Origin of the sequence: Cupriavidus laharis, from assembly GCF_914271435.1 — a bacterium.
Lineage (GTDB): Bacteria > Pseudomonadota > Gammaproteobacteria > Burkholderiales > Burkholderiaceae > Cupriavidus > Cupriavidus laharis.
Map to the genome: position 1 here is coordinate 57265 of NZ_CAJZAI010000011.1, position 57671 is coordinate 114935.

Genomic DNA, 57671 nt, shown 5'->3' on the forward strand with positions numbered 1-57671 from the left:
CGGGTGATAGCGGCCGATGGACTCGTGCACCGGATTGTGGCCATTGCGAACGTACAGGCCGCTGAGGTCGCGCGGGATCTCGCCGATGATTTCCAGGTCGGGCGAGGTGGCGGTCCACTCGGTGTCGACCGGACGCCAGGCATCGTTCAGGTAGGGGTTCTCGTTCGGCCAGACGATGGTGGGACTGGCCTGGAAGCTGATGGTTTTCATGGTGGGAACAGGAGTCAGTCGCCGATGCGACGTTGGAGAAAATCGAGCAGGTGCCGGTTGAAGGCCTCGGGTTGTTCCGCCCAGGCGAAATGGCCGACACCCGGCATGCAGACGAACTCGCCGTGGGGCAGTCGGGCGGCAAGCTTTTCCATCACAGCAGGAGGGGCGGCGGTGAGGTCGTGCTCGCCGGCAATGCACAGCACCGGCACCTGCATGCGGGGCAGGATGTGGCGGCCGTCGAAGCCGACAATGGCATGAATCGCCGCGCGGAAGGTTTCTGGCCGCATGGCCGAGACCACATCGATGACGCGGGCCACACCGGGGCCGGCGGCGCCAGGCGCCATCATCCTGCGCAGCATGTCCGGGCCGAACTCGGCAATGGTCCTGCCGGCATCAAGCGGCGCCACGCGGTCGCGCACGAACTTCTGCTGCCATTCACCGTCGGCCTTGCCGAACGCGGCGCTGGTCGCCGACAGGACAAGGCCATGCACGCGCTCGCGGCGCAGGTCGAACGCGGCTTGGGCAATCATGCCGCCCATGCTGTGGCCGAGCAGCACGTTGCGTCGCCCGCCGACTGCGTCGATCAGGCACACCAGCGCGGCGGCGGCAACGTCCACATTGAACGGATCGGGCAGCGGACTCATGCCGTAGCCGGGGGCGTCCCAGGCCACCACGCGGTAGCCGTTGGCGACCAGCGCGGCGATCTGGTCGCGCCAATAGTCTTTCGCGCCAAAGGCGCCGTGAAGCAGGAAGACTGTGGTGTCACCGTCGCCGGTGACGCTGTAGTCGGGGAGTCGTGTCTCGGTCATGGTTTGTGATGGATGTGGAAGGCGGTCAGGGGGGTGGCATCGGTGGCCTGCTGCGCCAGTTCGCGCAACGGAGCCTTGAGGATCTTCCCGGCGGGATTCCGGGGCAGTTCGGCAACGATCAGCAGGCGCTGCGGCAGCTTGAAGATGGCGACCTGGCGCACCTGCAGCAGGTATTCGCACAGCGCCTGCAACGTGGGCGGGTCGTTTGCAGCGGATGGCGCCGGCACGATCACTGCGCACACCTTTTCGCCGAGCTTGTCGTCGGGATACCCGACCACGGCCGCACTCTCAACCGCAGGGTGGCTGATCAGCAGCGATTCCAGCTCCTCCGCCGAGATGTTTATCCCGCCGCGCACGATGATGTCCTTGGCGCGACCGACGAACTCCAGGTACTCGCCGCGCTCGCCCGAGATGCGGAACAGGTCGCCGGTTCGGTAGAAGCCGTCAGGAGTGAAGGTGCGGACCGTGACCTCGGGCATGTTGAAGTAGCCGGAGAACACATTGGGGCCACGGAAGCACAGCTCACCGGTCTGGCCCACCGTCTCGATGGTCTCGCCGGTGCCGGGGTCGATCAGCTGCGTTTCGACATACCTTGCCGAGCTCTGGGTCGACACGCACTGCGGCGAGCCATAGCGCGGGAAATAGCGGCCGCGCAGGCCCGGGTTAGGCAGGTCGAGCGCCGTGGCGGCCAGCGACGCGCCTTCGCTGGAGCCGAAGAAGTTCAGGATCTCCACGCCATGCCGTTCGCGGAACGTGCGTACCACGTCTTCCGACAGCGCGGCCGATCCGGAGCTGATATGGCGCAGGCGCGAGAAATCGATTCCTTGCAGCAGCGCCTCGTGCTTGAGCAGTTCATGCAGCATGGCGGGTGGCGCACTGGTGAACTCGATCTGCTCGTCCCGGATCTGCCGCAGGAACACGTCGAGCGTCATCGGCTGATGCAACACCAGCCGCGCGGCGCGGTCCAGCCACGTCACTACGCTGCCCGAAATTCCGCCCATGGTGCTGAGCAGGCGCGGCGAAAGAATGTGACAGCCTTTCCGCAGGCTGGCGGCATCCGTCATCAGCCGGCGTGACACTAGCCACTGGTTATGCGTGCGCGGTACGGCCTTCGGCCGCGATTCGGTGCCAGAGGTCCAGATGATGGTGGCGACGGCGTTGGCGTCCACTGGATGCCGTGTCTCATGGCGAGCCAGGCGTTCGCTGTCGGCAGGCTGGCGCAGGCAGTCGTCTAGGCTCGTCATGCCGGGCGGCACGTTGTCGCCGAACAGCAGAATGCGCGTCAACGTGGCATGTCCTTCTGCAAGCGCGGCGGCCACGGAGGCGTGGCAGGTCTTGCCAAGGCGACGCACGCCGATGAATGCGCTGGCGCCAAGGTGGTCGGCGATCTGGCGCAGTTCATGTTCGCGATACTGCATCGGCACTGGCGAGATGATGATGCCGAGCCGCCAGCAGGCGAGGTAGACCAGTGGGAACTCGCAGGTCGTCGGCAACTGTGCGACGATGATGTCGTCGGGGCGCAGGCCGGCGTCAAGCAGCGCGCAGCAAAGGCGATCGACGCGGTCCGACACGTCGCGCCAGGTGAGGCGCATGGGGGCACCGTCGGTGAAATCGCGGCGATTTGGCGGATCCACTAGCGCAATGGCGTCCGGTGCGGTGGAGGCGGCGGTGCGGAAGACGTCGTACAGTGTCTCGCTGCCCCACCAGCCGGCGCGGGTGTACTGCTCGATGTCCTGTTCCGGAGTGATGATCATGGTGCGTCTCCGGTCCTGTTCACAGTTGGCCGGCGCGCGCGCCGTTGCTCCAGCGGTCGTCGCTCAGTCGCGCTACGGCCTGCCGGTACTCCGCGCGCAGGCGGTCGATCACGCTGGCTGTCGATTCCACGGCATGGACCTGGCCCACGCCGTGCCCGGCAGACCACAGGTCCTTCCACGCCTTGGCGTCCTGCTCGCGGTTGCTCAGATCGAAGCGGTCGCGTGGCTTCAGATTGTCCGGATCGAGGCCGGCCGCCACCAGGCTGGGCCGCAGCTTGTTGGCCCAGGCGCCGGTGATGGCGTTGGTGCAGACGATGTCGGCGAAGCCGCTGTCCACCACCATCTGCTTGTAGGCTGGGACTGCGTGGCTCTCCTCGGTAGCGATGAACCGCGTGCCCATGTAGCCGAAATCCGCGCCCATGGCCTGCACGGCGCGCAGCGACGTGCCGTCGCACAGGCCGCCGCCGACGACGATGTACCCGTCGAAGAATTCGCGTACCGCGCTGACAAAGGGTGGCGCCGCCATCGGGCCGGTGTGGCCACCGGCCCCCGAGCAGACCAGCACCAGGCCGTCCACACCGCTGGCCGCTGCCTTGCGTGCGTATTCGGGCGTATTGACGTCCGCGAACACCAGGCCGCCATAGCCATGCACCGCCTCCACCACGGCACGCGGACCGCCGAGCGCCGTAATGACCAGCGGCGCCTTATGCCGCACGCAGATCTCCAGATCAGGCTGCAGTCGCTGGTTGGAGGTATGCGCGACCAGGTTGACGGCCCAGGGTGCGCACGGCTGGCCGGCCGACAGGCGCGCGTCGCGAGCCGCGGCGATTCGGCTGATCCATTCGTCGAGGATTTCCGGTGTCCGGGCATTCAGGGAGGGCAAGACGCCGATGGCGCCATTGGCGCATGCGGCGTTGACCAGTTCGACCGAAGACACCAGAAACATCGGCGCGACGATCAGCGGCAGACTCAGGTGCTCGAACAGGGAAGCTGTGGGGGCGGATGGCTTCATGATGGGGCGTTGTACTTGTCCTATTACTTCAATATATGAACCATATGGGCAAAGCATTGCCACATCCCTGATGAAAGAACTCCGCCGGATGAGCATGGCACGCTCGTCCGGATTCAGGTAGGTGGCCTAGACTTCAACATATGAACCAATATATTTGATGGGCCGGTAGTGGTCAAGTTTCGCGGCTCAGGGTCTTCCCTGGCTCAGTTGCCGATCCGGGCGCGGAGTGATGCCGCGGGTACAATACGCAATTTTTCAACGAACCGTTTTCATGCCAGTGACTCAGCGGCACATCGCCAACAGCTCCGTGGTCCGAGCCCTAGCCATCGTCGGTGATGGATGGGTCCTGCGCCTGTTGCGCGAAGCCTTTCGCGGCGTCCGGCGTTTTTCCGACTTCCATGAGCGGCTTGGGATTCCCAAGGCGGTGCTCACCAAGCGGCTCAACTATCTGGTGGAGTCGGGGATGTTCGTGCTGGAGGAGTACCAGAGCGTGCCCCAGCGTTACGAGTACCGGCTGACCGAGATGGGCCTGGATTTCTGGCGCGTGCTGCTGACCATGTGGGACTGGGAAGTGAGCTGGGATCCGGACCCCAACGACATGCGTTTTAGGCTCGAGCACCTCGACTGTGGCCATGTGATCCGCCCCGTGTCGTCATGCAGCCATTGCGCGCAACCCTTGCAGCTTGCCGACATCTCGCGCGGTCCCGGGCCCGGGCAAGGCACCGAGCCGATGCTGCCGCCGCGTTCGCGGCGGCGCATGAACGCCAGCAGCGTTAAGAGCCCTGGCGAGCACGCATTGCGCTCACAGATCATCCAGTCGGTGGGCGATCGCTGGACGCCGATGGTGATGGGGTGCATCTTTCGCGGCAGCCGCCGGTTCAACGAGATCGAGGCCGAGCTGTACATTCCGCCCTATATCCTCGGCCAGCGTCTGGACGAACTGGTGGGGCTGGAGCTCATCGAACGCCGCCGCTACCAGGACTCCCCGCCGCGCGACGAATACCTGCTTACTGCCAAGGGGCTGGCACAGCACCACTACACCCTGCAGCTCATGCGCTGGGGCGACCGTTGGCTCGCCGGCGACAAGGGCCCGCCGCAGATCATGGTCCACAAGATGTGTGGCCATGCCTTCCATGCCGACCTGCGCTGCAGCCACTGCGGCGAGCTGCTGGAGCGCGAGCGCGTCAAGCTCTTCTAGGGTTCCAGGGGCGTTCTAGGGAAAACACCAAGGCCAATCTTCTTTACATCGTCATTACATGGTTCGTATATTGAAGTTAATATGACCGACAGCAAAGGAGCAAGGAATTGGATGCCTTTATTGTGGACGCCGTGCGTTCCCCGCGCGGACAGGCACGCGCAACCGGTGCGCTGGCCGGCGTCAAGCCCGTACACCTGCTCGCGCAGATGTACGAGGCGCTGGCCGCGCGCACTGGCATTGACACCGGCGCGGTGGAGGATGCGGTGATCGGATGCGTGTCGCAGTCCGGCGAGCAAGGGTCGAATATCGGCAAGATCGCTGCGCTGTACGCGGGGTGGAACCCGTCGATGTCCGGGGCGACCATCAACCGCTTCTGCAGTTCCGGCCTGTCGGCCGTCAGCCTTGCGGCCTTGCAGGCTGGTGCGGCTGAGGGGCTTGCCGTCGGTGGTGGCGTGGAGATGATGTCGCGCGTGCCGATGTTCAGCGACAACGGCGCGTGGCGCAACGACCCCGAAATTGCCGAAGCCACGCATTTCATGTCGCCCGGCATCGGGGCGGACCTCGTGGCGACGCGGTACGGCTTCAGCCGCGAGGCTTGTGACGACTACGCCGTGTTGTCGCAGCAGCGCGCGGCGGCCGCCCGGGAGGCAGGGCGTTTCACCGCCTCCATTGTGCCGGTGCGCGACATGGCCGGTGAAATCCTGCTGAAGCATGACGAGACCATCCGGGCCGGCACCACTGTCGCGAAGCTCGCATCCATGGAACCGGCCTTCGCCGCCGAGGGCGAAGCGGGCGGCGATGCCCGGCTACTGCGCCACTTCCCGGAACTCGACGTAATCCGCCACGTTCATCACGCCGGCAACTCGCCGTGCATGGCCGATGGCGCGGCGCTCGTGCTCGTGGCATCCGGCAATGCACTGCAACGCCACGGTTTGCGGCCGCGCGCACGTATCGCGGCGGTAGCGGACGCCTGCGTGCCATTCGTGCAGACCGGCGCGGTGGAGGCCACGCAGAAGGCGCTGCAGCGCGCCGGGCTGAACCTGGCGGATATCGACCTGTTCGAGGTCCGTGACTCGTTTGCCGGCGTCACGCTGCATTTCATCGATACGCTCGGCATCGATATCGAGCGGTTCAACGTCAACGGCAGTTCGATTGCGCTTGGCCATCCGATGGGCGCCACCGGCGCCATGCTCGTTAGCACTGCACTGGACGAACTCGAGCGCATCGACGGGCGGTACGCGGTGGTGGCCATTCCCGGCGCTGCCGGCGTTGCCGTGGCGATGGTGATCGAGCGTACCTGAGCAGAAGGCGGAGTCCTGTTACGCCGCCTATAAGGTTCATCTATTGAAGCAATAAAGGTCGCAAGCAATGGGTGACGCGCTGGCGACTGACAAAATAAGCGTACTCGCAGGAGACAACTATGAAGCGCCCCTATGCCGCCTTGCGCGTTGCCGCGCTGGGCCTGGCTGCCTTTGCTGCCGCCGCCGTACCGGCGTACTCGCACGCCGCGCCGCCGTGGCCAAGTCGCCCGATCACCGTGATCGTGCCGTTCCCGCCCGGGCCCGTGGATGCCAATGTGCGCATCCTGACCACGAAGGTGTCGGCCATCCTGGGTCAGCCGCTGGTGCTGGAGAACCGTCCGGGCGCGGGTCAGCGAATCGGTGGCGCGGCGCTCGCACGCGCGCCGCGCGACGGCTACACCATCGGCGTCATCACGCAGGCCGGCGCAGTGGTTGCCCCCGTGCTGGACGCGACCGCCCAGTACGACGTCCGCAAGGATTTCACCTATCTGACGATGGGCTACGAGTCGCCGTTCATTGTCACGACGCCGGCGTCCAGCGGCATTCGGACCCTGCGCCAGCTGGTGGACCAGGCCAAGGCAAAGCCCGGTGCTTACAAGTTCGGATCGACCGGCGCCGGCACGGCCTTCCATATCTGGGGCGAGGCGTTCAACAGCACGGCAGGGATCAAGCTGCTGCATGTGCCCTACAAGGGCGAGTCTCCGCTGCTGCAGGACCTGGTCGGCGGGCAGGTCGACATGGCCTTCTCTTCGCCGACCGTGCGCAACCTGGTGGAGTCGGGCAAGCTGGTGGCGCTCGCCACTACAGGCGATACGCGCGCACCCCAGTTCCCCGATGTGCCTACCGTGCGTGAGCAGGGCGTGCCATTCAGCGCCGTGTCGTGGCTTGGCTTCGGTGCGCCGGCGGGAATCCCCGATGCGATACGCGACAGGCTCGTCGCGGCATTCCATGAAGCCATGCGCGATCCGCAGGTGCAGGCCACCTTCCTGGCCAACGGCCTGCAATTGCAACCGACTAGCCCGGAGCAATTCCGCCAGCAGGTGAACAGTGAGACGGCACGCCTGAAGAAGATGGTGACCTCGCTGGGCATCAGACTGGAGTAAGCGCTTTTGCCGGCGTTCCCGTGCCGGCCCTTCCATTCCCGCGGCCCTCACTGCGGCCCAGTCCGGAGCACACCATGAATCAACCCACCACGCTCGCCGGCGTCCATTCCGGCGGCGAGCTGGCTCACAGTCGTCTCAACGCCGAACACTACCGCGTGCTCGGCCTTTCCACGCTGGGCGGCGCGCTCGAGTTCTACGAATTCATCATTTTCATCTTCCTTGCGCCGATGCTGAGCGCGGTGATGTTCCCGCCCGAGGTGCCGGCGTGGCTCAGCCAGCTCCAGACGCTGGGCATTTTCGCCGCCGGCTACCTGGTGCGGCCGCTTGGCGGGCTGGTGCTGTCCGTCCTAGGCGACAAGCTGGGCCGCAAGCGCATGTTCGGCGTGACGCTGATCCTGATGGCCGCGCCCACGCTCTGCATCGGCCTGCTGCCAACCTATGCTCAGGCCGGCGCCGTGGCGCCGCTGTTGCTGCTGTTGTGCCGGCTGTGCCAGGGCATGGCCATGGGCGGTGAGTTCCCGACCGCCATCACCTTCATCGCCGAACACGTGCCGGAACGCCGGCTCGGCTTTTCGATCGGCACGCTCGGTGCGGCGTTCACGCTGGGCACCATCCTTGGCATCTTCGCAGTCATGGGAACGGGCGCCTTGTTCGACAAGTCGCAGATGGCCAGCGTGGGCTGGCGGCTGCCGTTCATCGCGGGCGGCGTGTTCGGGCTGATGTCGGCCTGGCTGCGCCGCCACGTCAAGGAGACGCCGGTCTTCGAGGAGATGCGCCGGCGCAAGGACGCTTCCGAGGTCATGCCGCTGCGCACGCTGTTCCGCCGCCAGCCGCGCGAAGTCCTGATCTGCCTGGCCGCCAGCGCCACGACGGCCGGCGTTTTGTCCGCGGCGCTGCTCTTTCCGGTGACGTACCTGCAGGTGGAACTAGGCTTCTCGCGCGAGGTGGTCCATCACGCGCAATTGTGGATGACGCTCGCGCTCCTGGCGGGCACGCTCGTCGGCGGCGCTCTGCTGGACCGCTTCGGCTGGGTGCCGGTGATCACGCTGTTCGCGCTTGGCACGGCGGTCGGCATCTACTGGGCGTTTGCCGCGCCCGATCCCCAGACCTTGCCCTACGCCTGGGCCATGGTGGGCTTCGGCGCGGGTTTCACGACCATGATGCACAACATCCTGGTGCGCAGTTTTACGCCCGAAGTCCGCGTGACCGGCATCGCGCTGACCTACAACCTGTCTCAGGCAGTACTGGGCGGCCTGTTGCCGGTTCTAATGGGATCGGTCGTGCATTTCTGGCCGATGGGGCTAGTCTGGATTCCCACGGCCTTCATCGTTCTGGCCATTTTCGTGACGCCGTTGTCGCTGCGCTACCGCAAGCCCATGCATAGCTGTGGACATGGCCTGACCGGCTGACCGGCGACGCCTGATTCCTTTTCTACCAAGGAGATGTCGATGGATGGATTTACCTTGCTGCCCCCGCGCGGCACACGTGTCGTCGTCGTGGGCGGCTGTGGCGGCATTGGCCGCGCCGTGGTGGCACAGGCCGTGGAAAGCGGCCTGCGCGTCGCCGTGCTCGACCTGCCGCGGTCGATGGCGCTGTTCCCGCCGCCGGACGGCACGCTCGCGGTCGGCTGTGACGCCATGGACGAGCAGAGCGTGGCCGCTGCCTTCGAGACGGTGTCGCGCGAATTCGGCGGGCTTGACGCGGTCATCAACCTGGTCGGTTTCACCAAGGAGCGGATGCGTCTTGACGACATGCCCCTGGCCGAATGGCAGGAGATCACGAGCGGCACGCTGACCAGCGCGTTCCTGGTGAGCCGCGCCGCACTGCCGTTGCTGCGGGCTGCCGGCGGCGGGGCCTTGGTCCATACCGCGTCCACCTTCGGCGTCGCCGTGTCGCTGCCCGGCTATGGGCCGTACGCCGCATCCAAGGCCGGCGTGATCAACCTGGTCCGTGCGCTGGCCACGGAATGCGGGCCCGACATCCGCGTCAACGCCGTGGCGCCCGGAATCGTGCAGACCGCCTTCCTGCAGGGCGGCACCGGGCGGCCGGAGAAGCAGGAGCGGATTGATGCCGACGCCGTCACGCGCATGCTGCCCATGCGGCGGATCGCGCAGCCGGACGAAATGGTCGGCACGTTCCTGTTCCTGATCGGGCCGGGCTCGGCCTACATCACGTCGCAGACCATCCATGTGAACGGAGGCCTGTGGTCATGAGCTTCCCGATTCCCGCCGATACCACGAGCTTCATCGACGGCGACTTCGTGTCGCCGGGTGCCGCCACCACGCTGCCTATCATCAATCCCGCCGACGAGCAGGTGGTCAGCCTGCTGCACGAGGCCGATGCCGGGGAAGTGGAGCGCGCCGTAGCCGCCGCCCGCGACGCGTTCCTGCACGGCCCCTGGCCCCGCATGGCGCCGGCTGCACGCAGGGAGGTGTTCGCCCGCATCATTGACCTAGTCGGCCGCAATCTGGACGAACTGGCTTGGTTGGAGACCGCCAACACCGGCCAGACGCTGCACTATGCCCGCCAGTACCAACTGCCGCGCATTCTTGGCAGCTTCCGCTTCTATGCCGAATGGCTCGGCCAGGCGACTGAACTGGCCACGCAGGACGGCGAAGCCACGCTGCGCTATGTGCTGCGCGAGCCGCTGGGCGTGGTCGCGCTGATTTCGCCATCCAATGCGCCCACCGCCCTTGCTTCGACGAAGATCGCGGCGGCACTCGCTTTCGGCAATACGTGCGTGGTGAAGACCTCGGAGCAGACGCCGCTGGCGCTGGCCAGGCTCATGGCGCTGCTGACCGAAGCCGGCGTGCCGCCAGGCGTGGTGAACCTCGTCAACGGACGCGGCCACGTCACCGGGGACGCGCTGGTGCGGCATCCCGATGTGCGAGGCATCTCCTTTACCGGTGGCACCGCCACGGCTCGCCGCATCGCTGCCATTGCAGGCGAAGGGCTCAAGCGCGTGGACCTGGAGCTTGGCGGCAAGTCGGCGAACATCATCATGCCGAGCGCCGACCTGGAGCGTGCCGTGGACGCCGCACTGCTGGCCATCTTTACCAACAACGGACAGCAGTGCTTCGCCGGTTCCCGCATCGTATTGCACCGGGACATCGCAGACGCCTTCATCGACCGCTTCGTGGCGCGCACCGAGCGCATCCGCGTGGGGCATCCGCTCGAGCCGTCGAGCGACAACGGGCCGCTGGCCTTCCGCGCCAGCTATGAGCGCGTGCAGTCCTATGTCGATATTGCGCGTGCCGACGGCTGCAAGCTGCTGGCCGGTGGCACACGCGCACCAGGCTTCGAGCGCGGCTACTACTTCCGGCCCACCGCGGTGCTGGCGCCGTCCAACGCCGCGCGCGTCTGCCAGGAGGAAGTCTTCGGGCCATTCGCCGCGCTGCTGGTGGTGGATTCGCTCGACGAAGCAATCACGGTCGCGAATGATTCGCGCTATGGGCTGGTTTCCTACCTGTGGACCGGTGAACTGTCGGAGGCCATGGATGGAACACGTCGCATCCAGGCTGGCAATGTGCTCGTCAACACGCCAATGCTCTCGCTCGACCCACGTCTTCCGTTCGGTGGCTACAAGGAGTCAGGTGTCGGGCGTGAGGGCGCGCTGCCGTCACGGCATTTCTATACAGAGGAGAAGACGGTAACGGTGGCACTGACGCCGCCGGCCTTGTCGAGGCTCGGGGTCTAGGTCGCGCTTGCCCCGCCGCTCGCGCGGCGGGGCGCATCCGGCATCTCCGGCGTCAGAAGAGATACCGGGTGCCCAGATTGGCCATGAGCGTGCGCAGGAAGGTCATGAGTTCCGGCTGCTCGCCAGCGCTTCCCATGATGCTTGTCGCCCGCCGGAGCGCAGGTATCCAGCGCGTGAGCTTTCGTTTCTAGATCCGTTTCGAGGGTTGGCCGCAATTCGCGAACAATCCGCCAAATCTCCACATCTCCACATCTCCGCGCGGTAATCTTTCTGCGACGTTCGGTCGTGGTCAGCCCCTTCTGCTCGTAGGCCCGACCCAGGCAATGCACCATCTGGATTCGCAGATTGGTCGAGGTCTGCTCAAGCGGCAGGTACTCGTTGACGTATCGCTACTGGAAGGTAGACGTGACGGTTTCCCAGGCACTCAGCCGCATGCGGCGCTTCTCGATCAGCTGGATCAGCGAGTTGAACGTCTTCTGCCCTTTCGACAGCGTGGATCGGTTGTAATCGTACGTGAAACGAAGGCTGTGCGCATTCTAGCGGATGAGCAGCGGATAGGAACCGCGTTGCGCAGGTTCATAACTTGGATATCCAACATATCGATAACCGCTCTTAGCGATATAGAGACGTTTTTCTGGCAAACTGCAGTCTTGCGATTTGCGCCTCACCTGCGGCACGCCGCTTGACCACCGTCAGTCAGGACTTATCGCGCTCCAATCGACGCTCGATGCCAGACTCTCCCATCCCACCCGATTTCCCCGACGCCGCCTCTTTGGCGGCCCTGCGCGCCTGGTACGCGGGCGCGTCGTCGCGTCAGGCGGTCGCACGCTATTGCCCCGACGCGCTGGGCGCGGGCCGGTCGGCGCGTGGCGTGCTCGGGGATATCCGCCGCCAGCTCGTCGAGTTCGCGCGGCGGCGGCGGCGCGAGGATTTTGCTGCACTGTTCTGCTGTCACGCGGCCGATCGGGCCAGCCACGCCAAGGGTGTCGCCCGCGCGCTCGAAACGTTGCGGTCGCTGCCTCTTCCCGAGCCGCAGATCAGCGATTCGGTTGATTGGTGGCTGTCCCCACGCGCGGTCACCGCGCTACGCGCCCATGGCATCCGCACGCTCGCCGACCTGACGGTGCGCATCCCGCGCCGGCGCCGTTGGTGGGCCGCCATCGATGGGCTAGGCGCCCGCAGCGCCCGGCCCATCGAGGCCTTCTTCGCGGCGCACCCGAAGCTCACCGAACGGGCGCGCGCCCTGGTCACGGTGGCACCGCCCGATCCGGTCGTGCCCTGGGAGCAAATCCGGTTGCCGCATGAGATAGATGGATCACATGGAGCCTTTCGGGCCCCGCGCCAGATGTGCACGCTCGACGCCAACAATGACTATGAGGCCATCGGGGCCTGGCTGGCCTTGCACGAGTCGACCGAGACCGAACGTGCCTACCGCAAGGAGGCGGAGCGCCTGCTCTTGTGGGCCATCCTCGAGCGCGGCAAGGCGCTGTCCTCGCTGACCACGGAAGACGCGTCGACTTACCGCGCCTTCCTGCGCCGGCCCACGCCGCACCACCGCTGGGTCGCGCCGGCACGGCCGCGCTCGTTGCCGGAATGGCGCCCCTTTACTGGCGCCTTGTCGCCACGCTCGATCGCCTATGCCTTGTCCGTGCTCGGGGGCATGTTCCGCTGGCTAATCCAGCAGCGCTACGTGCTGGTGAATCCTTTTGCCGGACTGAAAGTGCGCGGTGGCCAGCGGGCGGCCGGCCTGGACGCCTCCCGCGCCTTCTCGGCAGGCGAGTGGGAACTGGTGCGGACCATCGCCGACGGGCTTGAATGGTCCCATGGCTGGACGGAGCCGGCCGCGCAGCGACTGCGGTTCCTGCTGGACTTCGGGTACGCTACCGGCCTGCGTGCCGGTGAACTGGTGGGCGTGACGCTTGGCGGCATCGAGATCGGCGCGCGCGGCGAGCGCTGGCTGCATTTGGTCGGCAAAGGTGCCAAGCCCGGCAAGGTCGCGCTACCGTCTCTGGCGCGCCACGCGCTCGATCAATACTTGGTCCAACGCGGACTGCCGGTAACGCCCTCGCACTGGCAGCCGGACACGCCCCTACTCGCCAATCTGGACAGCGCCGCGGCCATCACCACGCCGCGTCTGCGCGACGTGTTTCGCCGCTTCTTTCTGCTGGCTGCCGACTTCATCCAGGGCGACCATCCGGCGCTGGCGGACAAGCTGCGGCGCGCCACACCCCACTGGGTGAGGCACACCCATGCCACACATGCCCTGGCCCGCGGCGCAACCCTGACAACGGTGCGTGACAATCTGCGGCACGCCTCCATCACCACCACCTCGATCTATTGCGCACAGTAGAACGTTATGTAGAGTAGCCACGGCAAACGCTTCGCGAGCAAGGCGTCAGCTTTGGTTCGCTGCACATAAAGTTTCATGATGGAGTTCCTGGCGGCCATTGGTTTCGCCTTTTGTGAGGAGCTCGATCATGGAGCAGTCGACCCATCAAGTTTCAAGCCACCTGCCGTTGCAGCAGTTCGTTGCCGGTGCCGTGGGCGAACTGGAGAGGCTTCACTACAGCAGACGATCGCTGGGGCGCTATCGCGCAGTCTGGCGACATCTCATCGCGTTTTGCCACGAGAGGAGCCTGGGAGATGAGTACTCGCAGGACCTGGTGACACAGTTTTGCACCGCGTATCAGATGCGTGATGGTGAATGCCTGAACTCACGCCAAGGGTGGCGACGGCATATCGTGTTTGCCCTTAAGGTTCTAGAACTGGCTCTGGGCTGCCCCAGCGAAGCACTCGACACGACAGTTCGCGCAAGTGCTCGAACGTATTGAATGGCTAGTCGAAATTGGCGTTGACCGCCATCCCATCGGCCTCAACGATGTTCTGGTGCGGCGCTTTGCGCATCGCTTGGCGGCTCGCTCGCCATCGTTCAGCGCACGAATCAAGGAGCCGGCACGCACCCTCGAGGTGGGCTCGTTCCTACGATATTGCCTGCTCATTGCCACTGATCAATTGATCCTCATGTTTCAGCGCCGGGTGGCAGATCTATGGCGGCAGAGTGCCGACGGTGTAACGGCTCCCGTCGACTGGGCCGCACAATACAGGCAACTGCTCGATGAGCTAACCAGCTTGAATAGCGATGCGAGTATTTCAGATACGGAGCTGCGCTCGCATCTGGCTAACCTGGTAGCCGGCAAGAGAGCTCAGCGCGTACCAAGCCGGGCATCTGCAATCAGGCAGCGGCTAATCGACGCCATTAGGCCCGTGCGCGCGTTACTAGTGGCGGTCGCGAAGCTTCCCTGGCAAGCCATCGGAGAACACCCCGCAATCGACGCTTTGGGCAAGCTGCGCGACCTGTATGCGAGGGGCGATCGACGATTACCCAATGATGTGACCGCTCCTCGCCTAGGACAAGCCTGGGTCGAGGCCATCAGCGGTTCGGATCGCGAGCGCGCCTTCCGAGCATTTGAAGTCGCCACCCTGTTTGCCTTGCGTCGGGCCGTTCGCAACGGCTCGATTTGGATCGAGCATTCATTGAGCTTCAGAGGTCGCGAGCGCTTATTTCTGCCAGCCGAGCGTTGGCAGGCTGAAGCTCGGCGACACCATTCGCGGCTGTCGCTGCCAGCCCAAGCTGACGACTTCCTCAGGCCGTTACTTGAGCGCGTGCGCACAGGCATTGCCGCAGTGGCGGCAGCGACGCGCGCTGGTACGCTACGCGTGGATGACGAGCTGCACCTGGCACCACTAGCGGCACAGGAAGAGGATCCTGAGGTCTCAAGACTGCAGGCCCGCCTTGACCGCCACATCGGCGATGTCCAGCTACCTGAGGTCATCCTGGCAGTGGACGCCCAGGCGCGCTTCAGCTGGCACATGCTCGGCCGCGAACCCCGGTCTGAGCAGGAGCTGCTAACGGTCTACGCCGGCATCCTGGCGCATGGCACGAGTCTGACGGCGGCCGAGTGTGCCAGGATGATTCCCCAATTGTCGGCCACAAGCATTCGCCAAGCCATGCGCTGGGCGGGCGATGAGCGGCGACTGGCCCAGGCTTGTAAAGCAGTTCTGGAGTACATGCACCGCCATCCGATCGCGGCAAGCTGGGGCCGGTCGGACCTCGCCTCCTCGGACATGATGAGCTTGGAGACGAGTCAGCGTGTCTGGCAGGCTCGGCAAGACCCACGGCGCCAAACCGCCTCGGTCGGCATCTATACTCACGTTCGAGATCGGTGGGGGATCTTCCACGCCCAGCCGATTGTGCTCAACGAAAGGCAGGCCGGCGCGGCAATCGAAGGCGTTATTCGGCAGGAGCGAATCGAGACCACGCAATTGGCAGTCGACACCCACGGCTATACGGACTTTGCCATGGCCTTGGCCAGGCTTCTGGGATTCGACCTCTGCCCGCGGTTGCGCGAACTCAAGCAGCGTCGGCTATTTGTACCCCGCGGAACCGCTATCCCGGAAGAGATCGCAACCGTTTGCGTTGCCAACGTGGATACTGCAGCCATCGAGGCACATTGGGACTCCTTGGTACATCTGGCGGCCTCGGTGATGTCGGGACACGCCAGTGCAGTGGCAGTGCTGGGCCGATTTGGCTCGGCCGCCCGTGGTGACCCGCTCTACGAAGCCGGCGTGCAGTTGGGTAAGCTGCTGCGTACCGCCTTTCTAGCCGACTACTTCGTCAATGCCTGCTTTCGGCGAGAGTTGTTGCGAGTGCTCAATCGCGGCGAGGCGGTCAACTCACTGAAACGTGCAATATATACAGGTCGGATCTCGGCGGCCCAAGCCAAACGCACGGACGAGGTGCAAGCCGTTGCCGACGCGTTGAGCCTGTTGGCAAATATTCTGATGGCGTGGAATACCGCCCAGATGCAGTCGATGCTCGATCAGGAGATAAGCCGGCGGCAGCCCATGCCAGCCGAGTTGTTCGGACGCATCGCGCCAACGAGGTTGGAGGGCATCAACTTGCGAGGCGTCTATCGCTTCCCGATTGAGCATTACACCGGACAGCTGCTGCCGTCCCAGACAGCACCCAAAACAAGGGCTGCAAGCTGAAATGAGACTGGCTTTGCCCCCAACTTTGCAAGATCCAGTGGTCGGCGTAAATGCATTTATAATCAATGACTTACATCAACAAGCCCGCGCCAAACCTAGGCTCGCAACCGTCGTAAATTGCACCAAAATCAAAGCCACCCCAGGCCGCGGCGCTGGCCGATCGGCTCGCGGTAGCCGAGCAGGCGCAACGCAAGGCGGCGGGCGACCTGGAGGCCGTGCAGGCGGAACTCGCCGCGGCACTGCGCCGGGCCGAGCGCGGCGAAGCGGAAGCGGCGCTCGCGCGCCAACTGCTGGCCACCTTGCGCGTCGCGCCGCGCGAACGCGACGGCGGTGGCGGTGGTGGAAGGCGGCGCAAGGGAGGCAGTTCGGCGGCGACCGCGCCGGAAGAGCAGGGCGACGGTCAGGGGGAAGCTCAACAGGATGAGCTGGGCGAAGAACAGGGCGACGAGCCGGGGGCGGCGCTACCCAACGATCAGGACGAAGGCAACGACAGTAGTGACGGCAGCGATGACAGCAAAGACTGAGCGGGCGGACGCGATCCGCTGGATCCAGGCGCAGATGGACGACGACGGGCAATCCCCCAAGCTTGCATCACATAAACGCCGATGGGTAAGTTCGAACGACACGCAAGAGACAAGGTCTCACCGTCCATGGGATAGGAAGCGTCTGCACGTGCAGTGACTTCAATGAAGGAGAACGAATTGGCCCCGAAGCAAGTGGTTGAACCCGTTGTCGCGAGCAATGCGACGGACGGACTTGGTCAGATGGAGCTTCCCATCGTTGAGGCGATGCGCGACGCGGATCTCGTCATTGGTGAAGCCAGTGGTGCAGGCGTCGGTAGTGGCAGCGATGACACTCAGGCCCGACGCATGGACTTCTGGTCGACAAGCCGGGATAGCGGCCCGACGGCGACCGTGTCATATCGGCGCCGGCGGCCTTACACAGCCCCGGACGCTTCAACGGAAGACGTGGCACCGGAAGCATCGATGGAAGCCACCGCCGCGGAAGCGTTGACTGAATCTGACGCGCCGGAAGCGCCCATTGAAGCCATGCCCTCGGAAGCGACCACTGAAGCCGTGGCCGAAGCTCCGGTTGAAGTCCTGGCCACGGACGAACCGACGGAAGCTGCCGCCCAGGACGAACTGACCGAAACGGCCGCCCCGGTAGCACCGCGTTACGCCCCAGCTCCGGAAGCTGTGCCGGAAGAGGTGCAGGCCCCGAAGCGCGGTCGGAAGCCGAAAGCGCTCACCGAAACTGCCGCTGCGGAAGCTGCGCCGGAAGCGATGCGGGCCCCGAAGCGCGGTGGGAAGCCGAAAGCGCTCACCGAAACTGCTGCTGCGGAAGCTGCGCCGGAAGAGACGCGGGCTCCGCAGCGCGGTCGGAAGCCGAAAGCGCTCACCGAAACTGCCGCCTCGGAAGCTGCGCCGGAGGAGACGCGGGCCCCAAAGCGCGGTCGGAAGCCGAAAATCCTAGCTGAAGTTGCCGCTCCGGAAGTCACGACTCAAGAGAACCCAACCCGGAAGCGCGGGCCGAAGCAGATAACACTGCCTGGAGTGGAGGCTGCCCCGGAAGCGCCGACTCAGAAGACGCGAACCCGGAAGCCGCGACAGGAGCAAAAAGCGCCTACCGCAACTCAAAGCCCGTCCCAATCCTCACTGCTCGCTCAACTGGCATCTGTCAATGCGCAACTTGAGCAGTTGCGAGCCACGGAAGTGCCAAAGGTCGTGGAGGAGATTCGGCAGTTGATGCAGGAGTACGACCTCAGCATTGAGGACATTGCGGGCAAGCCCAGTGTTGAGCCCGCTGCCCGCGCTGTTCCGACCAAGACGAAGGCCGCGCCGCCTCCGAGGTACCGCAACCCCAAGACGGGCCAGACCTGGTCGGGGCGCGGTCGGGCACCCGCGTGGATTGGCAAGAAGCCCGAGCGTTTCCTCATCGATCTCTTGTACTGAACGACAGGTTGGCGGGCACGGCCGGTTCGCCCCCCTTCTGACTAGCACACTCGGCAGGCCGGAAGTTCGGCGGCCACTGCGCAGGAAGCCCAAGGGGAAGAGCCGGGCAACGAGCCGGGGGCGGCGGCGATGCCTGGCAACCAGGACGAAGGCAACGACAGCAGTGACGGCAGCGATGACAGCAAAAACTGAGCGGGCGGACGCGATCCGCTGGATCCAGGCGCAGATGGACGACTACGGGCTCACCCTCGAAGAGCTCGACGCGGCGGGGTGCTTCGCGCCGCCACCGCCGCCTCCACCGCCCGCACCACCGGCGCCGGTGGTTTGCTACCGCAACGCGGAAGGGCTCACCTGGGACGGGCAGGGCGAGATGCCGTCGTGGCTCAAGCGGGCCGTCAATGCGGGGCAGAGCGTGGAGTTTTTCCGCGTGGGATAGGCCCGCCGATGCATTTGGCCCTCAGACCAACGGCGATCTGACGAGGGCTCACCGACACAACCAACGACGACCCATTTATGAAAGTACGCGTTTTTACCCTGTTGTGGGTCGCCGCCACGGCGAGCGGCGGCATGCTGCCACCCACGCCGGCACACGCCGGCGTGTTCGACGATGAGCAGGCGCGCAAAACGGTCATCAACCTGCGCGACCAGTTCAACAGCTTCCAGGCGACGGTTACCCAGCGCATTGAGCAGAACAGCCGCACCACACTCGACCTGCAGAACCAGCTCGAAGGCCTACGCCAGGAAGTCGCGCGACTACGCGGCCAGAACGAAGTGCTGCAGAACACGGTGGCGACGCTGCAGAAGCAGCAGAAGGACTACTACGCCGACCTGGATGCGCGCCTGAAGAAGTTCGAGCCGCAGCACGCTTCGGTCGAAGACCGCCAAGGCACGTCGCAGCCGGGCGAGAAGCCCGAATACGACGCCGCGCTCAAGCATTTCCAGGCGGGCGACTTCAAGAGCGCCGGGAATTCGTTCTCGTCGTTTATCAAGAAGTATCCGCAGAGCCCGTACCTGCCGCTGGCGCAGTACTGGCTCGGCAACTCGCTCTACGCGCAGCGCGACTATAAAGGATCCACCTGGATGCTGCAGAAAATGATCCATGCCAACCCGACGCATCCCAAGGTGCCGGACGCCATGATCGCAGTTGCCAATAATCAGCTCGAGTCCGGCCAGAAGGCTGCCGCGCGCAAAACGCTGGAACAGGTGGTGGCCAAGTATCCCGGTACCGAAGGCGCGCGTGCGGCGAACAACCGGTTGAAGACGCTGAAGTGAGTGGGGCGGCTTCCAGCCGACCGCACCACGCGCCGAAGGCCTGCTTTAGGCGGTGATCGTCCTTTTGCTGTAAATTGATACGATCGTGCTCCCAGATCTCTTGTGAATCAACGACTTGCGACAGAGTCGAAATTCTCGATAAAAGGGAAGTCGGAAAGCCTTGCTGCGGAGCGGCTTTTCCGGACGGTCACCGTATCAATCTGCAGCAAAAGGACGATCAACCCAACTACCAATGCTTGGGCTTCCTTAGGGTTCTAACGAATATAAGAGGGCAGAATTCCCTCACTCTTTGATGGCCTGCGGCTCCATGAAACGGAAACTAGGATTTCGCCATATCGAGACGGTCCACGCGATCGTGCTGACGGGGTCGGTGACAGGGGCAGCAGCGCGCCTGCATCTCACACAGCCCGCGATCAGCAACATCTTGCGGGACGCCGAAGAGCGCCTTGGCTTTGCGCTATTTGAGAGGCGTGGTGGACGCTTGTTACCGACACCCAGCGCAGATCAGTTGTTTGAGGAAATCGAGCGTTCCTTTATCGGATTGGACTCTATTAATGCCTGCTGTGAACGCATTCAACGCAACCAGCTAAGGCATCTGTCGGTTGCGTGCACCCCTGCCTTTGCTGCCGCCGTATTCCCGAGGCTGGCAGCCGCCTATATGCAGCGCTGCGCGGATGTATTTCTGTCAGTCCATTCTCGGGACGCGCATCACGTCGCCGCCTTAGTCAGTTCCCGAAAGGCCGACATTGGCTTCGCACTTGAGGTGCCGCCGGTGCCTGGCGTGGAGAGCGCGGTGATCGCCGAACTCCCGATACTGTGCTACCTGCCGCCCGGCCACCCGCTCGCACGACGGGATGAGGTTACCCCGGAGCAATTGCTCGGCGAGCCGATGATTTCCCTATCGAGTATCGAGGGTATCGAAGAGCTGGTGGGGGCCGCATTTGGAGACTGCGGGGCTACTCCGGTTCCGGTGGCGGAATGCCCGGCCGCCATCGCGGCCTGCGGCATGGTGGCGGGAGGGATTGGATTTACTCTGTTTGATTGTCTGCCGGCACAAATCTATGATCCCGCTCGCCTGAGCGTGAGGCGGTTCGCGGCGTCGCGCCGGTTGACGTACCGGGCATATTGGCCAAAATCCAAAACAGCGGATTTCGATCCCCAGCCGCTGGTCACGCTGGCGCGCGACATCATGGCAGAGATGGCGGCCAAGGACTTCTAGCGGAAGCGCGCCAGTCCATAGGGGGCAGGGTCTAATGGGGCGGGGCCGCCGGTTATGAGGTGGGTGATTAGCCGGCCGGTCATTGGCGCTCCGGTCAATCCGGTATGGCCGTGACCGCTCGCAATGTAAAGTCCCGGGTGAGTCGGTGCTTCGTCGATGATTGGCACGCTGTCTGGCGTAGAGGGACGAAGCCCAAACCATGTGCTGGCGCCCCTGGTAGCAATGCCTGGGAATAGGCTCTGAGCAGTAGCGAGGATCGCATCCGCCCGCCTTTCGTCGGGCGGATGCCTCAGGCCTGCGATTTCGACGGTGCCTGCAAAACGCAGCCCGCCGTCCATCGGGGTCACAGCAACTGCCTTGTCCTTGTAGATAAAAGGACAGGGAACGGTGACGCCGGGATCGGGGAGTTGCACATGGTAGCCGCGCTCCGCTTCGAGAGGCAGGCGGATACCGAGCGGTCGCAACAGCTCTCCGGAGAAGGCGCCGGCGGCAACGACCACGCGCTCCGCGCGGTCGTCACCAAGATTACTCCACAGCCGGAATCCGGTACCATCCGCTTGCAGCTTCACAATACGCCGTTGCAGGATGCGCCCCCCCTCGCGCTCGAACCGGGCGGCCAGCGCTCCAGTCAGGCGCTGCGGATCTAGTGTGTGCGCGTGCTTGGGGAAGCATATGCCGCCGCGCACGTGGCCAGCCAGGCTCGGCATCATCTCTCGGAGCCGTGCCTCGCTCAGGCTTTCGTACTTAACGTCCTGCTGCCGGCGCAATTCATCCACAAGCCGGTCGGCCCGAGATCGGCCCTTGCTGGCAGACCACAGATGTAGTTGCCCGCCGGTCCTGATCAGTTCGTCACAGCCGTCCTTACCTAGTAACTCGCGATAGGCCTCCAAGGCCGGCGCGTGCAGGGCACGTAGCGCGTGTGACGCATGAATCACGCGTTTGCGTTTGCTGGCGCGCAGCCATGCAAACAGCCATGGCGCAGCTCGAACTAGGTGCGGTGGATAGATTGCAAGCGGACCGCTGGGATCGAGTAGCCAGCGCGGCAGTTGCCATACCATGCCTGGTAGGGCGATCGGGATGCAGCTGTCGACGCTGATTAGCCCAGCATTGCCGTATGATGCACCGCCCCCGGGGGCGAGCGTATCGTAGATAGTTACCTCGCAGCCTGCGCGCCGTAGCCACAGTCCGGTACAGAGACCGATGATGCCTGCACCGACGATGGCGATCTTGCCAAGGCGACTCGCATTGGTGGGCGCTGAGGGTGTCGGAAGATACGGATAGGCGTGCATATGTGAATGCCAATAGGATTGGGCGGCAGGGCTCCGGACAGGGTCGACACTGCGCCGGCTCTTACTTCCATATTGCGCGCGCATGCGAGATCTGGCGATTTCGCATTCGTGATAGCGTATTTGCAATCGTGATTCGACAAGGTCCTCATTTGCCTCCGAAGATTCGCTAACGCGGCCCGGATCGCCGAGCGGCGGGCAGATGCCCCTCAGTTCAGCACGCGGCCGCAAATCAGCATCCAGACAACCGATAGGGGGAGCAAACATGTTGAGCGAAGCAAATCGAATTGGACGGCGGTGCGTCATTCGCGGCCTGGCAGGGATAGGCGCTTGGCTGGCAGTGGGCCTTTGCGCAACACAGTCTGCCCACGCCGAGGCGCCGGCTCGCTTTATCGTGCCCTTCCCGGCCGGTGGGGCCGCTGACGCCATGGCACGCGTGCTAGTGGAAAAGCTCAGGGTCGAGCTAAATCAGACTGTGATCGTGGAGAACCGCCCTGGTGCCAGCACGCGCGTGGCGGCGGAAGTGTTGAAGCAGGCGGTACCAGACGGGAATACGGTGCTGATGACCTTACACGACACGATGGTGATTGCGCCCCTTGTCTACAACAATCTTCGCTATGACCCCGACAAGGACTTCGCACCCATCACCGAAGTGGCTGCCCTCAACTATGGGCTGGCGGTTAGCGCAAGCTCGCCATATCGGAACTTGGCTGAATACGTCAAGGCGGCAAAAACCGACCGGAACGTGGCGACAGTCGGCGTGTCCGGGCTTGGCTCCGCTCTGCACTTTGTTGCATTCGAGTTCACGAGGCGTTCGGGGGCCGATATCTCCATCGTGCCGTTCCAGGGTGGCCCGGCGATGGTGACCAACTTGGTCGGCAATCAGATCGGTTCGGCGGTCGATGGGCTCGGCGTGTTTGTAGAGCAGCATCGAGCGAACAAGGTCCGTGTGTTGGCTGTGTCGGGCAAACAGCGAAGCAGCCAGCTTCCCGATGTTCCAACCTTCAGTGAACAGGGATACTCCTCGCTGGTTGTGGGTTCGGGTTATTCGCTCTATGCGCCAGCCGGAACGCCACCAGCAAAGGTATCACGCTGGAACGCAGCAATGCGCAAGGTCCTAGCCATGCCGGATGTTAAAAGTCGAATTCAGAACATTGGATACGAGCCCCTGCCCGGTTCGACACCGGCGGAGGTCACCCAGCAACAGAGGCGGTTGGTGGAATACTGGGCTCCCATCGTCCAATCCGTGGGCTTCAAAGGCGACTGAGACTGCGAGGAAACGTGGCAGGTGATGCGCCATGTCGCGCCGTGGACAATGCATCAAAGCTGGCCAATGACCGGGTCCCGCAGCGGCCGAATTGCCTGAAATGCTGGTTCCGGTGCTCCCGCATTCCACCTCTGTCCTTCAACTCCGGGGACATCACGGCGGCGGCGGGGCGGGGGGCACGGTCACTGAGCTGTGTCGCCTCGCTTCTTGAACGCCGCCACCACTCTTTCGTTCAGGCCCAACCGGTAGAGTGTCGCGCCCACTTGGATCAACAAGGCCCGTTCTTTCCCCGCGATCGCTGGATCGGCCAACAGCACCGCCAAGCCGGCAATCGCGTCGTCGATCTCCAATTCCGTCGCGTCATCCAGCGCAAGGCGCTCGAAGTCTCGTATCACGTCATCTGGGTCCATCGTGGCTCCATGTTGCTTCTTGCGCCAGTCTAGCCGACGACGCGGTCGTCCGTGAGCGTGCGGATCAGATCTGCTGAGTCCAGGCCCAAATGGCCGACTACGGGCTGACCATGGAGGACCTGGAAGCGGCAGGGTGCTTCGATCCGCCGTCCCCTCCGCCACCGCCGCTACCCGCACCAGCGCTAGTGGTTTGCTACCGCAACGCTGCGGGGCAGAGTTGGGACGGGCAGGGCGAGATGCCGGACTGGCTGCGGCGGGCAATCAATGCGGGGGCAGTCGGTGGAGTTTGGGGTCGGATAGTCGCCGGGTTCGCCGCTTGCCGCTGCCCGCGCATTCCGGAGCACCTCCCTTGCGCTATCATCCGGCCCATCTGGGGTAATCGTCCTTTTCTTGCCGATTGATACGGTTATCACAACCAGCCCCGAGTCCCCTGTTGGCGTGGCGTTGCAGCCCATTCGTTGACGTTATTGCGGCCATCCGAGCACTTGTCGTACAGTTTTGACCCGAACGACACCCAAAAAAGTGCAGATGTCGGCATTTGCGTATCGCTACGTTGGCAGGGAAGAGTTGCCTGCCCGCTTGACAGAATTTGACCTGCAGCAGTTTTTTCAGCTCACCAGTGCTGACATCGCGGCAATACGGGAGCGGTTTCGGGCCGACAGATTCGCCGCGGTCGGCCTGCAGCTCGTTTGCCTCCGGGCCTTCGGTCGGCCGTTGGACCGGTTTGCTGTCGTTCCGCGCAATCTCCTTCAGTACGTGTGCGAAGCTTTCTCCGCGCCGTTGCTGTCGATTGCCAGCCTGAAGTCACTGTACCAACGACGTCCGACGTTGTACGAGCATCAGCAATGGGTCAAGGAGCACCTTGGCATCAAGCCGTTTGATGTCACCAGCCAGACCGCTTTGCAAGAGATGCTCCGCGTACAAGCTGCCGCTGCGGCAGACGTGGATGAGCTTGTCACCACTGCTCAGCGATGGCTATACGATCGCTGCCGCCTCATTCCCGGCCAGCGCCAGATCACCAACTTGGCACGGCATGCATTTTCCAGCTACGAGGCGCAAATGCTCGCAGTGGTCAACCGCGCAGTGTCGGTGGCCACGCTGCAGCAATGCATGGAATCCGTCCGCAGTCCACGGGCTGACGGCTCTGCAACGCACCTCGAGTGGATCAAGGCGCCTTCCAGACGCAACGGCCCGAAGAACCTCGCTGAAACGCTGGACAAGATCCGCTACCTGAAGTCCCTCGCTGTGCACGAGTGGAATCTGGATGACATCGCTTTGCCCAAACTGCGTGCCTATGCGCAGAAGGTGCAAGCAAGGCGTCCGGCCAAGACCAAAACACTGAAGGAGAGCACCCAGGCGCTTGAACTGGTGTGCTTTCTACGGATGAGTTTGCTGGAACTCACCGATATCGCGATGCACCAGGCCAGCCGACGCAGCCAGGATCTGTTCCGACGCGCGGCCAGCACGGCGCAGTCGACGCACACCCGCTCCGCCGTGGAAGACAGGCAGCAGGCGCTCAAGGCCAAGGCCGTCCTGCAAGACAAGAGCAAGCCGACCGAGCAGCGAGTGGATGAAGCCCTGGAGCACCTGGCCGTCGTCACCGACGCGGCGCATTCGAGCTTTGCGTCACACGTGCGCGCGGCGCTGACCGGTGACCATCAGCGGATTCACGCTCTGCTGTCGGGCCTGGAAGGCCTGGAATTCGGCGGCAGGGAAGACGATCCCGGCTTTGCGAACCTCAAGACGTGGCGCGACCTGCAGACACGGAAGATCAACGCTCTGCCAGAAGACTTTTCGGAGACCGGCGTTGGCACGGCGTGGCATGACCTCGTCCATGATCCTGACCCAAAGCGCGGCTATCAGGCCTTCTCTGCCTGCACGATGATGTCGCTACGAAATAGCCTGCGTCGGGGCAGCGTATGGATTGACCACTCGATGCGCTTTCGTGATGCCGACCAAATGCTCATCCCTGCCAAGGAGTGGGAGCGCGACCGTGTCAAGTATCTCGGGTTATTGGGCCTGCCAGCGGCGGCTGATACCTTCATCGAACAGCTACTGGATACGCTTCGTGCTGGTGTGGCTGCGGTGGCCGAGGCCTCCGCTAAAGGCAAGATCGAAATTGGAGACGACCGCATGCTTCACCTGCCGGCGATTGTGGCGCTGGAGCAGGACGATGAGCCGCGCCGCACGCGCGACTTGATCTACAAGACAATCGGCGAAGTGCAGTTCCCAGACCTATTGTTGGAGGTCGACGCCGCGACCAATTTTAGCGAGGTGCTGCTCGGGCACCGGGCGAAGTCCGTGGCCGAACTGCTGTCGACCTACGCGGCCTTGCTCGCCCATGGCACCGAGATCGATGCCAAGGGCATTGCTGCGATGATTCCCGGCATCGACACCGCCCAGGTGTCACTTGCCATGCGAGGATTGGAGACCCATGGCCGTTTGCGCCGGGCCAACGAGGTGGTGGCTGAATTTCAAGGAAAGATCCCATTAGCCACGCACTGGGGCACCGGAAAGAAGGCATCGGCCGACATGATGTCACTGGACGTTTCACGACATCTGTGGATCGCTCGTGTTGATCCGCGTCGACGCACCTACGCGACCGGCATCTACACCCACGTGCTCGACAAGTGGGGCATCGTCTATGACCAACCGATCGTCTTGAACGAGCGTCAGGCAGGGGTTGCCATCGAAGGCGTAGAGCAACACAATCGCAGCGAGGACCGTATCCGCCTGTCGTTACTGGCAGTGGATACCCACGGCTACACGAACAGCGCGATGGCCCTGGCCAAGGGCCTGAGTTTCGATCTATGCCCGCGGCTGCGCGATCTGGCAGAGCGCAAGCTGTACTTGCCAGCAGAGTTCAAAGTGCCGGAATGCATCGAGCGTATCACCACGAAGCGCTTGTCCTTGAGAGCCATACGCCTGGGTTGGGATGATTTTCTACGGGTGCTGGCATCGATCCGCATCGGCCGCATTAGCGCAGAGCTCGCCATGCAACGTTTGGGCAGCGCCGCCCGGACCAACAAGGCGCACAAAGCTGCCGAGCATCTCGGCCGGCTGTTGCGTAGCATCTTCCTCTGCGATTACGTGACCATTGAAGACTTCCGCCGTGAAATCCATACGTTGCTCAGCCGAGGGGAATCGGTGCACCAGTTGCAGCGCGCGATCCATGCTGGCCGGGTACCACACGAACGCGGCCGGCGAGGCGATGAGATGACGGCGATCTCGGGGGCGCACGCGCTTCTGACCAACGTCGTTCTGGCGTGGAATACCAACCGCATGAACGATGTCGTCGAGCGACTTCGCAAGGGGGGCACGAACATCGAGGACGCTTGGCTGCGCCGCATGGGGCCGGGGCATTCCGGGCACATCAACTTCCGGGGGATCCTCAGCTTCGGTGTCGAGCGCTACATTGACTCGCTGATCCAAGGCAGTGGCGCAACAACCCGACAGGCTATGGCATAACTGCCATCGAACGCCGCAGAGCAAAATCTGCCACAGATTGGCACCGCGGTGGCTCGAGACCGAAATACGGCAGTACCTTCGCAGCGGCAGCTACGACAGCAGTTTCGCAGGCTGGCCAGGCATACTTTGGCGAGACAGTGCCTGCCAACCGCGTGTCAATCCGCAAAGAAAGGTCGGTGCAGCGCGAAACAGAGGATCGCTAAGTCATTGTTTCATAATGTTTTTTCAACCCTGACCGTATCAATCTGCACGAAAAGGACGATTACCCCATGACAGCACAGCGGACGTTCACGGACGAGATAGCCAATGGCTGAGACTGGCCGGGAGCGGCCCAATGGTGCTCCCGGACTGAGTGTGGGAGCGGGGCTGCAAGCGCAATCTAGCCGGGTTGCAAATGCTCATGCCACGCAGCCAGCCAAGCTAGCTACAGTTCAGCGCATCGGCTGCGAAATCGCCCACAGGCCATCGAACATTGCCGCATATAGGGTGGCGAAATCGTGGCTCTGGATGATGAGGCCATAGTCTTCTCGCTTGGAGGACAGCATGACAACTTTGTCGTCGTAGACATAGGTCGTCATCGCAAGCGTGATGTGCTCGGGGGCGTATCGCAGCTCGCGCAATTGCTGATCGGCGTGCGGCCACAGAGCATCGATGTCTTGCGACGACGAGCGAAGCACGTGCAGTCGGATGCCTGCCTGCACGCGCTTGGCGATGTATTCATCCATGACCACGCTGCCGACTGACTCCAGCAACTGAGCAGCGGATAACACACCGCGCAAATGCTTCGACTGGGCCGTCAGGGTGTCCCACAGTACGGTGCGCACAGCATCCTGTCCTTCGTAGAAGCGGATCTCTGGTTTGGTGCGGGAACTGTTGTACAGCGAGCGCAGTTGCGGCATCAATTCGGCCAGCGTGCGCTGCCGCGCTTCCAGCCGTCGCATCAGTACATTGGGATCCTCCGGCACGACGAAGCGCTTGTCCTCCCGGTCCACCAGCCGCACCAATCCTTCTTCCTGGAGCCGCTCGATCACGCTGTACGCCGTGGTGCGGCCGAGGCCGGCCCGGGTGGCAACCTGGTTGACGGGGGCTTCGCCGAGCTCCAGCGATGCCATGTAGGCGTTGTACAGCTTGCCCCGGATTCCAAGCTGATGCATCGCGAGTTCTAGCTCCATGATTGTCCTTTGTTTTTGACAAACTCTATATTAACAAACAAAAAAATATTATAAATCAATGTATTACGTAGTCCAGTGTTTTCGACAACGTCGTTGACACTGACTCGGGTGCTGGCCATAATTTGCGGCATGCCAGGTGTCCGCCGCGATGCGGGCGCCACGATAGGAGACAAGACCATGACCCTCTCGCCGCCAAGGCCGGGATGACTTTCCTCGCCCGGTAGCAATCCGCCCACGCCCCTTGCCCGGATCGATGGGCCGCACCCGCACCACATCGTTGCCATTTCGCCTTCGCCTCGCGCAGGGCGTGGAGATGCTCGTCCCTGCGCACGCAGTCGACGGATTCTCCGGAATGGCACGCCCCCCATGGAATCGAAGGAGCATATCCCCTTGGAACAGAACGACAAGCTCTGGAGCCTCATCGAGCAACGACTCGAGGCCTCGCCCGACGCCACCGCCGTCATCGAGGGCGAGCGCGCCATCACCGTTTCGCAATTCCACGCGCAGTGCGGGCATGCCTTGGCATGGCTGCAGGCGCAGGGCGTGCGCCGCGGCGACCGGGTCGCGGTCTGGCTGGTGAACCGCACTGAATGGCTAGTGCTGCTGTTCGCGCTGGCGCGCCTGGGCGCCGTGCTCGTTTCGGTCAACACGCGCTATCGCAGCGAGGAGGTCAGCCACATTCTCGGCAAGAGCGGGGCCCGACTCTTGGTCTGCCAGCCGGGCTTCCGCAAGATCAACTTCGCCGAGATCCTGCGCGGCATTGCTCCCGATGCACTGCCGGCGCTAGAGGGCATCGTAGTCGTCGATGCCGGCGACGACACCTCCGACACGCTTCTCGGGCGTCCCATTGCCCGCTTTCCGAGACATGATGGCGCCGCCTCCGCGGAGACCGCGTTTGCAGCGGACAGCTCCGACTCCGGAGAGGCGGTCATCTTGTTCACGACGTCGGGCACAACCAAAGGACCCAAGCTGGTTATGCACCCGCAGCGCACGCTGGTCGACCACGCCCGCCGCTGCGCTTGTGCCTACGGGCTGGACCAGCCAGGCGCGGTCATGCTGGCGATGCTGCCGTTCTGCGGCGTATTCGGCTTGAATGGAGTGCTGGCGGCGTTCGCCGCCGGCGCGCCGGCCGTGCTGATGGACGCCTTCGACGGCGAGGCCGCTGCGGCCCTGGCGCAGCGCCATCGCGCTACCCACACGTTCGGCAGCGACGAAATGTACCAGCGCATGGCTGAGGCAGCTAAGGGCGAGCGGCCTTTTCCCGCGGCGCGGTTCTTCGGCTTTGGCGCCTTTACTTCGAGCTTTGGCGAGTACGCGCGCCACGCGTGGTCGCGAGGCATTCCGCTGGTTGGACTCTACGGCAGCAGCGAGGTGCTGGCCTTGTTCGCCGGACAGCCGCTGGAACTGCCGCTCGATGCACGCCTTGAGGGTGGCGGCCGGCCGGTGGCCGCAGCGCTGGCGAAAGTGCGCGTGCGGGACACGGAGAGCGGCGAGCTGCTGCCGCCCGGGCTCTCGGGGGAGCTGGAGATCCGCGCCCCGAGCAATTTCCTGGGTTACTTCAATGACCCACAGGCCACGGCGGCCGCAGTGCTTCCGGACGGCTTCTTCCGCACGGGCGACCTTGGCCACCTGCGCGAAGACGGTACCTTTGTCTACGAGACTCGCATGGGAGACGCGATACGTCTGGGCGGTTTCCTGGTCAACCCGGTCGAGATCGAGGCGGTGCTCAAGCGCTTCGACAGCGTGGCCGACGCGCAGGTCGTCGCGGTAGAGATCGAAGGCCGCACGCGCGTGGTGGCGTTTGTCGTGCCGAGTCCTGGGAGCATGCCGGTGGGGGCCGACCTCATCGCGCAGGTGGGCGCGCAGACGGCGTCCTTCAAGGTGCCGGCGCGCATTTGGTTCGTCGACGAGTACCCGGTTACGCAGAGCTCAAACGGCGTCAAGACGCAACGCAACAAGCTGCGCGACATGGCCATCGAGCGCCTGGCGCGGGGCTGAACGCGCCGCATGCACACGCACCGCAGATTCCAAGGAAACATCATGTCCCATTCCTACTACTTCGAAGACTTCGAGGTCGGCCAGGTTTTCGAAAGCACGGCCAGGACCGTCACCGAAACCGATCTGACCATGTTCTCCATGCTATCCGGTGACTGGAACCCGATTCATGCCGACGCCGAGTTCGCCGCCCAGTCCCGTTACGGCCAGCGCGTGGTGCACGGCACGCTCGGCATTGCGATGGCCACCGGGATGATGCACCAGCTCGGCATCTTCGAGCGCACCGTGGTGGCCATGATGTCGCTCGGCAACTGGCGGTTCGTCGCTCCCATGCTCGTCGGCCAGACATTGCATCTGCGCCTGGGCATCCTGGAGAAGGAGGCCGGCACGAGCCGCCGCGTCGGGCGCATCAACCGCAGCCTGCAATTGCTCGACCAGCATGGCGCACTGGTGCAGGACGGCGTCAGCGACGTACTGGTGCTCAAGCGCAGCGCGGCCTGACGCCGGCGCGGACATGAACAACGACAACAGGAGACATCCATGCACAGCATGACCAGCTTTTTTACCGAACTGATGCGCAGGTACCTGCCCGATCCCTTCGTTTTCGCGATCGGGCTGACCATCCTCACCATGGGGCTGGCCATCGTGGTTGAGCAGCAGAGCGTGGCCACGACGATCGATAACTGGGGCGCGGGCTTCTGGAACCTGCTCGGCTTCACCACGCAGATGGCCGTTATCCTTGTCATGGGATATGTGCTGGCGCGCGCGCCGCTGGTCGACGCGCTATTGTCGGCCCTGGTCAGCCAGGTACAGCGCCCGGCCACCGCGGTCGTGGTTGCCACGCTGGTCGGCGGCGTGGCCAGCTACATCAATTGGGGATTCGGGCTGGTGGTCGGCGGCATCGTTGCCAAGAAGCTCGCCCTGAAGCTGCGAGACGTACACTACCCGCTGATCATCGCCTCGGCCTACAGTGGCTTCACGCTCTACGGCATCGGCCTGTCGGCGACGATTCCGATCGTGATTTCCAGCAAGGGGCACGCGCTGGCCGACGCGATGGGTGTCATTCCGCTGCGCGAGACCATCTTCTCCGCGCCCATGCTGTTGGCTGGCCTGGCGCTGCTGATCACGCTGCCCGTTCTGAACGTCATGATGCTGCCCCGCCGCGCTGACCAGGTGGTGCCGATCGATCCTGCGCTGGCGCCGGCCGAGCAGGGAGCCGCTGGTGCGCCGGCAGCGGCCTCCGCAGGCGGTAAGACGCTAGCCAGCCGCCTCAACGACAGCCGTCTGCTCAGCCTGGCCATCGGTGCCGTGGCGGCGGTCTATCTCTATCGCTACTTCGCGGCCGGCAAGGCGTTCGACGTCAACATCATCAATTTCGTCATCCTGTTCGCGGGCATTGTGCTGCTCGGCACGCCCGCGCGCTATGTCGAGATGCTGAACGAGGGCATCAAGGCCGTCGGCGGCGTGATTCTCCAGTACCCGTTCTATGCGGGCCTGATGGCGATCATGGCCGGCAGTGGGCTGGTCGAGAGTATCTCGCACGCCTTCGTCGACATTTCCACGCCGCACACGCTGACGCTGTGGGGCATCGTCAGCTCGTTTCTGATCAACTTCTTCGCGCCCTCGGCGGGGGGGCATTGGGTGGTGCAGGGTCCCTTCATGATCGCGGCAGCGCATTCGCTCGGCGCGCCGCTGAACCAGACGGCGATGGCTGTGATGCTGGGCAATGCCTGGAATGATCTGGTTCAGCCGTTCTGGCTGCTGCCGGCTCTGGCCCTGTCGCGCTTGCACCTGAAGGACATCATGGGCTACACCGTTGTCCACATGCTGTGGGTCGGGGCTGTGTACAGCGTTACCTTGTTGATCTGGGCGCGCCTCGGCTGAGTCCAGGCTTCCTTGACGCTCCCGATCGCCTGCTTCCATGCAGCCGTCGCGAGACCCACACCTTTTTCGAAACCACCATGTCTCAGATTTCCCACATCCCACCCGTCCTGCGAGAGCTTGCGTTGCCCGTGATTGCCTCGCCGATGTTCACTGTCAGCTACCCGGAACTGGTGCTGGCGCAATGCAAGGCCGGCATCGTCGGTTCGTTTCCGGCCCTCAACGCTCGCCGGCCCGAGCTGCTCGATGCCTGGCTTGGCGACATGAAGCGGGAACTGGACGCCTTCAAGGCATCCAACCCCGGTGCTACCGTCGGTCCGATCGCTGTCAACCAAATCGTTCATGCCTCCAACGTTCGGCTCGAACAGGACGTCGAGACCTGCATCAAGCATAAGGTTCCGATCCTGATCACCTCGCTGCGCGCGCCCGTGCGCGAGATCATCGATGCCGTGCACGCGTATGGCGGCATCGTGTTGCACGATGTCATCAACCTGCGCCATGCGCGCAAGGCACTGGAAGCGGGAGTCGATGGCCTCATCGTGGTGGCTGCCGGTGCAGGCGGCCATGGCGGCAAGCTATCGCCGATGGCGCTGGTAGGCGAGGTCCGGCGCATCTTCCAGGGTCCGGTCGCGCTGTCTGGCGCGATTGCGACGGGCGACGCCATCCTGGCGGCACAGGCGATGGGCGCCGACTTCGCCTACATCGGAACCCGCTTCATTGCCAGCGAGGAAGCCAATGCCAGCGATGCCTACAAGCAGGCGCTGCTGCGTGCCAGTGCAGCCGATATTGTCTACACCAATTTGTTCTCCGGCGTCCACGGCAACTATGTCCGCGAGAGCATCGAGCTGGCCGGGCTCGATCCTGACCGCCTCGACGTTGCCGACAAGAGCCTGATGAGCTTCACGGACGGGCGCTCGAAGGCCAAGGCGTGGAAGGACATCTGGGGCGCGGGGCACGGCGTGGGACAGATCGGCGATCTGCCTCCGGTGCGCGAGATCGTTGCGCGCCTTGCGACCGAGTATCTACAGGCGAGAATCCGCATCGCCGCACTATAGGCACGTCGCCGCTGCTGTACAGCACGCTCGCCTGCGCCGGGGAGGCGAGCGTGCGGCGTTGGAGGCCGGACTCGCCCGGACGCCAGGCGGCCGGCGCCATGCTCAGTCCGCCGAGCGTCGAGGGATACCGTCGCGCTTGCCGGTGCGCGGGCCAAACCCGGCATTCCCCGGCCGTGCCGGCGGGGATCCCCGTCGATCGCTTTCCCAAGGCAATCCGTGCTCGAACTTGCCCTTGAGGAAATCGACGAAGGCGCGCAACTGGGGGGGCGTGTACCGGTTTGGCAGCGTGATGGCGTACAACGCAGCACCCGGCGAGCGGGTGAGCCGGTATTCGTTCAGCACGGTTTCCAGCCTGCCGCTGTTGAGATGTTCGGCCGCGACATACGAGGGCAGCAGGCCGATGCCCAGCTTCGCCGCAGCCATCTCACCCAGGAAGCCATAGTCCGCGCATTCCAGATGCGGCTGGATGGAAACCCGGTGCACGTCGCCGCTGCCTTGATGCACATACTCGAGCCCCACGCGCGTGCGTACGCCAAGGCAGACATGGGAGGCCAAGTCTTCCGGCGTCGCCGGATGCCCGTGATCCGCCAGGTATTCGGGGTTGGCGCATAGCATCCATTCGACCGGCCCCAGCGCCCGCGCCACGCAGCGTTCGCCGGGCTCGTTGGTTACCCGCAAGGCCAAGTCGATATTGCCTTCCATCATATCCACCGCGCCGCCCTTGAAGGTGACGGAGAGCGATACCTTGGGATACCGGGCGCAGAACTCGGCAAACATGGCTGTCAGGTATAGGCGGCCGACGGCCGGGGGGCAGCTCACATGCAAGGGGCCACGCACTGAAGTGCCGAAGGTGTGCAGCAGCTCATCCGCGCGCTCCACCTCGGCGCGGATGATGGTGCACTGCGCATAGAACGCCTCGCCGACCTCTGTCAGGCTCATGCGACGGGTGGTGCGCCGGATCAGCAGCGCTTCCACGTCCCGCTCCAGCTTCCGGATGCGCCGGCTCACGTTGGAACGGTCGATGCCGAGCTTGAGCGCGGCGTTCATGAAACTGCCCGATTCCACGACGGTGGCGAAGAACAGATATGCGTCGAGTTCCATGTCTGAACGGTAGATTGGTGCGCCGGGCGCAACGTGTCTGTGCGCCGGCACCAGCTTACTTGTCTGGAGGGAGGGTGCAATACTCTCCCCAAGCCCATTTTCCTGATAAAGAGGCCGGAGGAGACATGAAGCGGATCATACCCGCGCTGCTGCTGTGTGGTGCAGCCATCGCAACGAACGCGCACGCCGAATACCCCGTCAAGCCGATCACGCTGATCGTGCCATTCCCCGCGGGAGCTACAACCGACACTGTGGCCCGCGTGATCGGGCAGGCCGCTTCATCCCAGTTAGGCCAGCCCATCGTGATCGACAACAAGCCTGGCGCGGAAGGCCAGGTGGCCGCGCAGGAGGTGGCTCGCACGGCCCCGGACGGCTACCGCCTGCTGCTTGCCACCTCGGGCAACCTGTCGCTGGTACCGGTGCTGCGCAAGAAGCCGCCCTACGACGTGCTGACTGACTTCACGCCGATCGCCGATGTCGGCCGCTTTGGCTTCTTCCTGTACGTTAATCCCGCTGTGCCGGCCAGCAATCGGGACGAGTTTCTCGCCTATGCCAAGGCCAACCCCGGAAAGCTGAGCTATGGCACCGGCAACAACACCGGTGTGGTCGCGTTTTCGCACTTCAAGACGCTCTCCGGCATCGACATGACCCAGGTGCCCTACAAGGGGGAGCCGCCGGCCATGCTAGACCTGATCGCCGGGCGCACGCAGGCGATGATCGGCACGACCATCGGCGCACCATACCTGCGCGAGGGCAAGCTGCGCGCGCTGGTATCGATCAATGCCCAGCGTAACAGCCTGCTTCCCGATGTGCCGACCTTGCGTGAGGCTGGCATGAAGGATCTGGAGATCATGCCCTGGGCCGGTTTGGTCGGGCCGGCAGGGATGCCGAAGGAGGTGGTCGCTCGTCTGAACCAGGCTTTCGTGGCTGCTATGAACAATGCGGACGTACGCAAGCAGATGGACCGGCTCGGCTTTCCGCTGACACCGTCCTCACCCGAAGCCTTCGGCCGGCTGATCAAGAACCAGCTCGCGGTGCATGGCCGCCTCGTGAAGGCCGCCGGGCTGCAGCCCGAGTAAAGCGCACACAGCAAAGGACAAAGGAGAGAGTCAATGGTCGCCTCGCTGCAATATGGCGAAGCCAGGATCGAGGGCGCGGAGATCGAGCGCCGCGCCGGACGGGTCGCAGGTGGCCTGATGGCACTGGGCGTGGGAGAGGATGATGTCGTGGCCATCGTGCTGCGCAACGCGCCCGCGCTGTTCGAGATCACGCTGGCCTGTAACCGGGTCGGCGCGTACCACTGCCCGGTCGACTGGCGGTTCACCGTGGATGAGCTGGGCTACATTCTGGAGGACAGCGGCGCCTGCGTGCTGTTTATGGAGGCGGACCTGGTCGAGGTACTGCGTGCCGCGGTCCCGCATGGAGTGCGCGTGGTGGCGGTCGGGCCCGAACTGCTGACCTTGCAGGCCTACGAGGTGTCGTGCGATGACGTTGACGTACCAGAAGACGTGCTCCGCTATGAGCGCTGGCGCGATGCCCAGGCAGCATACGCCGGCCCAGCGCGCCGGCCACGCGGACGTTTCGCCTACACCTCGGGCACCACCGGGCGCCCCAAGGGCGTGCGGCGCCTCGTGCAGGGCCTGCATCCGGAGCAGCCGCGCCTGCTGCGCGAAACCGTCGAGGCCGTGTTCGATTTCTCGGCCGATGCGCGCGTGTACCTGTCCGCGCCGCTGTATCACGGGGCTCCCAACCTCTACGGTGTACAGGCCATTCTGTCGACCGACCTTCTCGTGCTGGATCCCCGGTTCGATGCCGAAGGCACGCTGCGCGCCATTGAGCGACATCGCATCTCGCACCTGTACCTGGTGCCGACCATGTGCGTGCGGCTGCTGGCGCTGCCGGAACCGGTGCGCAGGCGCTACGATCTGTCGTCCGTCCGCTTCGTCGCGTGCACCGGCGCGCCCTTTGCGGTTGCCGTCAAACAGGCCATGATCGATTGGTGGGGGCCGGTGATCAATGAGTCGTACGCGTGCAGCGAGATGGGCATGGTCACCGTGATCTCGTCGGCGGATGCCATCCGCAAGCCGGGTTCGGTCGGCCGGCCGGTGAGCGAGGCCGAGGTGCGCATCTACAGCGAGGCGGGCAGCCGTCTCGGCGCGGGGGAGGTCGGCAACATCCATGTGCGCCAGCCCGCGTATGCCGACTTCACCTACCACAATCGCCCCGAGGCACGCACCGCGATGGATTGCGAGGGCCTGGCATGCGTGGGCGATATGGGCTATGTCGATACCGACGGATTTCTGTTTATCTGCGACCGTAAGAGCGACATGGTTATTTCCGGCGGCGTGAACATCTATCCGGCCGAAATCGAGAATGTTCTGTCCGGCATGCCTGGTGTGGTCGATTGCGCGGTATTCGGCGTGCCCCACGAGGAGTTCGGGGAAATGGTCGTGGCGGTCGTGCAGCCCGGAGACGGCGCGCAACTGAATCCGGAAGCGATGCGCGCGTGGCTGCGGGACCGGCTCTCCGCCTACAAGGTGCCGAAGCTCATCGAGCTGCATGCCGAACTGCCGCGCCAGGAAAGCGGAAAGATCCACAAGCACAAGCTACGCGATGCCTACTGGCAGCACACCGGGCGCCGGATCTGAGGCGGTTCCGGCGACGGAGGTGTGCTTCCGCTCTTCATGTGAGCGGCATCTGCCAAGGCGACGCCTGGCCGACTTTGGTCAACTGAGGGGAGGCGCGGCTGGCGCTTCCCGACCCTACTGCGCCATCCGGCCAGTCCAATTGCTCTGACTGAAACCGCGACGAAAACGGCCGGCCGGTTTGTCCCTGCGATGGGTGCCCACACGTTGCATTTCACGTTATGCGATGCAGGCAAGTCATGAGAAAGTAGCAGATCGGAGACCGCGCCAAACCGGGGGCTAACGACCGGACAGAGGACTTCCCCGAAGAGAACTCCGCCAACTACGTCAATGGACGGTTTGACCCCACAGGTGCCGAGGCACTGAGAGCCGGGGAGGCCAGGCTGTTGCAGGGTCAGGCGAATCTGGACGCCGAAATTCGTGCAATTGTCCAGAAGCACCGGACGGCCGCTGGCAATAAATAGTCATTTGGCTACCACAGTACTAGCTATCGGACCTTTCTTGCGAAAAGAACGACCATCGGCAGACCAGCAGTCAGTCGCGATCGGCGTGTCTCTTGCTTTCAATCAGGCCCGTGCGCCGGTAGCCCTAACTATCTTGCAATTGAACGCAAGATGCTGACCGGCGTGACAATGGAGGAATGAGCGCCAAGGCCAGTTTCGCATCAAGTACCAAGTCTGTTCGGCAGCCACTTGAATCGTTTTGGATCACCGACGGGCCAAGTATTACGTGTTGGCGGATACCCTTGCGACGGTGAAAGCAGCGGTATTACCGCAATATACCCGTTCGTCAAACGGCTCAGCCATTCCTGCCCTAGCTCACAGCCAATTGCTATTTAGCCGGGCAGCCCTCTCGGTAATCGGTGGAGCACCACCAGACTTCATCGTGCGCCGAGCGCCGCGGAGGCGGGGAAATGAGCAAGAAGCAATCCCGAACTGCGACAGAGATTTTTCTCAAGGGTTTCAAGGAACCCTATTTGCGCTCGAATGACCGACCGTTTATTAAACTCCTGAACTGGTACACGGGCATCGGAAAGACGTACAACGCGGCGGCCTTTAGTATTGAACTGTTCCTCAACTGCGACGTCATCCCGGTTTTCATCGCCCCCCTGCAATCGCTCGTTTCTCAGTTCAGCGGGGAAGTGCGACAGCACCAGCAGGACCGCAGCTATGCCGACGAGCTCGAACGCGCGGTGGTCGAGCGTGGTGCGGACATCCCGGTCTACCGGCTGTACTCGATTGACTACCACGTCAACGACCGTACGTTCTTCAGCGCCTGCCTTTCTCTGGTTCACTGGTTCGAGCGCAATCCACAAGTGGTCGCGAAGATGGAGCGCTCGCGCAAGCACGCAGACACAGAAAAGAGCATCCGAAGCCGCATTCAAGAGCTGCGTGCTAAGGCGGCGTCCTGCGAAAAATCAAACTTCCTCGGTATGTCCCCGACGGACGAGACCTATGAGGACACGAGAGCCGCCTACTTGAAGTCAGCACGGCAGGCCCGAAGCTTGGCCGACAGGTTCGTCTGGAACCCACGGCGAACGCAGGGGGAGCTCACTGCGCTGTGTCGCCTCGCTTCTTGAGCGCCGCCACCACCCGTTCGTTGAGGCCCAACCGGTAGAGTGTTGCACCTACTTGGGTCAACAAGGCCCGCTCTTTCCCCGCGATCGCAGGATCGGCCAACAGCACGGCCAAGCCCGCAATCGCGTCGTCGACCTCCAATTCCGTCGTGTCATCCAGCGCCAGGCGCTCGAAATCTCGTATTACGTCATCCGGGTCCATCGCGGCTCCATGTGGCTTCCTGCGCTAGTCTAGCGTGACGAGGCGCACGTCAATGAGCTTGACGAGCGAGCCACTGGATCCGTTGCAAAGGGCCGACTATGGGACAGGACGCTGGAAGGCCTCTGAAAGGGCGGGGTGCTTCGGCCAGTCGCCGCCTCCACCCGACCGCCGGTGGGGTATCGCAACGCGGGAAGGCCAGCCCAGGACAGGAAGGACGAGATGCAGTCGACCATGCGGCGTCAGGGCTCGTCAATGCTTCGCATGGCCAAGGGCATTTGCTTTTGCATTGCAGCTGTCACTGAGTCGGTTCCTAATACACCGTTCAATGCCATTTTCGCGCCAGACTTCTTGAAGACCGGTCCCCAATCGACCAGCCGATAGACCGGTCCGTCCTTCTCGATACGAACCCCGGCCTGCGCCGCCGCTTGCTTAACTAGCAGGGTGACAGTCTTCTTATCGATGCCAGTCCGCGCTACCACCTTGACCAAGGTCGCATCGGTGATGGCGTCGATCGCGGCCAGAACGGTAAGCATTCGCCGCAGGTCGCCCCTTGGGTATTTCGGCACGTCGTTGCCATCAACTGGCATATTTACCCCGCTCATGATGTTGGATCGGTTTACCCGAGCGACAGTCTTTTAACGACAAAGAAACGACGGGGTTGACATTTGCCGTGCGTGGCCACGGCGCAGCCCGGGGGCATGCGCTCCGACGGTCCAGATGATTCGCACTAGTCCCGACTTGGCCAACCTAGATGCAGCGGCGAGAGCCCGACGGTCCCTGAACGACCCCTATGCGCCGTTCGAATCTTCCTCAACACGATGACGGCTATTCGAGTCCAACGGTCATCCGCCCTAATGCTGCTGCGGTAGACGGTCGCCATTTCAGTCATTCGGTAATCCGCGCGCCAACGGCAGAAAAGGATCGGCGCAACTGTCACAGGTTGCCATGCCTACGGCCGCGTACCACCGCGGATTCAGCCGACCACCATCCGAAATTACCCTGTTCTCATACTTGTCCGGCGCCATCACCTGGCCACTGGCTCCATTTCCGCCCTGCGCCCCTCCGTAAGGCCGCCCAATACATGACCCGAACTTCCGAAGACAGCTCTGCCTCTTCGATCCTGCATCCAGGCGGGAAGCCGCTCAAGTCAATGCCAGTTTCCACCGCCGCAGCCAGACAGATCACCATGCGCCGCGGGCACGCCGAACGCATCTCCGCGCGATAGAGGAAGAGCAGGGCGGCCTGGTAGCCGATACCGTGACGCCTGGACAGATGCCGTGCCTGCCGTGCGGTAGCACCGCGCCAGTCACGCATCTCGCGCAAGATGTCGCCAAGGCGGTCGATCAACCGGTCTTCGCTGCCGATGCGATACCGGACACGAGTCTTCTGCTCCGCCACGACCGGGCGCTCACGGATATCCCGAATGTGGAGAGCAGGCTCGGCGGGCCACCGAAAGACATTCACGGGGGAACTCACGCCGGTACGTGGTCGGGTCCGGGAGCGCCGGAGCTTGCTCGTTGCCTGAGGAGGAACTTCTGGATCTTGCCGGTCGACGTCCTGGGAAGGTGGCCGATGACCACCTTCTTCGGCGCCTTGAAGTGCGCCAAGTGGGCGCGGCAATGTTCGATCAGTTCGCGCTCGCCGACCCTGGCGCCATCGACGACTTCGACAAAGGCGCATGGCGTCTCCCCCCAACGCTCGTCCGGCTGGGCGACGACGGCTGCCACGCGCACCGCGGGGTGCCGGTAGAGCACCTCCTCCACCTCCAGCGAGTTGATATTCTCTCCGCCGGAAATGATGACGTCCTTGGAACGGTCCCGGATCTGTACATAGCCATCCGGGCAGACGACTGCGAGGTCACCCGAGTGGAACCAGCCGCCGGCAAAAGCTTCCGCCGTGGCCTCGGGGTTCTTCAGGTAGCCCTTCATCGTCATGTTGCCGCGGAACATGACTTCGCCGATGGTCTTCCCGTCCCACGGCACCGGCACAAGGGTTTCGGGATGCAGCACGGCCATGCCTTCCTGCGCAGTGTAGCGGACGCCCTGCCGTCCTTTCCGCTCCGCCAGCGCATCGATGCCGAGGTCGTTCCATTCGGGCTGCTCCACGCAAACCGCCGCGGGGCCGTAGACCTCGGTCAGCCCGTAGATCTGGGTGATCCTGATCCCCATGCGCAACAGGCCCTCGATCACCGGCATCGGCGGAGGCGCGCCGCCGATGAGTCCGTGGACCGGATGGTCGATGCCCGCCTTCCACGCTTCAGGTGCGTGGGCAAGCATCGCATGCACGATCGGCGCTCCGCAGTAATGCGTGACCTGGTGCTCGCGAATCGCATCGAGCACGGCGGCAGCATCCACCCGCCGCAGGCAGACGCTGGTACCGGCGTTGGCCGCCAGCGTCCAGGCGAAGCACCAGCCATTGCAGTGGAACAGCGGCAGCGTCCACAGGAAGACGGCGTGCCGGGGCATGCCCCAGTCGAGCATGTTCGACAGCGCAGCCAGATAGGCGCCGCGATGGTGGTAGACCACGCCCTTTGGGTTGCCCGTGGTGCCGGACGTATAGTTGAGGGCGATGGCCTGCCATTCGTCGACGGGCTCGCCGCCCTCCCAGTACGGATCGCCCCCGGCCAGGAAGCCCTCGTATTCGATCTCCGCCAGCCTGCGGCCTCCTTCGACGGCGGGATCGATGATGTCAATCACCAGCGGCTTGTCGTCGAGGAGTGCCAGTGCGGCTTCGACTACGTCAGCGTACTCCGTGTCGGTGACCAGCACCTTCGCATCCGCGTGCCTGAGCGTGAAGGCAATGGCGGCCGCGTCCAGACGCACGTTCAGCGTGTTCAGCATAGCGCCGCTCATGGGCACGCCGAAATGCATCTCCAGCATCTCCGGCGTGTTGGCGGCCATCACGGCCACCGTATCGCCAGTCCTGACGCCGGTGGCCACCAGCGCCGACGCGAGGCGGCGGCTGCGGTCCAGCATTGCCCGCCAGCTCGTGCGGCGCTCGCCGTAGACGATGGCTGTACGCTCAGGGTAGACCTCGGCCGTCCTGCGCAGGAAGGAGATCGGCGTCAGGGGCACGAAGTTGACCGGGCTGCGCTCCAGCCCATCCGCGCTGTGTTCGACGTATTCCATGGATTGCCTCACTGGCTGCAGCCGTGCGTCAGCGCATTACGTCGCGGGAGATGATCATCCGCTGGATCTCGGAGGTCCCCTCAACGATCTCGAGCACCTTGGCATCCCCGAACGCGCGCGATACCGCGTATTCCGTCATGATCCCGTTGCCGCCGTGGATCTGCACGGCTTGGTGGGCCGCCTCCATGGCCTTCTCGGTTGCGAAGAGCTTTGCCATCGAGGCCTGCCGATCGTAGGGCCGGCCCTCGTCCTTGGCCACCGCGGCGTCGTAGAGCATCAGACGGGCAGCGTGTGCGTGGGTCGCCATGTCGGCCAGCTTGAACTGCAGCGACTGGAACTGGTTGAGCGTCTTGCCAAACGCTGTGCGCTCGCTCATGTAGCGGACGGAGCGTTCCAGCGAGCCCTGCAGGATGCCCAGGCCCAGCGTTCCGATCAGGATGCGGCCGGTGCTCACCTGTGACAGGGTCTGTCTGAGGCCGGCCCCGAGCTCGCCGAGCAGGTGCTCGGCAGGAATGGTGCAGTCCTCGAAGAACAGCTCGAATGTGGTCGATCCGCGCCAGCCGATCTTGTGAAGCTTCTTGCCATGGCTGAAGCCGGGCGTGCCGTTCGGCACGATGAAGTTCGAAATCTCCTTGCGCCCGTCGGGCCGGATTCCCGTCACCGCCGCGATGACGATCGGGCCGGTGATTTCGGAACCCGAGTTGCTGATGAAGGTCTTGGCGCCATTGATGACCCAGCAGCCATCCTTCAGCACTGCGCGGGTCTGGATATTGGCCGCGTCGGAGCCGGCGTTCGGCTCTGTCAGGCCAATGCAGCCGACTTGCGTGCCAGTCAGGATCGGCCGCAGGAAGCGCGCCTTCTGGCCATCGGTGCCGTAGTTGTTGAGCAGGCTGGCCGCCGTCGAATTGGCCATGATGGCTACCGCCACGGCGCAATCGACGCGGGCGATCTCTTCCAGCGCAATGGCGAAGCCAAGCCAGTCGCCACCGCTGCCTCCCCAAGCTTCGGGGTACGGCAGCCCGATATACCCCAGTTCGCCGGCCCGGCGCCAGATCTCATAGGGAAAACTCTCCTCTTCCCACAACCGGTGGGCGACCGGTGCGATCTCTTCCTCGGCGAAACGGCGCACCGCCTCGCGGATCATCTCGTGGTGTTCTGCGATGTATGACATCGTCTTTCTCCTCAATACGACTCGTGCAGCATCGCCAAGTAGTCGTCGACCGTGGCAGTGCGGGGATTGGTGGCGTGGCAGTGGTCCTTCGTGGCGGCGACCGCGATGTCCTCCAACACGTCACGCGGCACGCCCATGGCGCCGAGACCAGCCGGCAAGCCGAGACGGGCGTTGAGTTCGCTGATAGCCAGAGCCGGGTCCCCGCCGGCGGGCAGGCCCATGGCCTGTACAAGTGCGGCCTGCTTGGCTTGGGTCGCCGGCTTGTTGAAGCGCAGCACGGCCGGCAGCAGAACGGCATTCAGCGTGCCGTGGTGCAACGAGACGCCGGGCACCGCGCCCAGCGGGTGCGACAGGGCATGCACCGCGCCCAGCCCCTTCTGAAAGGCTAGCGCGCCTTCCATGGCGGCCATCATCATGTTCCAGCGCGCGTCGCGGTCGCAGCCGTCGGCGGTGGCCTTGCCGATATTGGCTATGCCGCGGCGCAGGCCGTCCAGGGCGATCGCTTCGGCGGGCGGGTTGATGGCCGGCGCCAGGAAGGTCTCGATGCAGTGGGCGATGGCGTCCATGCCGGTCGCGGCGGTCAGGGCCGGCGGCAGGCCCAGCGTCAGTTCGGGGTCGCAGATGGCCAGCTTCGGCAGCAGGAACGGACTAAGCAGGCCGAGCTTGCGGCCGGACTCCATGACGATGACAGCGCCCCGGCCCACTTCGCTGCCGGTACCCGCAGTCGTCGGGATGGCCACCAGCGGGGCGACCCGGCTGGTGATCCGGCTCGCGCCGCCCTCTACCGCCGCGTAGGTCTGCAGCGGTGCCGGGTGGGTCGCCAGCAGCGCGGTGGCCTTGCCCAGGTCGATGGGCGACCCGCCGCCCACGGCCACGATGCCGTCGCAGCCATTGCCGAGGTAAAGGCCGGTCGCGGCGGACACGGCGGCTTCCGTCGGGTTGGATGGGGTGTCCTCGAAGACGGTGGGCGTGCAATCCGGGCCCAGGGCGTCGAGCACCTTGTCGGCGATACCGGCGGCGCGGATGCCGCGGTCGGTGACGATCAGCGGTCGCTGGATGCCCAGGCGCTGCAGCTCGGCTCCCAGCATCCGGATGGCGCCGAAGTCGATGTGAACGGTAGTCAGGTAGTTGATGACAGCCATGTTTTCCTCGTAGATATGTCGATGCGTCAGGCGCGGAATAGCGTTGGGTCCATGCGCGCAAGCGGCTCCGCCACGCGCACCGGCTGGAAGGCCATCAGGTCTAGCACCTGCGACCTGATGTCAATACCGGGCGCAACCTCCTCCAGCACCAGTCCGTCTGGCGCCACCGAGAAGACTGCGCGCTCGGTGATGACCTTGGCCTCCTGGCCGCGCTCGGCCACGTTGCGCCCGAGCGGATAGGTGATTTCGTCCACGCGCTCGACGAACTTGCGCACGCTTCCCTCACGCCCGACCGACAGGAAACCGTCGGTGGTGTCGGCGGCGAGGCCGCCGGTGGTGAAGGTGCCGGTGAACAGCAGCTTGCGCGCGTTGTAGGCGATGTCGATGAAGCCGCCCGGCCCCGGATTGGCCGCGCCGAAGCGGCTGACGTTGATGTTCCCGGCCCGGTCGAACTGGGCAAAGGCCAGCGCCGCCATCGGGCAGTTGCCGCCGTCAATGAAGTCGAACTGCGAGGGGCCGTCGATCAAGGCCTCCGGATACTTGTTGGCGGAGAATTGCCAACCGCTCATCACGACGCCGCCGAAGGGGCCGTGCTCGGTGGTAAAGCTGTAGCGATGCAGGCCGCCGTCGGCGAACAGGCCGTCTTCCATCATCACCGTGGGCACGTCGGACGAAGCGCCGAAGCCGAAGATGCTGACCTCGCCGGGCCTGATTTCCCGGGCCGCCCGCCGAGCGATCACCTTGTCGGCGCCGGGCGTCAGGCGGTCCGAGGCGCGACCGTCGAAAAGCTGGCCGCCGAGATAGGCATCGTCGTACCGGATGTCGGTGGTCATCATGGCGTCGGGTTCCACCACGACGCGATCCACCAGCACGCCGGGAATCCGCACCGCATGCGCCGGCCGGGCGTGGCGCGGCACCAGCTTGCGCACCTGTGCGATCACGGTGCCGCCTGACGCCTTCACCGCCAGCGCCATGGCCAGCGCGCACGACGTGATCGGCTCGTCCTCGAAGCTCAGGTTGCCGTGCTCGTCGGCGCTGGTGGCACGCAGGAACGCCACGTCGAGCGGCCAGCTCGGATAGAAGAGGTATTCCTTGCCGTCCAGCTCCTGCATCCGCACCAGGTCGTCGGTGGCGCGCGCCGTGTACTTGCCACCCTGCTGGCGCGGATCGATGTAGGAGCCTAGGCCGATGCGGGTCAGGTAGCCTGGGCTGCGCCGGGCGACTTCGCGCAGCCAGTGCATGGTGGCGCCGATCGGCCAGCAGTAGGCTTCCACCCGATTCTCGCGGATCAGGCGCATGAACTCGGGGCGCTCGCCGGTGGCCGGATTCACCGCATTGGTAAAGTTGCCCGACACGATCCGCTTCATCAGCCCTTCGACTGCCACGTGATCCATGCCGCGGATGCCCATGCCGTCGCCGACACTGACCGGGAAGAAGAAGGTCAGGTCACGAGGCGATCCAGTCTCATGGAAGCGTTGCGCCAGCGCCTGGAACAACGCGTCCGGCGTCAGCCAGCCGATCACGCCGACGCTGCCCACGCTCTGGCCGGGCCGGATATCCGAAACGGCCTGCGCCGCAGTACAGATCTTGCTCATGCGATCTCTCACCTTTCTCGCTGCTCGCAGCCCGGGCTCAGGCCTGGAAATGGATAATGTGGGTACCGACGCAGACCGTCTCGCCCCGCTGGTTGAGTAGCGTTGCCTCAGCCCACAGGCGCTTCTTCTCGTCGTCGGCGCGAGCAATGCGGTAGTTCACGGTGAGGGTGTCTCCGATGCGAACGGGCTTGGTGAAGCGCACGTTGTCGTAGCCGTAGGAGACCGCCGGGCGTTTGATCATGTCGAGATACTTGGTCACGGCGCCGGCGATGAAACCGACCATCATGGCGCCCTGCGCGATGCGGCCGCCGAAGCCCATGCGCTTGCAGTATTCTTCGTCCATGTGATTGGGGTGGTTGTCACCGCTGATGCCGGCGAAGGCATAGATGTCGTACTCGCCGAGGGTGCGCGTGTAGCTGGTGTGCGTGCCAATAAGGGTGGATACGTTGCCTTCGTGCGGGATCTTGATGTCGGACACTTGGTTTCTCCGGGAGTGGGTTGGGTTCAGACCTGGGTGGCGTCAATCCTGCCCGCGAGGATGAGCAGAGATTCGAAGAGAAAGTAGTCGCCCCAGACCAGTTCGTTATCCATGGCGACGCCATTGCGCTTGTTGAAGCAGCCGCCGGTGAGGATGCCCGCCTGCCGTACATCGCCTGGGCTGACCGGGGTCAGGAAGCGGATCACGAGTTGCTCGATGCTCTCGACGGCGGCCTGGCGGTAGACTTCCGCCCGCTCCGGGATGAGCGCAGCCAGTTTGAACAGGCTGGCGGCGGCGATGGCAGTGGCCGAGGTGTCGCGGTTAGTGTGCGGGATGGCGGGATCGTCGAAATCCCAGAAGGCCACGCAGTCGGCGGGCAGGTGCGCGACCCACCAATCGGCCACGCGGATCGCGTCGGATTTGAACGCCTGCTCGCCGCACGACAGCGCCTGTGCGAGGCCGAGCATGCCCCACGCCTGGGCGCGGGCCCAGGTGCTGCTGTCATGAATGCCCTTGTGCGTGTAGCGCTTCACGAGCGAACCATCGGCAGCATTGAATGTGGCGGACTGGCAAACCGAGCCATCCTCCCGCACGCATAAGGCAATGTGCTGGCGCAGGTGCTGGCGGCCGATCTCGCCCGTGCCGAGCGCGGCGTCGTGCCGCAGCAGCAGCGCCACGGTGCCCGGAATCGCATCGATGTTGACCTCGCACGCCCCCACGCTGGAAGCCTCCTCAGCCTCGGTGCCGAGCGGGATCAGGCGGGCTGCTTCGCTGTACATTTCCGCCAGGCCACGCGAGCCGTCGAGGGCGAGCCCCGCGGCCTGCGGATCGGCCAGCAGCGAGCCGCCGAGTTGCGCGCCGTACCAGAAGAGGAACCCTTTGAACACCGACTTCGACACCACCCGCGGCGCCAGCCGTGCGGACCACATGCGGGCGCTGTCGCGGTACTTCTGCTCGCCAGTGCGCAAGGCAGCCAGCCACAGCATCCCGACCCAGAACCCGCCGGTCCAGTCGCCGGCCGGGGTGCGTGTCCAGGTGCCGTCGGCCGGATTGCCATAGTGCGGAAAGCCCACCTCGTCCTGCGCGATCGTCGCATCGATGCGTTGCAGGATGCGATCGAGCGCATCATCGATCAGTCTGGAATCCATATGTTTGTCTCCATGCGTACATTGGCTTGTCCGGTCTCCGGTGCCAGCCTTGCGGACCGACTGGGGTGGCGTGCGGAGCGGGGTATGCATGGAATCCTAGGGATTGCACAAACTAGTGTCCAATATATAATTAATGGATCTTTGATACTCAATGGATATAGTGATGGACCTTCGCCACCTGCGGTACTTCATCGCCATCGCTGAGGAACTTAATTTCACGAGAGCGGCCGAGCGACTGCACATCGCCCAGCCTCCGCTGAGCATGCAGATCCGCCAACTCGAGGAGGAGATGGATGTCACACTGCTAAATCGCTCGCGTCGGCACGTGGAGTTGACGGAATCGGGTCGCATTTTCCTTGAGCAAGCGCGGCAGATCCTGCGAGCTACCGAGAGGGCAGTCGTGCAGGCGCAACGCGCGCATCGCGGCGAGACGGGTCGGCTGACGGTCGGCTTCTTCGAACACACGTCCTACACGCTGCTGCCGCCCATCCTGCGCGCCTACCGAGAACGTTTTCCTTCCGTCGAAATCCTGCTGCGCTGGTTTCCGGTCGTCAAACAGGCGGAAGCTCTGCGCCGGGGTGACGCGGATATTTCCTTCATGCGGCCGGTGCCAGACCTTGAGGAAGTGACATGGGAGACCATCCTGGAAGAGCCGTTCGTGCTGGCCGTGCCGGCAAGACACCCGTTGGCGAACGCTGAGTCGATTTCTCTGAAGAAATGCGCGCAGGAGCCCTTCATCATGTACATACCAGAGATGGCGCCGGACTTCCACGCCATGAACATGCGCATGTGCGCGTCGGCGGGTTTTGTACCGAAGGTCATCTCGGAAGTGGGGCAGGTCTATACGCTGCTCGGCCTGGTCAGCTCCGGTGCGGGCATCGGCTTCGTGCCAGCGTCAGTCCGGAAGGTGAAGTTCGACCACGTGGTTTACAAGCCGATCGAAGGCCGGCAGCCGACAATCGAGATCATGCTCGGCTATAGCCAGCGCACCCCAACGCCGCTCATGACGGCGTTCATCGAGACGGCCAAAAGCATGCTGTGAGGGTTCCCCCGACCTCGCCCGCTGCAACATGGGCAAGGTGGAGGATGGCGCGGGTGTTCAGTCGCGACGGGAGGTCGGCTACAGGCTACCGTCGACGTGGCGGTCGAGCGCCAGTGGGTTGAAGTCGGCCAGCGCGGCCGGCAACAGGCTGGATGGGAAGTTCTGATAGCACACTGGGCGCAGGAACCGCTCGATGGCGGCACTGCCGACCGACGTGCTGCGCCCATCGGACGTGGCCGGGAACGGTCCGCCGTGGACCATGGCGTGGCTCACTTCCACGCCGGTCGGGAAGCCGTTTACCAGGATTCGGCCCGCCCGGTCTTCCAGCCGCGGCAGCAGTTCGGCCGCGAGAGCTTCGTCCGCCGGCGCCATCTGCAGCGTGGCGGTCAGTTGCCCTTCCAGCCCGTCGAGCACCGCCGCCACATCCGCCGCCGAGCGGCATCTGACGATCAGCGAGCAGGGACCGAATATCTCCTCGCCCAGTTCGGGAAAAGCCAGAAAGCTGGCCGCGTCGGTGGCGAACAGATGGGCCGTCGCCGCGCAGGCACCGCTGCTGCTCTCGCCGGTGGCCACGCTTCGGACTGCCTCATGCGCCCGCAGGCGCGCCACCCCGGCGGCGTAGGCGCGGCCGATGCCGGGCGTCAGCATCGTACCCGCCGGCTTGCCTTGTACGATCCGCCCGGCTTCGGCCTCGAAGCGATCACAGTCGTCCCCTTCCAGCGCGATCACCAAACCGGGGTTGGTGCAAAACTGGCCGACGCCCATCACGAGCGAATCGACAAATTCCCGCGCGATGCCTTCGGCACGATCTGCCAGCGCATGTGGCAGCAGGAGCACCGGGTTGACACTGCTCATTTCGGCGTAGAGCGGAATCGGCAACGGCCTGGCCATCGCCTGCCGCAAGAGCGCAAGGCCACCGGCCCGGGAGCCGGTAAAGCCGACCGCCCGGATGGCGGGATGCCCGACGAGCGCCTGTCCTACGTCGTTGCCAACGCCAAAGAGCAGCGAGAACGTCCCCTCCGGCAGCCCGTATTCGGCCACCGCCGCCTGGATGACCCGGCCGACCAGTTCGGAAGTGCCGGGATGCGCTGGGTGGGCCTTGACGACCACCGGGCAGCCCGCCGCGAGGGCCGACGCCGTGTCGCCACCGGCCACCGAGAACGCCAACGGGAAATTGCTGGCGCCGAAGACGGCCACCGGGCCCAGCGGGACGTTGCGTCGGCGCAGGTCCGGGCGCGGCAGCGGCGTGCGATCCGGCAAGGGCGTATCCAATGTCGCCCCATGCCAGTGCCCGGCCCGTACAACCCCTGCGAACAGCCGCAACTGGCCCGCCGTGCGCGCCTGCTCGCCCTGCAGACGCGCTCGCGGCAGAGCCGTCTCGGCCATGGCGCGCTCGACGAGGGCGTCGCCGAGGCCTTCGATGCCGGTGGCGATTGCTTCCAGGAAGCTGGCGCGGGTCTCGGGCGTCGTCTCGCGATACCTCGCAAAGCTGCTCGCAGCGAGGCGGCAGGCCTGATCGACGTCGGCGGGGCCGGCGCCGCCGAACGCGGGCTCGATGTCGGCGGCAAGCGCCGGAGAAAACGCCTTGAACGCGCCGGCGGTGCCGCTGACGCTGCTCTGCCCGATCAGCATATGTCCGGTGATCCTCATGACGCCTTCTTCCCAATGAGCGGGCAGCCACCTTCTTCCATCGGCCGGAACGCCTCGTTGGCGGGAATGGTGGCGATGAGCTTGTAGAAGTCGCCCGCGTACTTCGATTCCGACGGCTTCTTCACCTCGAAAAGATAGAGCGGGTGGATCTTCCGGCCGTCTTCGCGGATGCTGCCCTTGCCGAACAGCTTGTCGTCGGTGGGCATGGCCTTCATCTTCGCGACCACGGCAGCGCCGTCGCCGTCCGCCTTCATCGCCGCCACTGCCTTCAGGTAGTGGGTCACCGCCGAGTACGTGCCCGCCTGCGCCATGGTTGGAAACTTGCCGTTGTTGGCGGCGGCGAATTCCTTGCCGAACTTGCGGTTCTCGTCGGTCATGTCCCAGTACCAGGTCTCGCTCAGCAAAAGGCCTTGGGCGGCTTTGAGGCCGAGCGCCTGGACATCGCTGCTGAAGACGAGCAGGCCTGCCAGCTTCTGACCGCCGGCGGTCACGCCGAACTCGGCGGCCTGCTTGACCGCGCCGATGGTGTCCCCCCCGGCGTTGGCCAGGCCCACTACCTGCGCCTTGGAGGCCTGAGCCTGAAGCAGGTAGGAGGAGAAATCGTTGCCCGGGAAAGGATGCCGGACCTTGCCGAGGACCTTGCCACCGTTCTTGACGACAACGGCCTCGGTGTCGCGTTCGAGCGAGTGGCCGAAGGCGTAGTCAGCAGTCACGAAGAACCAACTCTTGCCACCCGACTTGACAACCGCCTTACCAGTCCCATTCGCCAGTGCCCACGTGTCGTAGGCCCAGTGGATCGCATTGGGCGTGCAGGCTTTGCCGGTGAGGTCGGAGGTGCCGCCGCCGGTGACAATCATCACCTTGTTCTTCTCCTTGGCCACCTGGTTGACCGCCAGGACGACCGACGAGGTCGGTACGTCGACGATAGCGTCCACCTTGTCCACGTCGAACCAGCGGCGGGCTATGCTCGCCCCGACGTCCGGCTTATTCTGGTGGTCGGCGGCCACGATCTCCACCTTCAGACCATGCTTCTCGGGCGCAAAGTCCTGGACTGCCTTCTTCGCAGCCCAGACCGAACCGGGACCAGCCAGCCCGGCATAAACGCCGGTCTGATCGTTGAGCACGCCGATCCGGACCACGCCGTCCGTGATCTCGGCCTGCGCCGTCGAGGCCGTCAGCAGCGCGGCGAGCGAAAGCAGCTTGATGCGATTGTTCATCATGTGTCTCCTCTACTGTGGGGATAGATATGGGGTGTTCCGTTCAGCGCCAGATTTCATGCCTTTCCTTCCACGCGCCCGCCAGGCACGCCTGCTCCGGCGGACGTTTCGTCATGACTTGGTGCCGGCACGGCAGCGTGGCACGGTGCGGGCCGGACGCGGCGGTTGCCCGCGATGTTCTGGCACAACGCGTTCAACTCGCCGACGATTCCGCGGCGGAACGCCAGCACGCACACGACGAAGATGCTCCCCATGATCACGGTGATCATGGAACCGACCTTGTCGGCCAAGGCGTTCTGGATGGCGACCACGATGCCCGCGCCCACCACCGGGCCGAAGGCCGTGCCAAGGCCGCCCAACAGCGTCATCAGCACGACTTCGCCGGAGGTGTGCCAGTGCGCGTCGGTCAGCGTGGCAAACTGGAAGACTAGGGTCTTGGTGGCCCCGGCAAGGCCGGCCAGGCCCGCCGAGAGGACGAAGGCCAGCAGCTTGTAGCGCGCGACGTCGTAGCCCAGCGAGGTGGTGCGCGCCTCGTTCTCGCGGATCGCCTTCAGGATCTGGCCGAAAGGCGAATGGATGATGCGGTGGATCAGCCAGAAGGTGAACAGGAAGATCGCCAGCACGAAGTAGTACATGCGCAGGTCCGACGCCAGGTCGATCAGGCCGAACAGCCTGCCTCGCGGAATGGCCTGCATGCCGTCCTCGCCGCCGGTGAACGGCGCCTGCAGGAACAGGAAGTAGAACATCTGTGCCAACGCAAGCGTGATCATCGCGAAGTAGATGCCCTGCCGGCGAATAGCGAGCGCCCCGACGACAAAGCCCGCGGCAGCCGAGACGGCCGTGCCGAGCAGCAGGCCGAGTTCCGGGGTCAGCCCCCAGGTCTTCATGCCGTAGCCCGATATATAGGCCGCCGTGCCGAGGAACGCCGCATGGCCGAACGAGAGCAGGCCGGTATAGCCGAGCAGCAGGTTGAAGGCGCAGGCGAACAAGGCGAAGCACAGCACCTTCATCAGCATCACCGGATAGAGCACGGCCGGGGCCGCCAGCGCGCCCAGCAGCAGGACACCGTAGCCAAGATTTCTCATTTTCATACTCGACCTCACTTTTCCTTGCCAAACAGGCCTGCCGGCCGAACCATCAGCACGATGACCATGATCACGAAGACCACCGTGGCCGACGCCTCCGGATAAAACACCTTGGTCAGTCCTTCGACCACGCCCAGCCCCAGCCCGGCGACGATCGCGCCAAGAATGGAACCCATGCCGCCGATCACCACCACCGCAAACACGACGATGATCAGGTTCGACCCCATCAGCGGACTTAGTTGCCCCGTCGGTGCTGCCAGCACGCCGGCCAGCCCGGCCAGGCCTACGCCGAAGGCATAGGTCAGCATCACCATCACCGGCACGTTGATGCCAAAGGCTTGGGTAATGCTTGGGTTCTCGGTGGCGGCGCGCAGGTAGGCGCCGAGGCGGGTCTTCTCGATCGTGAACCAGGTCAGCAGGCACACTGTGAGCGAGGCGCCGATGACCCACGCGCGGTATTTCGGCAGGCTCATGAAGCCGAGGTTGAAGGCGCCAGCCACCTCGTCGGGAATCGAATAGGGCTGCCCCGAGACGCCGAACTGGAAGCGGAACAGGCCTTCGATAATGAGCGCCAGCCCGAAGGTGAGCAGCAGGCCGTACAGGTGGTCGAGCTTGTATAGCCACCGCAGCAGGCCGCGTTCGATGGCGATACCCGCTAGCCCGACCAGCGCCGGCGCCGCCAGCAGCGACCACCAGTAGCTGATGCCGAGATACTCCAGGCCCGCCCAGGCGACGAATGCGCCCACCATAAACAGCGCGCCGTGGGCAAAGTTGATGATGTTGAGCATGCCGAAGATCACGGCAAGCCCGAGGCTGAGAATCGCGTAGAACGAGCCGTTCACCAGCCCGAGCACGAGTTGCCCCAACAGCCCCTGTAGCGGGACTCCCAGAATCGTTGTCATGTTGTCTCCTCCGCAGCGGTCTCAGACACCCAGGAGTTCCTGGAGCAGGTGCTGCTTCTCGTGAATCTCGTGCTGGTGGATCTCCGCGGCGATTTGGCCGTGCTCCACCACGTACATGCGGTCGGCCAGCGGCGCGGCGAACCGGAAGTTCTGCTCCACCAGCACGATCGTGTAGCCCTTCGCCTTGAGGTCGCGGATGACCTGGGCGAGCTTCTGCACGATCACCGGCGCCAGTCCCTCGGAGATTTCGTCCAGCAGCAGCAACCGCGCCCCAGTGCGCAGGATGCGCGCCATCGCCAGCATTTGTTGCTCGCCGCCCGAGAGCCGCGTGCCCTGGCTATGCCGCCGCTCGTGGAGGTTGGGAAACATCGCGTAGATCTCGTCGAGGCTCATCCCGCCGCCACCCACCTGCGGCGGCAGCAGGAGGTTCTCCTCGCACGAGAGGCTGGAATAAATCGCCCGCTCTTCCGGGCAAAAGCCGACGCCGAGACGCGCGATTCGATGGGCCGGCATGCCGATTGCCTCGCGGCCGTCGATCATGACCGAGCCGGCGCGCCGCCCCGTCAGGCCCATGATCGCGCGCAGGGTGGTAGTACGGCCTGCCCCGTTGCGGCCGAGCAGGGTCACGCACTCTCCCTCGTTCACCAGCAAGTCGATGCCGTGCAGGATGTGCGATTCGCCGTAGAAGGCGTGGAGGTCGGTGACCCGCAGGTATTCCGTCGCCATGATCAATGCCCTCCCGGCGCAGCGAGCGCGGCATCGGCGCTGCCCATATAGGCCTCGATGACCTGCGGGTTGGCGGAGACTTCCGCGTATGTGCCCTCGGCCAGCACGCTGCCGCGCGCCAGCACCGTGATGGCGTCGCAGATGCCGGACACCACTTTCATGTTGTGCTCCACCATCAGGATGCTGCGATTGGCCGAGACCTTCTTGATGAGCTGCATGACGCGGTCAACGTCTTCGTGGCCCATGCCCTGCGTGGGCTCGTCGAGCAGCATCAGCTCGGGGTCGAGGGCCAGCGTGGTGGCGATTTCCAGCGCGCGCTTGCGGCCGTACGGCATCTCGGCGGTCGTCATGTCGGCGAAGTCATCCAGTCCGACGTCGGCGAGCAATGCCATGGCCCTATCATCGAGCGATGCGAGGACTTTCGGCGAGCGCCAGAACTGGAACGACATCCCGAGCCTGCGCTGCAGCGGGATACGTACGTTCTCGAGCACGGTCAGGTGCGGAAACACCGCCGAGATCTGGAAGGAGCGCACCACGCCCCTGCGCGCGACCTGCGCCGGCTTCTCGCCCGTGATCTCGGCACCGTTGAACCGTATGGTGCCGCGCGTGGGATCCAGGAACTTGGTAAGGAGGTTGAAGCAGGTGGTCTTGCCTGCACCGTTCGGACCAATCAGCGCGTGGATGTGCCCACGCCTGACCTTGAGACTGACGTCGTTTACGGCGACAAATCCCTTGAATTCTTTCCTCAGTCCGACGGTTTCAAGAATGAGTTTGCTTGCCATGGTCATTTCCGCGCCCGTTGTTGGGTCTGCTGGAGAATATGGCCGCAGCTAGATCACGTCCAATATATTATTGGTTATTCATTGACACTTTTTGTGTATATGTCGGACGCGCCAGCCAGTCGGGCGCTGCTCGCGAATTGTCGCGGACGTCACAGGACACGAAGGCGTGTCGCAGGCGCATTTCCCGGATTGGGCCGAGCGCGTGATGAACCGCATACGCGAAATGCGCGGCGGCAAGGACTACGATGCCAGCATTGCCACGCGCATACGGGGTACTGGAGTCTGGGCGGACCTGATGCGCGAGCGCTTCTACAAGGCTGCCGACCGGCTGGGCTTTCGCTTCAACCGGTTTGAACTGGATACTTCCCGATTCCGGGCGCCGCCGAGACGGCCGCGGGCCACGGCCGATACACCAGGCTCCTTGTTCTGAGCAGGCGCCGTGTCAACTGGTCGCCGATCATTCTGCTTGCCAGATCCAGTGCGGCTTTCGCGTTCGCAGGGGGAAGTCCCGAGGACAGCGCCAGCCTGACTGCGATGGCCGCCAGGCGTCCTTCTTCATAGGTAGGCATGTCGATCTGTGCTCCTTTGCGTCGCCGGGGTCATGACCGGGCTGCGCATGCGGCCGCCGCGCGTCGGCGACCCACTCACAGTATGGGCGATTTGCGCGCAGGCGGAGCCGCCGCTTGTAGCGGATTTGTGCACTCGCAAGCCCTGCCTGCTGCAGCGGTGGCCAACCTGGCGGTCGCAGCTAATATCCTGCTTGCAGATGCCGCGCTTTTCCGCTGCCTCATAGGGAGCGAGTGCAATTGCGTATCAAAGTTTCCGCTGCATCGGCAACCGGGCGAATGTCACGTCGGCGCCGCGAACTGGCCCAGTTCGGATGGCCTGATCTTGCCCCGGAAAGCGGCGGGCTATGCCGTTGAGCTCGTCATTGTCTCGGCCAACCCTTGTGTGGCATGCTGCATGGCATGGCCTTCCGTATTGCGCAGCGACACCTGGCTCGCTGAGACAAGGCCCGGCTAGTCAACCAGCATGAGAACTGACGATGGCCACATCTACTGTCACCTGGCCCAAAGACGTGACGGCTGAGCGTGAGCTCTTGCCCGGAGGGGTATTCGTCTACCACCTGTCGCATGCTGCGATCGGCAGGCTGGGGCGCATTCTGCTGACGCCGGCGCCAGGCGGCGGAACCCGGCTCGACTGCGAGGTCTACGGCAAGGGGTCCGCCAGCGTGATTGAGCGCCGTCGCGCGGTACTCGAACCGCTGGCACGTGCCGTCTCGGCAAAGCTGGGCGGCCGGTAAGCGTGGTGGCCCGAGTAGACTGGCCCTGGCTCCTGGCTTCGGTTGCCTCTAACCGGCCTGCTGATGCCAGGCCGGCTGTTCCCGTGCCGTCGCGGCGTTCGGCAGCAGGCGATGGGCATAGCGCGCGATTGGAAACTCGAAGGTACCGCGCAAGTTGATGCCTTCCAGATGCGTCGGGGCAATCTGGCGCAGGTCTTCGGCACGCATGGTTTCGCCGCCGATGGCCTCGATCGCATCGAGGGCGCGCTGCATGTGCAGCGTGTTCCAGGCCATTACGGCATTCGACAACAAGGTCAGCGCCGATGAGACCGCCGCCAGGGACGCGTCATGCCGGGTCAGTTCGAGCGGAATCTTGCCGTAGTGGATGGCCCGCTGCACCGTGTGGACCGCCTCGCCTCGGTTCAAGGCATGCTGCATCTCGTGGCGGAACGCAGGAGTGGTGAAATAGTCAATCAGGAAGATGGTGCGAAACAGCCGGCCAAGATGCACGCCCGCTTCATAGACAGGCTGGCCCTTCGCCGCCGCGCCAAAGCGCGTGAGCGCCTGGACGGCGGTGCATTGCCCGCTCTGCACCGATGCCGCAATTCGGACTAGCTCGTCCCAGGCGCGTTCAATCAGATCCAGGCGGACATCCGCGTCCGTCACCGAAGCCAATTCCGCTAATATGTTGTGGTCCCTGGGCACATGGAGTCGGCGGTCGCGCAGATGAGCAAGCCGCGGACAAAGATCAAAGCCCAGCAGCCGGGATAAGCTCATGGCGAAATCGGTAAAGCCGTGGGTATCGACCGCAAGTTGCGCCACGTCTTCCGCTCCGCTCTGGCGGATGACGCCCTCGATGGCCGCGCCGGCCTGCCGCTCATTGAGCAGGATCGGCTGGTCGTAGAAGATGCCCCAGCGGTCGCGGACATGCGTGTACATGCCTATCGATGCCGTGCGCCGGCGCGGATCGGCCCGTGCCCGCCAGACTGTGCGCGTGGTCTCCAGTGACATCATGTCCGACGAGGCCAGATCGGCGCGCCCCCAGTGTTGGGCAATTGGATGCTGATGCATGAAGACCAGGACAGCATCGGCGGCCTGGCGCAGTTTGCGCTCGTCTGCGATGCGATGCATCATTTGCCGGATCGCGCTGGGCGACAACTCCGGCACCATGCGTGCGAGGTCTGCCGCCGACATCGAGGTGCCGTGAGCCAGTACCGCGGCGTAGACCATCAGCAGCTCGCTGCGCGAATGCGGTTCCCGGCCGAGCAGGAGCCAACTGAAGTGGGTGCTGCTATCAATCTCCAGCAGGATTTCCGGCAATTGCCCACCGGGGTGCCGCTCGAACAGCGCGCGCCGCAGCGCCTCCACGGAGGATTCCGGCTTCGTTGCAGTGAGCGGATCGATATGGATCGCGTTATCGATCTTCAGTTCGCCGCGCAAGGCTGCGTCTCGCAACCTGGCGAGCCCCGCATCCAAATGCGCCACCACGGGCTCCAGAAATGCCTTCGCGTCCTGCGGCAGCTTGAGATGACCGTAGAAGTGGTTACGCCGGGCCTGCCAATCCTCGTTGGAGATCAGCAATGCCGCCTGGCTACGGAAGGCGAAACTGTGATCCAGGAAGACCGAGCCGTTTCGCAGCGCCACCCGCAGTGCGAACAGAGTCCCCCATTCGAAGGCGGCCAGGGCACG

General features: G+C 64.2%; 46 protein-coding genes and 5 pseudogenes (2 of these 51 only partly in view). 27 read left to right on the top strand and 24 right to left on the bottom strand.

The features are described from left to right. The 4 genes in view from LDO29_RS20330 to LDO29_RS20345 are tightly spaced (at most 19 nt apart) and all read right to left on the bottom strand, a layout consistent with a single transcriptional unit that may run on beyond the window. Positions 1-210: the beginning of a carotenoid oxygenase family protein gene (locus LDO29_RS20330; protein ID WP_082818884.1), read on the bottom strand. 1305 nt of this gene lie to the left of the window's left edge; only the first 210 of its 1515 coding nucleotides appear in the window; its start codon is at positions 208-210; its stop codon lies off the left edge, out of view. 14 nt (positions 211-224) lie between these two features. Then, positions 225-1019 (bottom strand): alpha/beta fold hydrolase, encoded by a 795-nt coding sequence (locus LDO29_RS20335; RefSeq protein ID WP_062798639.1) that lies wholly within the window; start codon positions 1017-1019, stop codon positions 225-227. Continuing rightward, the gene (locus tag LDO29_RS20340) at positions 1016-2773 is read right to left on the bottom strand and encodes a class I adenylate-forming enzyme family protein (protein ID WP_062798637.1); all 1758 of its coding nucleotides are present in this window, start codon (positions 2771-2773) and stop codon (positions 1016-1018) included. The genes LDO29_RS20335 and LDO29_RS20340 overlap by 4 nt, the downstream gene beginning before the upstream one ends. Positions 2774-2792: 19 nt before the next feature. Further along, a complete protein-coding gene (locus LDO29_RS20345; RefSeq protein WP_062798635.1) occupies positions 2793-3785 on the bottom strand; it encodes an NAD(P)H-dependent flavin oxidoreductase in 993 nt (330 codons plus the stop codon). A gap of 271 nt (positions 3786-4056) precedes the next feature. Here LDO29_RS20345 and LDO29_RS20350 point away from each other — a divergent pair, with 271 nt between their 5' ends. The 14 genes and pseudogenes from LDO29_RS20350 (at position 4057) to LDO29_RS20415 (ending at position 20576) form a co-directional block, all read left to right on the top strand. Continuing rightward, positions 4057-4983, top strand: coding sequence for a winged helix-turn-helix transcriptional regulator (locus LDO29_RS20350; RefSeq protein WP_167354353.1), 927 nt, complete (start codon positions 4057-4059; stop codon positions 4981-4983). Positions 4984-5090: 107 nt separating this feature from the next. Next, the gene (locus tag LDO29_RS20355) at positions 5091-6284 is read left to right on the top strand and encodes an acetyl-CoA C-acyltransferase (protein WP_062798631.1); all 1194 of its coding nucleotides are present in this window, start codon (positions 5091-5093) and stop codon (positions 6282-6284) included. A 119-nt stretch (positions 6285-6403) separates the two neighbouring features. Continuing rightward, the gene (locus LDO29_RS20360; RefSeq protein ID WP_062798629.1) at positions 6404-7387 is read left to right on the top strand and encodes a Bug family tripartite tricarboxylate transporter substrate binding protein; all 984 of its coding nucleotides are present in this window, start codon (positions 6404-6406) and stop codon (positions 7385-7387) included. A 74-nt stretch (positions 7388-7461) separates the two neighbouring features. Further along, entirely contained in the window at positions 7462-8796 is a 1335-nt protein-coding gene (locus LDO29_RS20365; protein WP_062798627.1) for an MFS transporter, read from the top strand. Positions 8797-8835: 39 nt separating this feature from the next. Then, positions 8836-9600, top strand: a complete 765-nt coding sequence (locus LDO29_RS20370; protein WP_224081570.1) for an SDR family NAD(P)-dependent oxidoreductase — start codon at positions 8836-8838, stop codon at positions 9598-9600. Further along, positions 9597-11084, top strand: a complete 1488-nt coding sequence (locus LDO29_RS20375) for an aldehyde dehydrogenase family protein (protein ID WP_062798623.1) — start codon at positions 9597-9599, stop codon at positions 11082-11084. Before LDO29_RS20370 ends, LDO29_RS20375 begins: the two co-directional genes overlap by 4 nt. A 727-nt stretch (positions 11085-11811) precedes the next feature. After that, complete coding sequence (locus tag LDO29_RS20380; protein ID WP_224081642.1) at positions 11812-13434, top strand: site-specific integrase; 1623 nt, start codon at positions 11812-11814, stop codon at positions 13432-13434. A 127-nt stretch (positions 13435-13561) separates the two neighbouring features. Then, a complete protein-coding gene (locus tag LDO29_RS20385; RefSeq protein ID WP_224081571.1) occupies positions 13562-13915 on the top strand; it encodes a hypothetical protein in 354 nt (117 codons plus the stop codon). Next, positions 13848-16133 (top strand): annotated as a pseudogene (locus LDO29_RS20390) (Tn3 family transposase); the annotation flags it as partial. The gene LDO29_RS20385 and the pseudogene LDO29_RS20390, both read left to right, overlap by 68 nt. A 140-nt stretch (positions 16134-16273) precedes the next feature. Beyond that, positions 16274-16657 (top strand): annotated as a pseudogene (locus LDO29_RS20395) (DNA-binding protein); the annotation flags it as partial. Positions 16658-16819: 162 nt separating this feature from the next. Next, complete coding sequence (locus LDO29_RS20400; RefSeq protein ID WP_224081572.1) at positions 16820-18085, top strand: H-NS histone family protein; 1266 nt, start codon at positions 16820-16822, stop codon at positions 18083-18085. Positions 18086-18260: 175 nt separating this feature from the next. After that, positions 18261-18521, top strand: a complete 261-nt coding sequence (locus LDO29_RS20405) for an H-NS histone family protein (protein WP_224081573.1) — start codon at positions 18261-18263, stop codon at positions 18519-18521. Positions 18522-18598: 77 nt separating this feature from the next. After that, entirely contained in the window at positions 18599-19357 is a 759-nt protein-coding gene (gene ybgF / locus LDO29_RS20410; protein ID WP_224081574.1) for a tol-pal system protein YbgF, read from the top strand. A gap of 307 nt (positions 19358-19664) precedes the next feature. Beyond that, positions 19665-20576, top strand: a complete 912-nt coding sequence (locus LDO29_RS20415; RefSeq protein ID WP_224081575.1) for a LysR substrate-binding domain-containing protein — start codon at positions 19665-19667, stop codon at positions 20574-20576. Here the strand turns inward: LDO29_RS20415 and LDO29_RS20420 are convergent. After that, positions 20573-21865, bottom strand: coding sequence for an NAD(P)/FAD-dependent oxidoreductase (locus LDO29_RS20420; RefSeq protein WP_224081576.1), 1293 nt, complete (start codon positions 21863-21865; stop codon positions 20573-20575). The genes LDO29_RS20415 and LDO29_RS20420 overlap by 4 nt on opposite strands. 262 nt (positions 21866-22127) lie before the next feature. Between LDO29_RS20420 and LDO29_RS20425 the strand changes: the two genes are divergently transcribed. Further along, entirely contained in the window at positions 22128-23129 is a 1002-nt protein-coding gene (locus tag LDO29_RS20425; RefSeq protein ID WP_224081577.1) for a tripartite tricarboxylate transporter substrate-binding protein, read from the top strand. A gap of 182 nt (positions 23130-23311) precedes the next feature. Here the strand turns inward: LDO29_RS20425 and LDO29_RS20430 are convergent, their stop codons facing one another. Further along, positions 23312-23539, bottom strand: a complete 228-nt coding sequence (locus LDO29_RS20430; protein ID WP_224081578.1) for a hypothetical protein — start codon at positions 23537-23539, stop codon at positions 23312-23314. A gap of 89 nt (positions 23540-23628) precedes the next feature. Here LDO29_RS20430 and LDO29_RS20435 point away from each other — a divergent pair. Next, positions 23629-23839 (top strand): annotated as a pseudogene (locus tag LDO29_RS20435) (H-NS family nucleoid-associated regulatory protein). Between the two features lie 228 nt (positions 23840-24067). Further along, positions 24068-27007, top strand: coding sequence for a Tn3 family transposase (locus tag LDO29_RS20440; RefSeq protein WP_224081579.1), 2940 nt, complete (start codon positions 24068-24070; stop codon positions 27005-27007). A gap of 431 nt (positions 27008-27438) precedes the next feature. Here the strand turns inward: LDO29_RS20440 and LDO29_RS20445 are convergent, their stop codons facing one another. Next, positions 27439-28179 carry a TrmB family transcriptional regulator gene (locus LDO29_RS20445; protein WP_020201291.1) on the bottom strand — a complete coding sequence of 247 codons (741 nt, stop codon included), beginning with the start codon at positions 28177-28179 and terminating at the stop codon, positions 27439-27441. Between the two features lie 390 nt (positions 28180-28569). Between LDO29_RS20445 and LDO29_RS20450 the strand changes: the two genes are divergently transcribed. The 4 genes from LDO29_RS20450 to LDO29_RS20465 all read left to right on the top strand — a co-directional run bounded on the left by LDO29_RS20450 (position 28570) and on the right by LDO29_RS20465 (position 33110). Continuing rightward, positions 28570-30177 carry an AMP-binding protein gene (locus LDO29_RS20450; protein ID WP_224081580.1) on the top strand — a complete coding sequence of 536 codons (1608 nt, stop codon included), beginning with the start codon at positions 28570-28572 and terminating at the stop codon, positions 30175-30177. Between the two features lie 42 nt (positions 30178-30219). Next, entirely contained in the window at positions 30220-30675 is a 456-nt protein-coding gene (locus LDO29_RS20455; RefSeq protein WP_224081581.1) for a MaoC family dehydratase, read from the top strand. Between the two features lie 39 nt (positions 30676-30714). Next, positions 30715-32058 carry a short-chain fatty acid transporter gene (locus LDO29_RS20460; protein WP_224081582.1) on the top strand — a complete coding sequence of 448 codons (1344 nt, stop codon included), beginning with the start codon at positions 30715-30717 and terminating at the stop codon, positions 32056-32058. A gap of 77 nt (positions 32059-32135) precedes the next feature. Next, the gene (locus LDO29_RS20465; RefSeq protein ID WP_224081583.1) at positions 32136-33110 is read left to right on the top strand and encodes an NAD(P)H-dependent flavin oxidoreductase; all 975 of its coding nucleotides are present in this window, start codon (positions 32136-32138) and stop codon (positions 33108-33110) included. A 102-nt stretch (positions 33111-33212) separates the two neighbouring features. Here LDO29_RS20465 and LDO29_RS20470 read toward each other — a convergent pair whose 3' ends face one another. Further along, on the bottom strand, positions 33213-34211 hold the full coding sequence (locus tag LDO29_RS20470; protein ID WP_224081584.1) for a LysR family transcriptional regulator: 999 nt from the start codon (positions 34209-34211) through the stop codon (positions 33213-33215). 125 nt (positions 34212-34336) lie between these two features. Here LDO29_RS20470 and LDO29_RS20475 point away from each other — a divergent pair, with 125 nt between their 5' ends. The 3 genes from LDO29_RS20475 (at position 34337) to LDO29_RS20485 (ending at position 38435) form a co-directional block, all read left to right on the top strand. Next, entirely contained in the window at positions 34337-35290 is a 954-nt protein-coding gene (locus tag LDO29_RS20475; RefSeq protein WP_224081585.1) for a Bug family tripartite tricarboxylate transporter substrate binding protein, read from the top strand. Between the two features lie 33 nt (positions 35291-35323). Beyond that, positions 35324-36859, top strand: a complete 1536-nt coding sequence (locus LDO29_RS20480) for an AMP-binding protein (protein WP_020201298.1) — start codon at positions 35324-35326, stop codon at positions 36857-36859. A gap of 910 nt (positions 36860-37769) precedes the next feature. Continuing rightward, positions 37770-38435: a hypothetical protein gene (locus LDO29_RS20485; protein WP_224081586.1), complete on the top strand. Its 666-nt coding sequence runs from the start codon at positions 37770-37772 to the stop codon at positions 38433-38435. Here LDO29_RS20485 and LDO29_RS20490 read toward each other — a convergent pair. The 9 genes from LDO29_RS20490 to LDO29_RS20530 all read right to left on the bottom strand — a co-directional run bounded on the left by LDO29_RS20490 (position 38407) and on the right by LDO29_RS20530 (position 47296). Further along, a complete protein-coding gene (locus tag LDO29_RS20490) occupies positions 38407-38634 on the bottom strand; it encodes a hypothetical protein (RefSeq protein WP_224081587.1) in 228 nt (75 codons plus the stop codon). The genes LDO29_RS20485 and LDO29_RS20490 overlap by 29 nt on opposite strands. A gap of 239 nt (positions 38635-38873) precedes the next feature. Then, on the bottom strand, positions 38874-39236 hold the full coding sequence (locus tag LDO29_RS20495) for a hypothetical protein (RefSeq protein ID WP_224081588.1): 363 nt from the start codon (positions 39234-39236) through the stop codon (positions 38874-38876). A gap of 403 nt (positions 39237-39639) precedes the next feature. Continuing rightward, positions 39640-40032, bottom strand: coding sequence for a hypothetical protein (locus LDO29_RS20500; protein WP_224081589.1), 393 nt, complete (start codon positions 40030-40032; stop codon positions 39640-39642). A 74-nt stretch (positions 40033-40106) separates the two neighbouring features. Next, positions 40107-41762: an acyl-CoA synthetase gene (locus LDO29_RS20505; RefSeq protein WP_224081590.1), complete on the bottom strand. Its 1656-nt coding sequence runs from the start codon at positions 41760-41762 to the stop codon at positions 40107-40109. A 28-nt stretch (positions 41763-41790) separates the two neighbouring features. Further along, positions 41791-42933, bottom strand: a complete 1143-nt coding sequence (locus LDO29_RS20510) for an acyl-CoA dehydrogenase family protein (protein WP_224081591.1) — start codon at positions 42931-42933, stop codon at positions 41791-41793. An 11-nt stretch (positions 42934-42944) separates the two neighbouring features. After that, complete coding sequence (locus LDO29_RS20515; protein WP_224081592.1) at positions 42945-44075, bottom strand: iron-containing alcohol dehydrogenase; 1131 nt, start codon at positions 44073-44075, stop codon at positions 42945-42947. 26 nt (positions 44076-44101) lie between these two features. Beyond that, a complete protein-coding gene (locus tag LDO29_RS20520) occupies positions 44102-45670 on the bottom strand; it encodes an acyl CoA:acetate/3-ketoacid CoA transferase (protein WP_224081593.1) in 1569 nt (522 codons plus the stop codon). Positions 45671-45707: 37 nt separating this feature from the next. Then, positions 45708-46148 (bottom strand): MaoC family dehydratase, encoded by a 441-nt coding sequence (locus LDO29_RS20525; RefSeq protein ID WP_011296169.1) that lies wholly within the window; start codon positions 46146-46148, stop codon positions 45708-45710. Between the two features lie 26 nt (positions 46149-46174). Next, positions 46175-47296: a glycosyl hydrolase gene (locus tag LDO29_RS20530; RefSeq protein ID WP_224081594.1), complete on the bottom strand. Its 1122-nt coding sequence runs from the start codon at positions 47294-47296 to the stop codon at positions 46175-46177. 163 nt (positions 47297-47459) lie between these two features. Here LDO29_RS20530 and LDO29_RS20535 point away from each other — a divergent pair, with 163 nt between their 5' ends. Continuing rightward, positions 47460-48338 carry a LysR substrate-binding domain-containing protein gene (locus tag LDO29_RS20535; RefSeq protein ID WP_224081595.1) on the top strand — a complete coding sequence of 293 codons (879 nt, stop codon included), beginning with the start codon at positions 47460-47462 and terminating at the stop codon, positions 48336-48338. A 78-nt stretch (positions 48339-48416) separates the two neighbouring features. On the opposite strand, the gene LDO29_RS20540 is transcribed toward LDO29_RS20535, so the two are convergent. Genes LDO29_RS20540 through LDO29_RS20565 form a run of 6 tightly spaced genes read right to left on the bottom strand, consistent with a single transcriptional unit; the run spans position 48417 to position 54700 of the window. Further along, positions 48417-49988 carry an aldehyde dehydrogenase (NADP(+)) gene (locus LDO29_RS20540; protein ID WP_224081596.1) on the bottom strand — a complete coding sequence of 524 codons (1572 nt, stop codon included), beginning with the start codon at positions 49986-49988 and terminating at the stop codon, positions 48417-48419. After that, complete coding sequence (locus tag LDO29_RS20545; RefSeq protein WP_020423669.1) at positions 49985-51205, bottom strand: ABC transporter substrate-binding protein; 1221 nt, start codon at positions 51203-51205, stop codon at positions 49985-49987. The genes LDO29_RS20540 and LDO29_RS20545 overlap by 4 nt, the downstream gene beginning before the upstream one ends. A 56-nt stretch (positions 51206-51261) precedes the next feature. Beyond that, entirely contained in the window at positions 51262-52290 is a 1029-nt protein-coding gene (locus LDO29_RS20550; RefSeq protein WP_224081643.1) for a branched-chain amino acid ABC transporter permease, read from the bottom strand. A 14-nt stretch (positions 52291-52304) separates the two neighbouring features. Continuing rightward, on the bottom strand, positions 52305-53192 hold the full coding sequence (locus tag LDO29_RS20555; RefSeq protein WP_029043245.1) for a branched-chain amino acid ABC transporter permease: 888 nt from the start codon (positions 53190-53192) through the stop codon (positions 52305-52307). Between the two features lie 21 nt (positions 53193-53213). Further along, positions 53214-53918: an ABC transporter ATP-binding protein gene (locus tag LDO29_RS20560; RefSeq protein WP_029043246.1), complete on the bottom strand. Its 705-nt coding sequence runs from the start codon at positions 53916-53918 to the stop codon at positions 53214-53216. 2 nt (positions 53919-53920) lie between these two features. Continuing rightward, a complete protein-coding gene (locus LDO29_RS20565; protein WP_224081597.1) occupies positions 53921-54700 on the bottom strand; it encodes an ABC transporter ATP-binding protein in 780 nt (259 codons plus the stop codon). Between the two features lie 175 nt (positions 54701-54875). Here LDO29_RS20565 and LDO29_RS20570 point away from each other — a divergent pair. Both LDO29_RS20570 and LDO29_RS20575 read left to right on the top strand, forming a co-directional pair. Beyond that, positions 54876-55130, top strand: a pseudogene (locus tag LDO29_RS20570) (PA0069 family radical SAM protein); the annotation flags it as partial. 615 nt (positions 55131-55745) lie between these two features. Beyond that, a complete protein-coding gene (locus tag LDO29_RS20575) occupies positions 55746-56003 on the top strand; it encodes a hypothetical protein (RefSeq protein ID WP_224081598.1) in 258 nt (85 codons plus the stop codon). Positions 56004-56051: 48 nt separating this feature from the next. Here the strand turns inward: LDO29_RS20575 and LDO29_RS20580 are convergent. Beyond that, positions 56052-57671 (bottom strand): annotated as a pseudogene (locus LDO29_RS20580) (Tn3 family transposase); it runs 1320 nt beyond the window's last position.

What these genes read in the sequence shown, in the direction of transcription:
- LDO29_RS20335 (WP_062798639.1), bottom strand. Translation starts at nt 1,019, where the DNA reads ATGACCGAGACACGACTCCCCGACTACAGCGTCACCGGCGACGGTGAC.
- LDO29_RS20340 (WP_062798637.1), bottom strand. Translation starts at nt 2,773, where the DNA reads ATGATCATCACTCCGGAACAGGACATCGAGCAGTACACCCGCGCCGGC.
- LDO29_RS20345 (WP_062798635.1), bottom strand. Translation starts at nt 3,785, where the DNA reads ATGAAGCCATCCGCCCCCACAGCTTCCCTGTTCGAGCACCTGAGTCTG.
- LDO29_RS20350 (WP_167354353.1), top strand. Translation starts at nt 4,057, where the DNA reads ATGCCAGTGACTCAGCGGCACATCGCCAACAGCTCCGTGGTCCGAGCC.
- LDO29_RS20360 (WP_062798629.1), top strand. Translation starts at nt 6,404, where the DNA reads ATGAAGCGCCCCTATGCCGCCTTGCGCGTTGCCGCGCTGGGCCTGGCT.
- LDO29_RS20365 (WP_062798627.1), top strand. Translation starts at nt 7,462, where the DNA reads ATGAATCAACCCACCACGCTCGCCGGCGTCCATTCCGGCGGCGAGCTG.
- LDO29_RS20370 (WP_224081570.1), top strand. Translation starts at nt 8,836, where the DNA reads ATGGATGGATTTACCTTGCTGCCCCCGCGCGGCACACGTGTCGTCGTC.
- LDO29_RS20375 (WP_062798623.1), top strand. Translation starts at nt 9,597, where the DNA reads ATGAGCTTCCCGATTCCCGCCGATACCACGAGCTTCATCGACGGCGAC.
- LDO29_RS20380 (WP_224081642.1), top strand. Translation starts at nt 11,812, where the DNA reads ATGCCAGACTCTCCCATCCCACCCGATTTCCCCGACGCCGCCTCTTTG.
- LDO29_RS20385 (WP_224081571.1), top strand. Translation starts at nt 13,562, where the DNA reads ATGGAGCAGTCGACCCATCAAGTTTCAAGCCACCTGCCGTTGCAGCAG.
- LDO29_RS20400 (WP_224081572.1), top strand. Translation starts at nt 16,820, where the DNA reads ATGAAGGAGAACGAATTGGCCCCGAAGCAAGTGGTTGAACCCGTTGTC.
- LDO29_RS20405 (WP_224081573.1), top strand. Translation starts at nt 18,261, where the DNA reads ATGACAGCAAAAACTGAGCGGGCGGACGCGATCCGCTGGATCCAGGCG.
- ybgF (WP_224081574.1), top strand. Translation starts at nt 18,599, where the DNA reads ATGAAAGTACGCGTTTTTACCCTGTTGTGGGTCGCCGCCACGGCGAGC.
- LDO29_RS20415 (WP_224081575.1), top strand. Translation starts at nt 19,665, where the DNA reads ATGAAACGGAAACTAGGATTTCGCCATATCGAGACGGTCCACGCGATC.
- LDO29_RS20420 (WP_224081576.1), bottom strand. Translation starts at nt 21,865, where the DNA reads ATGCACGCCTATCCGTATCTTCCGACACCCTCAGCGCCCACCAATGCG.
- LDO29_RS20425 (WP_224081577.1), top strand. Translation starts at nt 22,128, where the DNA reads ATGTTGAGCGAAGCAAATCGAATTGGACGGCGGTGCGTCATTCGCGGC.
- LDO29_RS20430 (WP_224081578.1), bottom strand. Translation starts at nt 23,539, where the DNA reads ATGGACCCAGATGACGTGATACGAGACTTCGAGCGCCTTGCGCTGGAT.
- LDO29_RS20440 (WP_224081579.1), top strand. Translation starts at nt 24,068, where the DNA reads ATGTCGGCATTTGCGTATCGCTACGTTGGCAGGGAAGAGTTGCCTGCC.
- LDO29_RS20445 (WP_020201291.1), bottom strand. Translation starts at nt 28,179, where the DNA reads ATGGAGCTAGAACTCGCGATGCATCAGCTTGGAATCCGGGGCAAGCTG.
- LDO29_RS20455 (WP_224081581.1), top strand. Translation starts at nt 30,220, where the DNA reads ATGTCCCATTCCTACTACTTCGAAGACTTCGAGGTCGGCCAGGTTTTC.
- LDO29_RS20460 (WP_224081582.1), top strand. Translation starts at nt 30,715, where the DNA reads ATGCACAGCATGACCAGCTTTTTTACCGAACTGATGCGCAGGTACCTG.
- LDO29_RS20465 (WP_224081583.1), top strand. Translation starts at nt 32,136, where the DNA reads ATGTCTCAGATTTCCCACATCCCACCCGTCCTGCGAGAGCTTGCGTTG.
- LDO29_RS20470 (WP_224081584.1), bottom strand. Translation starts at nt 34,211, where the DNA reads ATGGAACTCGACGCATATCTGTTCTTCGCCACCGTCGTGGAATCGGGC.
- LDO29_RS20475 (WP_224081585.1), top strand. Translation starts at nt 34,337, where the DNA reads ATGAAGCGGATCATACCCGCGCTGCTGCTGTGTGGTGCAGCCATCGCA.
- LDO29_RS20480 (WP_020201298.1), top strand. Translation starts at nt 35,324, where the DNA reads ATGGTCGCCTCGCTGCAATATGGCGAAGCCAGGATCGAGGGCGCGGAG.
- LDO29_RS20485 (WP_224081586.1), top strand. Translation starts at nt 37,770, where the DNA reads ATGAGCAAGAAGCAATCCCGAACTGCGACAGAGATTTTTCTCAAGGGT.
- LDO29_RS20490 (WP_224081587.1), bottom strand. Translation starts at nt 38,634, where the DNA reads ATGGACCCGGATGACGTAATACGAGATTTCGAGCGCCTGGCGCTGGAT.
- LDO29_RS20495 (WP_224081588.1), bottom strand. Translation starts at nt 39,236, where the DNA reads ATGAGCGGGGTAAATATGCCAGTTGATGGCAACGACGTGCCGAAATAC.
- LDO29_RS20505 (WP_224081590.1), bottom strand. Translation starts at nt 41,762, where the DNA reads ATGGAATACGTCGAACACAGCGCGGATGGGCTGGAGCGCAGCCCGGTC.
- LDO29_RS20510 (WP_224081591.1), bottom strand. Translation starts at nt 42,933, where the DNA reads ATGTCATACATCGCAGAACACCACGAGATGATCCGCGAGGCGGTGCGC.
- LDO29_RS20515 (WP_224081592.1), bottom strand. Translation starts at nt 44,075, where the DNA reads ATGGCTGTCATCAACTACCTGACTACCGTTCACATCGACTTCGGCGCC.
- LDO29_RS20520 (WP_224081593.1), bottom strand. Translation starts at nt 45,670, where the DNA reads ATGAGCAAGATCTGTACTGCGGCGCAGGCCGTTTCGGATATCCGGCCC.
- LDO29_RS20530 (WP_224081594.1), bottom strand. Translation starts at nt 47,296, where the DNA reads ATGGATTCCAGACTGATCGATGATGCGCTCGATCGCATCCTGCAACGC.
- LDO29_RS20535 (WP_224081595.1), top strand. Translation starts at nt 47,460, where the DNA reads ATGGACCTTCGCCACCTGCGGTACTTCATCGCCATCGCTGAGGAACTT.
- LDO29_RS20540 (WP_224081596.1), bottom strand. Translation starts at nt 49,988, where the DNA reads ATGAGGATCACCGGACATATGCTGATCGGGCAGAGCAGCGTCAGCGGC.
- LDO29_RS20545 (WP_020423669.1), bottom strand. Translation starts at nt 51,205, where the DNA reads ATGAACAATCGCATCAAGCTGCTTTCGCTCGCCGCGCTGCTGACGGCC.
- LDO29_RS20550 (WP_224081643.1), bottom strand. Translation starts at nt 52,290, where the DNA reads ATGAGAAATCTTGGCTACGGTGTCCTGCTGCTGGGCGCGCTGGCGGCC.
- LDO29_RS20555 (WP_029043245.1), bottom strand. Translation starts at nt 53,192, where the DNA reads ATGACAACGATTCTGGGAGTCCCGCTACAGGGGCTGTTGGGGCAACTC.
- LDO29_RS20560 (WP_029043246.1), bottom strand. Translation starts at nt 53,918, where the DNA reads ATGGCGACGGAATACCTGCGGGTCACCGACCTCCACGCCTTCTACGGC.
- LDO29_RS20565 (WP_224081597.1), bottom strand. Translation starts at nt 54,700, where the DNA reads ATGGCAAGCAAACTCATTCTTGAAACCGTCGGACTGAGGAAAGAATTC.
- LDO29_RS20575 (WP_224081598.1), top strand. Translation starts at nt 55,746, where the DNA reads ATGGCCACATCTACTGTCACCTGGCCCAAAGACGTGACGGCTGAGCGT.